Here is a 43,539-nt window from a genome sequence, read left to right as displayed (position 1 = left end):
GGCGTACGCCTGGGCCTCGCCCAGCAGCGACTCCCCCGGGACCGCCCGGTTGACCAGCCCCAGCTCGTACGCCTCCCGCCCGGTGAACACCCGCCCCGACAGCAGGACGTCCATGGCCCGCTGCTGCCCCATGATCCGCGGCAGCACCCAGGACAGCCCGTACTCGGCGACCAGCCCGCGGCGGGCGAACGCCGTGGTCCACTTGGCGTCCTCGGCCGTGAAGACCAGGTCGCAGACGAGGGCGTGCACCATGCCGAGCCCGGCGCAGGCCCCGTTGACGGCGGCGATGACGGGCTTGCCGATGCTCGCGGGGAACGTGTTGGGCCGTGGATCCGGCTTCTCGTCGTACGATCCGGTCTGGATGGCGTTCAGTGTCTTGAAGTCGGCTCCCGAGCAGAATCCCTTGCCCGCGCCGGTGACCACCACGGCCCGCACGCCCGGATCCTGCTCGGCCTGCGCCAGCAGGTCGAAGTAGCGCCGGCCCATCGCGTCCGTCCAGGCGTTGAGCGTGTCGGGACGGTTGAAGGTCAGCGTGAGGACGCCCTGGTCGACCGTGGAGAGAACGAGTTCCGCCATGGGCCTAACAGAATCATGTTCTGGGCCGGGAAGGCAAGGATACGACTGGTGACGAGAGATCTCGCGTGGGACGGCTGCCACAACGTACGCGACCTGGGCGGCCTGCCCGCAGCCGGCGGACGCCTGACCCGGTGGGGCGCCGTGGTGCGCTCCGACACCCCCGACCGGCTGACCGAGGCGGGATGGGCGGCGCTCCAGGCCCACGGCGTACGCACGATCGTGGACCTGCGCACCCCCGGCGAGCACCAGGTGGGCACCGGCCACCGGCCGCCCGGCGTGAGCGTCGTCAGCGTGCCGCTGGACCAGCCCGACGACCCCGGCCGCCTCCCGTACGGCGGGACGCCGCTCTACCTCCAGCCGTTCATGGAGCGGCGGCCTGACCGGTGCGCCCGCGCCCTGCGCGCGATCGCGCAGGCGCCCCCGGGCGGGGTGCTCGTGCACTGCGTGGCCGGCCGCGACCGCACCGGGCTGGTCACGCTGCTGCTGCTCGCGCTCGCCGGGGTCGCCGAGCACGACATCCTGGCCGACTACGCGCTGTCGGCGGACCGCCTGCGCCCGCTCTACGCGAAGCTCGGCCAGGCCGACGACGACCTGCGCGTCCAGGCCCGCCTGACCGGCGCGGGCACGACCACGTCCGAGGTGATCCTGTCGCTGCTGGCCGGCCTCGACGCCGAGGACTACCTGCGCGTGGCAGGCCTGACCACCGCCGAACTCGCCGCCCTCCGTGAGCGGCTGACCGTCGCGAACGAAGACGGGGGCGAGCAGGCGCGTACCAGCGGTGGTGGATGAAGACGGGGGCGGGCAGGCGGGTGCTAGCGGTGGTGGACGAAGGCGGGGGTGAGTGAGCGGGTGTCGTAGTACCGGTGGAAGACCGGGGTGGCGCTGCCCGACAGCGGTGGCACGATCCACGACCAGTCGGCGGGGCAGACGCGACCGGCCTTCTCCTCCCGCGACAGGTGGGTGAGGAAGCGCCGCGACTCCGTGTGGTGGTCGGTGATCGTGACCCCCGCCCGCTCGAACGAGTGCAGCACGGCCACGTTCAGCTCCACCAGCGCGTGGTCGCGCCACAGCGAGCGCTCGGTGGAGGTGTCCAGGCCGAGCCGCCCGGCCACCAACGCGAGCTGGTCGTACCTGTCGGTGTCCGCGAGGTTGCGCGCGCCGATCTCGGTGCCCATGTACCAGCCGTTGAAGGGTGCGCACGGGTAGCAGATGCCGCCGATCTCCAGGCACATGTCAGAGATGGCCGGTACGGCGTGCCAGCGCAGCCCCAGGTTCGCGAACCATGAGTACTCGGGATGGGTCAGCGGCACCTCCAGCACGGCGTCGCCTGGCAGGTTGCACAGCAGCGGCTCCCCGACGCCCGCCTGCACGATCAGGGGCAGCACGTCGAACCGGCCGCCCCGGCCGCGCCAGCCCATGGCCTCGGCCGTGTCCGTGAGTGCGACGTTCCTGGGGTCGCCGACGACGGGGCCGCCGCGGGTGCGGTGGCCTGCGTACCGGATGAGCTGCTCGTTGAGCACCCGGGGGGCCGGCAGGGTGGGCGTGTCGGGGGCCAGCACGGTGACGGTGGGCCTGATCTTGCCGGCGCCGGTGGCCTCGCGGAGGTGGGCGACGCATTCGAGCGCCACGCCCTCGGCCGTGCTCACCTGCCTGCGGTCGCGTACTTTCAGCGAACGCCAGTAGAGCCGTCCGATGCACCGGCTGCTGTTGCGCCAGGCCACCCTGGCACCGAACTCGAGCTCCTCGAACGTGTGCGTGTAGGTGCCGTAGCGGGCCACGTCTCTGGCGATGTCGCGCAGGCGGGCGTACATCCCTCCGGCGGAGGGGTTCTCGGCGTGGAACAGCTTGATGAAGCGCTCCGCCTCGCGCAGGTCGGCGGTTCGCTCGACCAGGGTGGGGAACGCGTCGAAGGGACGCAGGGACCTGAACCAGGTAGACACGCGACAACCAGCACTCTTCGGTCATCGGATCGCCCCGCCGCCTTCCGGGTGCGGCGGCACGTCCTGGTGGCGGCGCCCTTTCCGCGCCCCCGTCAAGACTGCCCGCGGCTTCCGGCCCGGGGGCCGGTCGCCCCATCTTCCCCGGCCGAACCCCGCCTTGTCCCGGCAAACAGAAAAATGTGTGACCGTCGCACTACAACCCGCTACAAAGCGCGAAACCGCCCGCGACGCGAACAAACGAGGCCCCCTCCAGGAACTCCGGAGGGGGCCTCGTGCGTTGGCTCCCGCGATAGGACTCGAACCTATAACCTGCCGGTTAACAGCCGGCTGCTCTGCCGTTGAGCTACGCGGGATCGACCGTTTGCGCTGATCGTGGGGGCGCTGGGCCCTTCCGTCAGGCGCAGGAATAGATTAGCGCACTCCGGGAGTGCGTGTCGCATCATGAGTGGGGTAGGCCCGGAGACAGCGGAGGTGCGAAATGCGTTATCGGATGACATTCGCTGTGGGTCTGGCGGTCGGCTACGTGCTGGGCAGCCGGGCCGGACGCGAGCGGTACGAACAGATCAGGCGGACGGCGCAACGCGTGGCCGACAACCCCAGGGTCCAGGAGGTGGCCGGGGTGGTCGGCGCTCAGGCGTCGAAGTACGCCGGGATGGCCAGGACGAGGATGGGCGACACGCTGCAGCATCGGATCCCGTTCCTGAGCCGCGACGAGCACCGGGGGCCCGACACCGGCACGGGCTGGCCCGAGGAGGAGGACACCGTCGACAGGAAGGCCCGCGAGAGCGGCATCCCGTACTGAGGGCCTCACACGCCCATGCTGCGCCGCACTCCCTCCAGGACCTGCTCGGCCTGCGCGCGCAGGCCGGGGTCCTCGGGGTCGAGCCCGTCGTCGAAGACGAAGGTCCAGCCGAGCACCTCACCGCCGGGCGGGCGCCTGGCCACCAGCCGCACGCCGCCGCGCCCGGGCAGGTTGACGTGCTTGTTGAAGACGATCGTGGAGTTGACGCGCTCCCGAACGGTCTCGGGCAGCAGCCGCGGCTGCGCGATCGGCTCGAAGCGCTGGGCGCCGTCCATGGTCAGGAGCCGCAGGCCGGTGTCGTCCCAGGACGCCTTGTCGATCTCCTCGTACGGCACCCGCGTCCCGTCTGGCAGGTGCAGCGCGAGATTGGTGGCCACCACGTGGCCGTCGCCGGACTCGGCGAACGTCAGCACCCGCTCCCCCGGCTCGATGTCCAGCGATTTGCGCACGTCGGCGGGCAGGCGGCGGAAGAAGCTCATTCCACCACGGTATCGGCGAGCAGATCGAGAGTGAGCGCGGCGCTCCACGAGAAGTCCCTGCACCCGCGTCCGCTGCCGTCGAACGGGTCGAAGCACTCGCGGAAGCCGGCCTGCCGCACCAGCCGCAGGGTGCCGTTGGTGAGCTGCTGGCCGAGGTGGTCGAGCGAGTGCACGGCCGCGGCGCGGCGGAGCAGCCAGTTGGTGTTCACCCACGAGGGCCCGCGCCAGTAGCGGGTGCGGTCGAACTGGGCGGCGCGGATCTCGCAGCTCGGCACGGGATAGCCGGTGGCGCCCATGAACCTGGCCGACTCCAGCATCTCCACGGCGGCGTGCAACTGGTCGCTGGGCAGCCCGGGATCCAGCAGCGGCCCGAACGCGCCCACCGTGCACACCCTGATCAGCCGGTCGGTGCGCAGGTCCCTGGCGTAGAAGCAGCCGTCCCAGAGGCGGTCGAGCATGGCCCGTCTGATGCGCTCGGCCTGCTCGCTGTGGGGCTTGGGGTCGGCGCCGGCGAGCGGGGCCAGCTCGGCCATGGCCTGGCAGGAGGCCAGCCAGATCCCGTTGAACATCGGGTCCTCGATGGCGAACGGGTGCTCGTCGCGCAGGTAGCCCGCGCCGTAGCCGGCGTCGCGGTAGCGCATGGCCAGCCAGACGTAGCGGTCGTGGTCGCTGTCGGGGTGGCGCTCGTCGAGGTCGACGCCACGGTAGACGCTGCGGTAGCCGTACCTGATGACGGGGAGTGCGGCGAGCGGCTGGTCCCAGGCCGGGCTGTCGTCCATGCCCGACTCCCAGGGGTGCACGATCGCGGCCAGGCCCGCGCCGCCGAGATCGCGGGAAGCGGTGAGGTAGGCGTGCTGGCGTACCAGCTTCGGATACATCTGCCTGACGAACGCGGCGTCGCCGGTGTGCCGGTAGAGCCACCACAGGGCCAGGCCGTGCAGCGGCGGCGCGGTGAGCCCGGAGGTGAGCACGTCGTGCGGCGCGGCCCGGTTGTCCCCCGAACGCCACACGGAGGGCCCGGGGAAGTACGCCTCGCGGGTGTGGAAGACGATGTGCGGCACCATCCCGGTCGCCCACTGCCCGCGCAGCAGGCTGACCAGCTCGTCGCGGGCCCGGTCCGGCCGGTGCCTGGCCAGGCCGATGACGACGAAGGCGGAGTCCCAGCTCCATTGGTGCGGGTAGAGACCCGGGGCGGGCACGGTGCCTGTGCCCGTCCAGTTCGCCTCGAGCACGGCCAGTGCCTCGCGCCCGAGCGCGGCATCGTCGACCGCCGGCCGCGCCTCCATCACCTCACTATGACTGGGGAAGCGCCAGGAAGCTATGTCCTCTTGACCCACTTCGACACGAGCATGACGCCGAACGCCACCACGCCGATGATGAGACCCCACTTGAGCAGCGTGAGGGCGAAGCCCACGAGGGGGCCGAGGAGTACGAGGGCGGCGACGATCGCCGCGATGATCAGAAGTATGCGTCCCATGTCTGAAACGGTACGAGATCGTTTAAGCGGATTGCAGGTGGAACAGGGTTGAATCAGGGACAAGTCAGGGTCACCCCTAGCCGTGGAACCAACCGGTCGGTCCTCCCGTTGTGCCGGTAGGACCACGGGGCTGCGGGGGCCCGCGTCACGGGGAGCGTGATGAGTCTGGGACCACCCATGAGCAGGGAAGGCGTCGAGCACGCGCTGCGCGCTCGGGCCGACGAACGCGACCGCATCTCCGGCGACCTGCTCGATCTCGAATCCCACACCACCTACCAGCTGCTCAGGGGCACGTCCTTACGCGGGGAGACCGAGCGGCGCTGGGCCGCCGCGCAGTCGTCGCTGGCCACGCTGTGGCGGCTGAACGACGCCTATCGGGCGGTGCTGCGCGACGCGGAGAACATCCGCGCGGCGCGCGCCAGGCCGGGCGCCGAGCAGCTCACCGAGCTGACCGAGCTGCTCGCGGGCGCGTCCGTCCTGCTGCCCGCCCCCGCCAAGCCCGTCGAGCAGCGCTCGCTGCTCCCCCAGGCCGAGGAGCGCCTGACGCTCGACCAGACCGTGGCGCGGATGGACGCCGCCTTCCAGGAGGTCACGGCCGCGCTCAACGACATCGATGCCGTGTGGACCGCCGAGCTGCCCCGCCTCGACGCCGCGGAGGCCGACCTGCGCGAGATCCGCGCCCTCGAACGCGAGCTCGGCGAGAGCGCCGGCCTGGCCACGCAGGAGGCCGAGCTGCGGCGGACGCGGGCCCACCTGCTCGAAGACCCGCTGGACGGGACCGTCGAGCCGGAGCTCGACCGGCTCGCCGGGCTCCTCGCCGCCTCCCGGGCTGAGCTGGGCCTGGCGATCGTGGTCAAACGCGAGTTCGCCGCGCGCAGAGAGGACCTGCTGGCCGCCCTGGATCGGGTACGCGCGGCCGAGAGCGAGGCCAGGCTGGCCCACGGCGCGGTCGTCGTCAAGATCACCCTGCCGCCGCAGGCGCAGCCGCGCAGCCGGGTCGAGGCGCTGGCCGGTGAGCTGGCCGCGCTCGACGCCTCGGCCGACACCTGGGTGCTGCGGGCCAAACGGCTGGCGGCGCTGGAGGACGACGCCCGCAGGACCGCCGACGAGGCGCGGGTCACCGCGAAGGCGCTGTACGGCCTGGTCGGCCGGCGTGACGAGCTACGCGGCCGGCTGGGGGCCTGCCAGGCGATGGCCGTACGCAAGGGCCTGGCGGAGGACCCGGCCGCGACCGGGCTGTTCGAGCGGGCGCGAGTGCTGCTGTGGAGCGCCCCCTGCGACCTGACGAAGGCGGCGGCGGCCGTCGAGACCTACCAGCGCGCGATACACGGAGGTACACCATGACCCGCTGCGCGCAGCCCGGTTGCACGGGCACGATCGAGGAGGGCTACTGCGACCTGTGCGGTTCCGCGGCGAACTCCCCACCGCTCCCGGTCTCGGCGCCGGTCTCGGCCCCGGCCTCGGCGCCCGTCACGCAGCCGGTGGGCCGGAGCAGGCCGGTGAGCGGGCCGGTGGGCAGCAGCGGCAGGTCGCGGGCCGGGGTCCTCGGCACCATCGCCGACCTGCCGTCGGTGCCGCCGCGCGACCCGGTCGGCGCGGTGATGACCGATCCGGAGGTGCCGGAGGAGAAGCGGTTCTGCGCCAATCCGGCGTGCGCCCAGGCCGTGGGGCGTTCCAGGGAGGGGCGGGCCGGGCTGACGGACGGGTTCTGCCCGCACTGCCGTACGCAGTTCTCCTTCACCCCGAAGCTGAGCAAGGGCGATCTGGTGGCGGGCCAGTACCGCGTGCTGGGGTGTCTGGCGCACGGCGGGCTCGGCTGGGTCTACCTGGCCGCCGACGAGAACCTCGACGGCATGTGGGTGGTGCTCAAGGGCCTGCTCAACACCAACGACGCCGAGGCGCTGGCGGCGGCGGAGGCCGAGCGCAAGTTCCTCACCACGGTCGACCACCCCAACATCGTCAAGATCCTCAACTTCCAGCGCTCCGAGGGCCTCGGCTACATCGTCATGGAGTACGTCGGCGGCAAGTCGCTCCACGAGCTGCGCCGCCAGGGCCCGCTGCCGCTGCGCGAGACCCTGATGTACGGCCGCGAGATCCTGCACGCGTTCGGCTACCTGCACGAGCAGGGCCTGGTCTACTGCGACCTCAAACCGGCCAACGTCATCCGGGTCGGCAAGCGGCTCAAGCTCATCGACCTGGGCGCGGTGCAGCACATCGGCTCGCCCCCGGGCACGTCGTGGGCCACGGTCGGCTACCACGCCCCCGAACTGGACACCCGGCCGTCGTCGGTGACCTCCGACCTCTACACCGTGGCCAGGACGCTGGCGGTGCTGGCGATCTCGTCGTACAGCCCGGCCAGGGGCGGCACGGCCACGCCGCTGCCGCAGGACTGCGGGCACGAGTCGTTCACCCGGCTGCTGCGCAGGGCGACCGCGGCCGATCCCGCCGACCGGTTCCAGAGCGCGTGGGAGATGGAGGACCAGCTCGTCGGGGTGCTGCGGGAGATCAGCGCGCTGGAGGACGGGGTGCCGTACCCGGCTCCCTCGACGCTGTTCGGGCCCGAGCGGACGGCGGTGGGGACAGCGCTGTCGGAGGCGGGCGACCAGGTGTTCGGGCCGCTCGATCCGGCGCTCGCCGCGCGCGGGCTGCCGGTGCCGCTGGTCGACCCCGCCGATCCCGCGGCGGGGTCGCTGGCCGGGCTGCTCGGCCGCGACGGCAAGGAGCTGATCGAGCAGCTCGCCGCGATGCCGCAGACCACGGAGACGAAGCTGATGCGGGCCAGGCTGCTGGCCGAGGGCGCCGCGGCGGAGACGCCCGTCGCGCTCAACGAGCTGTCCACGGCGCTGCCCGGCGACTGGCGGGTGACGTGGTATCGCGGGGTGCTGGCGCTGGCCACCGGGCAGGCGGACCAGGCCGTGTCGATGTTCGACTCGTGCCTGTCGATGTTGCCCGGCGAGCTCGCGCCCAAGCTGGCGCTCGCGTACGCGCTGGAGTGCGCGGGACGGCAGGCCGGCCCCTGGTACGAAGCCGTCTGGCGCACCGACCACTCCTACGTGAGCGCCGCGTTCGGGCTGGCCAGGACCGGCCGGATGAGCGTGCTCGACCAGGTTCCCGCCACGTCGAGTTACCGGGTGGCCGCCCAGGTGGCGCTGGCGGCCTCCGTGGTGCGACGGTCCGATCTGAGCGGCGTCGCGCCCGGCGACCTGGTGGGCGCCGCGGACCGCCTGACCGGCCTGGACGACCTCGATCCACGCCGCCGTGACCTGCTCGTCGCCGAGTTGCTGGCCGGTGCGCTGGCCTGGCTCGAAACCGGCTCACCACCGAAGGGAAAAACGCTGGCCGGCGCGCCGTTCACCGAGCCCGGGCTGCGCAGGCGGCTGGAGTCCATCTTCCGCAAGCTCGCCGTGGCGGCGGACTCGCGTCAGGAGCGCCACGCGCTCATCGATCAGGCGAACGCCGTACGACCGAGGACGTGGCTGTGATGACCGACGCCCAGCGAGGAGGCGCGGTGGTGTGCCCGGTGTGCGAGGCGCCCGTACTGGCCGGAGACACCTACTGCGAGGCGTGCGGCCACGCGCTGGGCTCCCCGGCCTGCGTGTCCTGCGGCGCCGCCGCGGTCGACGCCGACGGCTACTGCGAGCGGTGCGGCGTACGCCAGCCCACCGGACGGGATCACGCGGAGACCGTGCTCGACGGCGGCGCGGCCGCGGTGACGGACAGAGGGCTGCGGCGCAGCCGCAACGAGGACGCGATGGCCCTGCTCGCCACCGGCGACACGATCGTGACCGTGGTCTGCGACGGCGTGGGCAGCTCGCCCAGGGCGGACGAGGCGTCCGCGGTCGCCGTGGAGATCGCGGCCGCCGCGCTGGCCGGCGGGCTGTCGCAGGAGGAGGCGTTCGAGCGGGCGGGGCGGGCCGTGAGCAAGCTCGCGACCTCGGTGCACGACGCCCCCGCCTGCACCTACGTCGCCGCCGTCGTCGAGCCGGAGCTGGTGACGCTCGCCTGGGCCGGCGACAGCCGCGCGTACTGGCTGGGACCCGACGGTCAGGCACGGGCGCCCGGGGAGGGTCCCGCGGTCATCCGCGGCACCCTGCTGACCGAGGACGACGCGGTCGAGACCGGCGAGATCACCGCCTGGCTCGGCGCCGACGCCGGCGACGTCGCGCCGCACGTACGCCGGCTGATCCCACGCGCGCCCGGCCTGCTGCTCATCTGCAGCGACGGCCTGTGGCGCTATCTGGACGGCTACACCTTCCCCGGCACGGGAACCCCGATCGAGATGGCCCGCGAGCTGCTGCGCCACGCGCTGGACTCCGGCGGGCAGGACAACGTGACCATCGCCTTGATCCCCTTGGGAGAACCACATGAGTGACCAGCCCTCTTTCACCTTGCACATCGACCAGAACAAGTACCTCCCCCTTGACGGCCGCGAGGTGCACGCCATCCTCTCGGTCGCCGCCACCGGCGGTGTCACCACGCAGGCGGCAGCGACGCAGGCGGCCGAAGTGATCATCGTTGACACGTCGGGCTCGATGAGCGGTGGCAAGATCCGTGAGGCCAGGCAGGCCGCCGTGACCGCCGTGCGTACCCTGCGCGACGGCGTCTACTTCGCGGTGATCTCCGGTACGTCGTCCGCCAAGGTGGTCTATCCCGGCGGCCAGCCCCGCCTGGTCCAAGCGAACCCCGCCACCAGGGCCGAGGCCGAGCGCGCGGTCGGCCAGTTGAGCGCGCACGGCGGCACCGCCATCGGCGAGTGGCTGAAGCTGGCCGGCCACCTGCTGACCGCGCACCCGTCGGCGATCAGGCACGCGCTGCTGATGACCGACGGCCAGAACAACGAGCGCGCCGAGGTGTTCGACTCGGTGTTGTCGGCCTGGAGCGGCACGTTCGTGTGCGACGCCCTGGGCGTGGGGGACGACTGGGTGCCCGCCGAGCTGCGCAAGGTGGCCGAGGCGATGCTGGGCTCGTTCGACTTCGTACGCAACCAGGGGGACCTGTCGGAGTTCTTCCGCAGGCTGACGCAGGCGTCGATGAGCAAGACGGTGGCCGAGCTGTCGCTGCGGGTGTGGGTGCCCCAGACGGCGCGGCTGATGTTCGTCAAACAGGTCTCCCCCACGCTGCTCGACCTGACCGGCAAGCGCGCCGACGTCAACCCGCTGACCGGCGACTACCCGACCGGCTCCTGGGGCGCCGAGGAGCGCGAATACCACGTGTGCGTGGAGGTGCCGCCAGGGCAGATCGGGCAGGAGATCAGGGCGGGCTGGGTCAAGCTCGTACGCCCGGACACGCAGGAGGTCCTGGCCAGCGGCAACGTGCTGGCCCAGTGGACCGACGACCTGGCGCAGTCGACCCGGATCAACAACAAGGTCGCCCACTACACCGGCCAGGCCGAGCTGCACGAGCTCATCCAGGACGGCCTCAGCGCGCGGGCGGTGGGCGACGTCGACACCGCGACCGCCCGCCTGGCCAGGGCGCGGGAGCTGGCCGCCGAGTCGGGCCGCGAGGACACCGCCAGGCTGCTGGAGCGGGTGGTCGAGGTCGATGCGGCCACCGGTACGGCCAGGCTGCGCAGGGACGTCGACAAGGCCGACGAGATCGAGCTGGACACCGGCTCCGTCCGTACCAGCCGGCTGCGGAAGGAGGGAAGCTGATGGCGACCTGTCCGCAGGGGCACGCGTCGGGCGCCGACGACTACTGCGACGTGTGCGGCACGCAGATGGCCGCCTCCGTGACCGGCGCTCCGCCGCGGCCCGCCACCGACTCCACCCCCGTCGCCGAGAGCTGCCCGATCTGCCGGACGCCGCGCGCCGGGCAGTTCTGCGAGGTGTGCGGTCACGACTACAGCGGCAACGCCCTGCCCGTCGCCGCCCCCGCGAGCGGGCCCCAGGGAGGGGCCGCCGCACAGGGAGGGTCGCGCTGGGAGGCCGTCACCGCCGCCGACCGCACCTACTACGAGAAGGTGATCGCCGAGGGCGGTCCCGACGCGGGCGCGATCTCGTTCCCGCCGTACTGCCCCGAGCGCTCGTTCGGCCTGTACGGCGACCAGGTACGCATCGGCAGGCGCAGCAAGGCCAGGCAGCTGGCGCCGGAGATCGACCTGACCGGCCCGCCGGAGGACCCGGGCGTCTCGCACCTGCACGCCGTGCTGCTGGCCCAGCCGGACGGCTCGTGGCAGCTCGTTGACCCGGGCTCGGCCAACGGCACCCAGGTCAACGGCAGGCCCGTCAAGGTCAACGTGCCCGTCAGGATCGCCCCAGGCGACCGGATCCACCTGGGCGCGTGGACCGTCATCACCCTCAGGGAGGGCACACCGTGACCCTGGTACAGACTCGGGCCGCCCCGTTACCGGTACGCCAGAACGTGCCCGGCAGGATCCGGGTCATCTCGGGCGTCACCGTCGCCTCGCTGGCGCTGCTGTTCGTGGCGCTGGCGGTCGGCGGTTCGAGCGCCCGCGACGGCCTGGAGGTCATCGGACGCGACGCGGGGCCGCAGGTCGTCGCGACCGCCGGGCTCTACCTGGCGCTGAGCGACATGGACGCGCAGGTGGCCAACGCGCTGGTGATGGGCGACCAGTACACCGAGCAACGCCAGGAGGCCGTCGCCCGCTACGAGCGGCGGCGCTCGGAGGCCAACCAGGCGCTGCTGAAGGCGTTCGAGCTGGCGGGCGACAACGCGGCCGAGCGCAGGACCATGCAGTCCGTGCTCGACGGGCTCGGCCGCTACGAGCGGCTGGCCGGGCAGGCGCTGCTGCTCGGCGAGCGCGCCGGGCACGCGCCGGGGCCGCCGCCCGCCGAGGTGGTGCGGACCTACCGCGCCGCCACCGACCTGATGCGGCTCGTGCTGCTGCCGCAGGCCTACAACCTGACGCTGGAGACCGGCACGATCGTCCGCCGCACCTACGACGAGAAGGCGCTCCTCGTGCCCCTCAGCCAGGGCGCGGTGGCAGTGGCCGGGCTGCTCGCGCTGGCCTGCCTGATCTGGTTGCAGGTGTTCCTGGCCCGGCGCTTCCGCCGGTTGTTCGGCCCCGCGCTGCTGGCCGCGACGCTGGTGACCGCGGTGACGCTGGTGTTCGGGGTGAACGTGCTCGGCCAGGACCAGCAGGCGTTGCGCACGGCCAAGTCGGCCGGGTTCGACTCGTTGCTGACGCTGGCCAAGGCGCGCGCGATCAGCAACAGCATGCAGGGCGACCAGAGCCGCTACCTGCTGGACAAGGAGCGGGCCGACACGTACGAGCACACGTTCCTGGACAAGTCGCTGTCGGTGCTCTACATCGAGGCGGGCAACCTGGACGCCTACCACGACGCGGTGAACAGGAACTCGAACGACTTCCTCGGCCTGCTCGGCCCCGAACTCGTCGGCGTGGAGGGCCGGACGGTGCAGAACACGTACGAGGAGTTCCAGCACACCGACGAGAGCTATCGCGAGCTGGTGACGAGCGGGCGGACCAACGAGGCGGTGGACTATCGGCTGGAGTCGGTCGCCGAGGCGTTCGACGACTACGACCAGGCGCTGCTGGAGATGTCCGAGGAGAAGCAGGAAGTGTTCGAGCAGGCGATCGGCAGAGGTGAGGGCGCGCTCGAGACCCTGTGGCGGCTGCTCCCGTACGCGATCGGCGTGATCGGGCTGCTGATGATCGCCGGAGTGTGGCCACGACTCAAGGAGTACCGGTGAAACGTGTGCTGGCGGTGGTGCTGGCCCTGGCCGCGGCGGTCGCCGCCGGCTGCGGGACCGGCGCCGAGGCGTCGGTCGTCGACAAGGAGAGCCTGGTCATCGGGGTACGCCCCGACCTGCCGTCGGTGGGGTTCCGGCTGCCCGGCGGCGGCTTCGAGGGCTTCGACGTGGACGTGGCCAGATACGTCGCGGGCAAGCTCGGCAAGAAGTTCACCTTCCTGCCCGTGCTGGCCGCCGACCGGGAGAAGGTGCTGGTCGACGCGAAGGCGGATCTGGTGCTGGCGACGTACACGATCAGCCAGGACCGCAAGGAGAAGGTGTTGTTCGCGGGGCCGTACCACATCTCCTACCAGGACATCCTCACGCGGCCTGGAGAGACGATCAAGAACGTGCGCGATCTCGAGGGGCGCAGGATCTGCGAGGTCACGGGCTCCAACGCGGCCCAGCGGGTCATCGACGAGCGCGGCGTCGCGGCGCGGGTGGTGCCGTTCGCCGACTACGAGGCGTGCCTGACGGCGCTGAAGAACCGCCAGGTGGACGCGGTCACCACCAACGACGTCATCCTGGCGGGCCTGGCCGACCAGGACGGCTCCGGGCTGCGGCTGGCCAACGCGCAGTTCAACGAGCAGCGTACGGGGGTGGGGATGCGCAAGGACGACGTGGCGGGGTGCGAGGCGGTCAACCGGGCGATCACCGACATGTACCAGGACGGCACGGCCGCGCGGCTCCTGCACAAGTGGTTCGGCAAGTCGGGGCTGGACATCAGCACGATCGCCGTGCCGCAGTTCGAGGGCTGCTCCTGAACATGGGACCGGGCCTCGGTTCGAGGGCTGCTCCTGCGGCATGGGACCGGGCCCGGTTCGAGGGCTGCTCCTGAGCGTGGGACGGGGCCCGGGCGGTCGTCGCGCCCGGGCCCGATATGCCCGCGGATCAGTCCAGGTAGTCCCTGAGCATCTGGGCGCGCGTCGGGTGGCGGAGCTTGGCCAGGGTCTTCGACTCGATCTGCCGGATGCGCTCCCGCGTGACGCCGAACTCCCTGCCCACCTCCTCCAGCGTGCGCGGATGCCCGTCGGCCAGGCCGAAGCGGAGCTGGATGATGCGCTGCTCGCGGTCCGACAGCGTGGCCAGGATGTCGTCGAGCTGGTCCTGCAGCATGATGAAGGCCGCGGCCTCCATGGGCACGACGGCGTCGGCGTCCTCGATGAAGTCGCCGAGGTCGGAGTCCTCCTCGCCGATCGGCGACTGCAGTGACACGGGCTCCTGGGCGATGCGCTGAATCTCCACCACACGATCGACCGGGAGGTCCATCTCCTTGGCGATCTCCTCGGGGATCGGCTCGCGGCCGAGGTCCTGGTGGAGCTGACGCTGGACGCGTACGAGCTTGTTGATGGTCTCCACCATGTGCACCGGGATGCGGATCGTCCGCGCCTGGTCGGCGATGGCCCTGGTGATGGCCTGTCTGATCCACCAGGTCGCGTAGGTGGAGAACTTGTAACCCTTCGTGTAGTCGAACTTCTCGACGGCCCGGATGAGACCGAGGTTGCCCTCCTGGATCAGGTCCAGGAACAGCATGCCGCGGCCGACGTAGCGCTTGGCGATCGACACCACGAGCCTGAGGTTGGCCTCGATGAGCCGCTGTTTGGCCCGGGTGCCCTGCCAGACGAGCTCCCTGAACTCCGGGAAGGCCAGACGCGAGACCCCGTTGGCCAGCTTGTCCTCGGCGAACAGGCCGGCTTCGATCGACTTGGCGAGCTCCACCTCCTCCTCAGCGGTCAGCAGCGGCACGCGGCCGATCTCCCGTAGATAGATACGGACCAGATCGCTGGTCGGCGCCCGCTTGCCTACGTCTTCCTCATCGGCGCGGGTGGTCTCCTCGTCGCCCTGGGGCTCGAGGACCTCCACGCCGTTCTCGGCGAGCATCCGCACGACGCGTTCCAGCGCGTCGGACGGCAGCTCGGATCGGTCAAGCGCGGCTGCGACGTCATCGACGGTTACGCTTCCGCGCTCCCTTCCCTTCGCGACGAGGTCCGCCACCTGATCTACCGATGGCGGTCCGCTTGGCAGCACCGATGCACCCACGGGAGACAGTCTGCAGTATTGGTTCCATCAAATGGCAGACCCATTTTTGTCACCGAAGGTAAGACGATCGTGCTTACCGAATTGAGATCGCCTTTAGGTTTAGCCCGAGTTTGATCAGGAAAGTAAAGTCAATTACGCGGTCTGGTTACCCGCGTCCGGCCAGACCCCTCCGGCCGGACGCAACTCTTTCGCTGCCCGGATGGTGTTGTCCACGCTCCTTGGACCGCGCCAGATTCCCCAGCCAGCAGGTGGGGAATGCCGCCTGCGATCGCGGCCGAACTGTTACCAACCGCCCCCGCCGCTCAGCTCCCCGCGGCCCGGTCGCGCAGCACCCGGCGCTGCTGCTCCAGCGCCACCAACTCCCCGAACAGCTTGTTGTACTCCTGCTGCTCATCCACCGGGTTGAGCCGCTGGATCCGCGACTTGACCTGCGCGATCGCCCGATCGACCGCGATCGCCTCGATGGCCGCCAGCATGGCCGCCGCGTAGCGCTCCTCGGCGTGCGCGTCGGCCTGGAGCGCCTCCACCGCGAACCGGGTCACCAGCGCCCTGGCGCCCTCCTCGTGGGCGTGCTCCAGCAACCGGTCCACCCACTCCCGGCCGCCGTGCCCGGCCGTCGCGAGCCCCCCCGCGGCGGTGATGACCTTGTGGAGGACCACGTGGTCCTGAGCCGTGAACGCCTGCGGGTCGAGCGCGTCGAAGCGCGGCCCGAGCAACGCCGGCCGCTGCACGGCCAGCTTGAGCAACTCCCCCTCGACCCGCACGCTCGGATCGACGGGCGCAGCCCTGGGAGCCCGCCTGGGGCGGCCCTGCTGGGCGTTGGAGACCTCGCCGATGCGCTGCATGACGAACCGCTCGTCCATGAACCCGAGCCATCGGTCGAGGTCGATGGCGTAGCGCTTGCGCAGCCCGACGTCCTTGATCCCGGCCACGATCGGCGCGGCGGCGTCCAGCGCCGCGATCTTGCCTTCGTTGCTGCGCAGGTCGTAACGCGAGATCGTGCTCCTGATCGCGAACTGGAACAGCGGCTCGCGGCTCGCGATCAGGTCCCGCACGGCCGCGTCGCCCTGCTTGATCCGCAGGTCGCACGGGTCGAGCCCCTCGCCCTGGATCGCGACGTAGGTCTGGGTGACGAACTTCTGCTCGTCGGCGAACGCCCGCAGGGCCGCCTTCTGCCCCGCCGCGTCGCCGTCGAAGGTGAAGATCACCTCGCCGCGGAACTCGGCCTGGTCGAGCAGGAACCGCCGCAGGATCTTGATGTGCTCCTCGCCGAACGACGTCCCGCACGTGGCCACGGCGGTCGGCACGCCGGCGAGATGGCACGCCATCACATCGGTGTAGCCCTCGACGATCACCGCCTGGGACCGCTTGGAGATCTCCCGCTTGGCAAGATCGATCCCATAAAGAACCTGGCTCTTCTTGTAAAGCGGGGAGTCAGGGGTATTCAGGTATTTCGGGCCGTCGTCGGAGTCGAGCAACTTCCGCGCCCCGAAACCGATCACGTCGCCCGTGGCGTCCCTGATCGGCCAGATCAGCCGACCGCGGAACCGGTCGATCGGCCCCCGCCGCCCCTCCTTGGCCAGCCCGCCCTTGACCAGCTCGTCGGCGCTGAACCCGCGCCCGAGGAGATGCCGGGTCAGCGCCTCCCACTCGGCGGGCGCGTAGCCCACCCCGAACAGCTCGGCATCCGCCCGCTCGAACCCCCGCTCCGACAGGAACCGCCGCCCGGGAGCGGCGTCGGGCCCGAACAGCTTGTCCGCGTAGAACTCGGCCGCCGCCTTGTGCGCCTCGATCAGCCTGGCCCGCTCGCCGTGGTCGCGCCTGGGGACATAGCCGCCCTGCTCGTACTGCAGGTGGATCCCGGCCCGCTGCGCCAGCCGCTCGACCGCCTCACCGAACGACAGGTGCTCGATCTTCTCGACGAACGTGATCACGTCGCCACCTTCGGTACAACCGAAGCAGTTCCCCGTCAAAATATTGTCTTCCAGGACAAACGCATGTCCATGGTCGACCGTGGCGCAGAACACCTCTTCTACCCGGTCGGTCTCCTCGACCGACTGCACGACCCAACCGCGCCGGGCGAACGCCTTCGCCGCGCCGGCGAACCTCAGGCGATGATCGTCGATCAGGAAGAAGTCTTCGGTCAGGTCTTCGTTGACGAAGTGCACCCGGAAGATCGAGCTCGGCTCTCTCCCCGGAAAACCAACTCTGACCTGCTCCGTGACGCCGTACGTGCCGATCCCCAGTCGCATGCAGACGGCGCGGACGAACTCGAGCGTCGCCTTGTCCGCGCAGTTGAGCATGATCGTGCCGTCCTTGGCGACATGCCCGTCCGCGGCCAGGTAGCCCGCGAGCCAGCCGTAGAGGTAGGGGACGGACTCGTCGAGCGGGGGCAACTCCTTGAAGAACCGCGGCAGATGATGGACCAGCAACTGCCTGCTCTTGCCCGAGGTCCCTCCCATGGATTCCGTCACGTAGCTGAGGGGGAACCACTTGAGCAGTTGCGCGTCCTCGTCACTGTCGAGCGTCGCCCGGCTGCCCGTGGCCGCACGGGTGCCGTCGCCGAAGGTGATCCCGTGTGCAATGCCGAAGGGCGACGGAGTGGTGCGCTTGATGCGGGTGCCCGGGAACACCGTGACCAGCCGGTGGCGCGGCTTCAAGTCCTTGGTGATGACTTCGGCGCGTTTGTCCTGGAGCCGCCCGGATCGCACGAACCAGCGATGCTCGGGAGTCGCGAAGATCTCCTTCCGCTCCCCGTTGCGGCTCACCACGATCTTCATCAGCGGCTGGACCCCGAAGGACATGAACGGTGCGTCCACCCACCTGCCGTCGGATGCGAGCACTCGGTGCACGCCACCCGCGAGCTCGGCGATGGGACGCACGCCCTCCCACGTCATGACCCGGGTTTCCGCCGCCAGGCAGTAATACATCCCGCGCTCGGGGGTGACGTTGAAGGATGGGCTCTTCTCGTCGTGGAACGGGCACAAGCCCTTGAGGTTGCCGCCTCCGGCGTTGCGCAACTGGATGTGCTCGCCGATCACGTCGGCGATGGGTGAACGCTCGCGTACGAGCGCGATGTCGACATCACGGATCCGGCCAGCCACGCCGGTGAGTCTATTCCGCCCCACCGACGTAACGGCCCGCACGGGTGCCTCCAGGCCGGGGGAAGGCTCGCATTACCTGTGGGTTGCTAAAGGAGGAAAGCCACTGTGCGGGGGTCCCCGGTCGGCTACAAAGGTAAAGGTTGTCGGGAAGCGGTGACGTGGGTGGAGATCATGCGATCGGGGCTTGTCGGACGATGGGCGGCCGTCACGGGCGCCGTGCTGCTGACCACCGCCTGCACCCAGGCCAGCGGAATGGCCGGCGCGCAGCCGCCCGCCACCGGCACGCCGGAGACGCCGGAGACCACGGCCACGACTCCCGCGGCCACCCCGTCGGCGGAGCAGCAGGCCGCCGAGCAGCCGCCCAAGGGCGACGCCCCGGTGAAGGTCCCGCCGCCGAAGCTGTCGAAGTACACCTACACGTTCCCCGTCAAGGGGTGTGAGACGACCTACCAGCGCAAGCTGCTCGTGCTGCCCAAGACGACGATCTGGGCGCCGCAGGGGTGCGCGTTCGTGGCGCCCGTCGGCGGTGTGGTCGACGAGGTGAACGCCAAGAACCGGTGGCGGCCGTCCACCGACGAGGGGCCCCACCGCGAGGGCAGGTTCGTCACGATCATCGGCGACGACGGCGTGCGTTACCTCGGCGGCCACCTCGACACGATCGCCGACGGCATCAGACCGGGGGTTCGCGTCAAGGCGGGCCGGCTCCTCGGCCGGGTCGGCCGGTCGGGCAACGCCCGCGACACCGGTTCCAACCTGTACTTCGCGATCTCGTGGAAGACCGGCCCGGCGTTCTGGTGGGTACGCAGGGGCATGGTCGAGCCGTGGGACTACCTCGACGCCTGGCGCACGGGCAACCGCTCCCTCTCGCCCCGCGAGGAGACGCTGGCCCTGCGCGGCCGGCTCGGCGAGACGCCGCGCTGCGCCGTCCAGTGCGAGGCGAAGAAGGTGCCGCAGACCCGGCGCACCAGGCCGGCCGAGGAGCCCCGGGTCGACGACGACAACGGCCCGGTGCTCACCGTCAACCCGTCGACAGCTCCTTTTGGTCGACAATGACGCCTGACCTGATGAGCTCCTGGATGTCGTCGACGACGTCCCAGGTGTTGACGTTCATGCCGGCGATCACGCGGCCTTCGCGCAGCCAGTAGGCGATGAACTCCAGGCTCTCCGGGTCGCCGCGGTAGACGACCTCGTCGTAGCCCTCGATGTCGCCGGAGAACTCCATGCCCAGCTCGTACTGGTCGGTGTAGAAGTACGGCACGGGGTCGTGGACCACGTCCTGGCCGAGCATGGACCTGGCCGCGGCGGGGCCGCCGTGCAGGGCGTTGGCCCAGTGCTCGACGCGCAGGTGGCGGCCGTACAGCGGGTGGAACGACTCGGCCACGTCGCCCGCGGCGAACACGTCGGGGTGCGACGTGCGCAGCGCGGCGTCCGTGAGGATGCCCTGGCCGACGTCGAGCCCGGCGTCGCGGGCGAGCTCGATCTCGGGCACGGCGCCGATGCCGACCACGACGAGGTCGGCGGTCAGGCGCTCACCCGAGCTGAGCCGCACGCCGGTCGCGGTGATCTCGGCGGCGGTGGTGCCGAAGCGCAGGTTCACGCCCTTTCGCTGGTGCAGGCCGGCGAACAGGTCGCCCAGTTCGTGGCCGAGCGCCCGGTTCAGCGCGGTCGGCTCTGGCTCGACGACGGTGACCTCGCAGCCCGCCGTACGAGCCGCCGCGGCGGTCTCCAGCCCGATCCAGGACGCGCCGACGACGAGGACGCTGCCGCCGGCCGCGAAACGCTCCTTGAGCGCCTCGCTGTCCTCGACGGTACGCAGGTAGCGGCCGGCGCCTGGCAGGCGCCGCGGCGTGGCGCCGGTCGCGATGAGCAGTTTGTCGTACGGCCGGCGCGACCCGTCGCCGAGCCTGACCACGTGGTTGCCGAGCTCGATCCTGGTGACCGGCAGGCCGGTGCGCAGGTCCACGCCGTTCTCCGCGTACCACTCGGGCGTGTGGACGAAGATCTTCTCTCGTTCGCTCCTGCCCTGGAGGAACTCCTTGGACAGCGGCGGTCTCTCGTAGGGCCTTTCGTTCTCCGCGCCGATCAGCACGAGCTCGCCGTCGAAGCCTCTCTCGCGCAGCGTCTGCGCCGCCTTGGCTCCGGCCAGCCCGGCACCGACGATCACATATGTGGCCATGGGCGCAGTATCCGCCCCCAGAGCGCGGTGGGAAAGCGGCTTTCACCATAAGGAAGCTTGATCATCGGGAAAGCCGCCTGTGCCAGGCCACCGCCGAGGTGTCGGTGAGTGAGGCGATCTGGTCGATCACCACGCGAACCCGCGCCGCGTCGTCGCGGGCCGCCGTGAACGCGGGCCGGAACGCGGGCTCCAGCGTGCCAGGCGCGCCCAGCGTGATCAGCGAGGCCAGCTCGGTGATCAGCTCGCGCTGCCTGATCTGGTTGGCGTTGTGGTCCTCGGTGGCCATCACGTAGTGCGCGGTGACGCCTTTGAGCAGGGCGCACTCCAGCAGGGTGGCCCGGGGCACGACCAGGTCGGCGCGGTGGCGGGAGCCGTACACCTCCTTGGTGGCGGTCTGGGCGGAGCGGCAGAAGCGTCCGATGAGGCCGCTCGTGAGGGCTTTGAGCCCGGCGAGGTCGGCGAGGGTGGCCTCGAAGCGGCGCGGCCAGAGCGGGTCGGCGATCAGCCTGGCGAAGACCTCCTCCAGCTCGCCGGGGTCGGCGCCGGGGGCGTACCAGGTGCGGGTGATCTCGCACACCTGCCGGCGCTCGACGGGTGACATGAGCGCCTCGGGGGTGACGTGGCCGGAGTGGAGCGCGTCCTCCAGGTCGTGTACGGAGTAGGCGACGTCGTCGGCCCAGTCCATGATCTGCGCCTCGAAGCTCACCCGTCCTTCGGGCGCGCCCTCCCTGATCCAGGCGAACACGGGCAAGTCATCGTCATATACGCCGAATTTTGGTGACTTGTCGCAGGTCCAGGGATATTTGATGGAAGCGTCGAGCGCCGCCCGCGTCAGGTTGAGCCCGGCGCTGCGGCCGTCCTCGGTGAGGACCTTGGCCTCCAGTCTGGTGAGCAGGCGCAGGCTCTGCGCGTTCCCCTCGAACCCGCCGCACGACGCCGACAGCGCGTTGAGCGCGATCTCCCCGTTGTGCCCGAACGGCGGATGCCCCAGGTCATGGGCCAGGCAGGCGGTCTCGACCAGGTCGGGGTCGACGCCGAGCGTGGCGCCCATCTCCCTGCCGACCTGCGCGCATTCGAGCGAGTGTGTCAGCCGGGTGCGCGGGATGTGCTGGCCGCCGCCGAGCGTCTCTCCAGGGCCCACGACCTGCGTCTTCGCGGCCAGTCTGCGCAGCGCGGCGCTGTGCAGCACGCGGGCGCGGTCGCGTTCGAACGCGGAACGTTCCGGATTGCCGGAAGGTTCCGGAACCCAGCGCTCCTGGTCATGCTCGTCGTAGTACGGCATCGGTGCAGTGATTTTATCCAGTTTCCCGGGTCCGCTAAGGTCAAGCCTCGCGAGAACCCCTTCCCCGGGAGCACTCCCCCATGACGACTGCGTTCCGAGCAGTGCTGGCCTTCACCCTGCTCGCCGGCTTCTACGTGCTGGTCGCCCTCATCCTGACGGCGGCCATCTTCTTCGATGTGCTGCTCCTCGTCGACTTCCACGTGAACGCCGTCAAGTTCGCGGTCGTGCTCACCCTGGCGGCGGGCGCGCTCGTCCGCGCCCTGTTCATGGTGAGCCGCCGTCAGAGCGGCGAGCAGCCGGGCGTGCCGGTCGCGCGCGAGCACGAGCCGGTGCTGTGGCAGACGGTCGAGGAGCTCGCGCAGCGCGTCCGCACCGCGCCGCCCGACGAGATCCGCCTGGTCGCCGAGGTGAACGCGGCCGTCTCCGAGGACACGCGCCTGCTCGGGCTGCGGGCGACGCGGCGGCGGATGTACATCGGGCTGCCGCTGCTGCAGACGCTCACGGTGGACGAGATGCGCGCGGTGCTCGGCCACGAGCTCGGCCACTACAGCGGCGCCCACACGCGTCTGGGGGCGCCCGTCTACCGGGGGCGGGTGTCCTTGGTCGCCACGGTGCAGGGCCTCGGCAACCACCCGTTCGTCCAGCGCCTGTTCGCCTGGTACGCCAAGCTCTACCTGCGCGTCTCCCAGGCCGTCTCGCGCCGGCAGGAGCTGGAGGCCGACGAGTTCGCCGTCGCGATCAGCGGCCGCCAGGCGATGGCCGGCGCCCTGCGCAAGATCCACAGCACCGCGCTCGGCTGGGACCTGTACGCCGCCGCCTACCTGTCGCTCACGGGCACGGGCGGCGTCAGGCCGGCGTCGGTGTTCGGGGGCTTCCACGCGCTGATGAGCGACCAGGGCCGGCAGGCCGAGATCGCCAAGCTGGGCGAGCAGCCGGAGGAGGTCTCACCCTACGACTCCCATCCCAGCCTGGCCGACCGCCTCACCGCCCTCGAACGCCTGCCGGAGCCGCAGCACGTGCCCGACCCCCGCTCCGCCCTGACCCTGCTGCACGACCCGAACGTGGCGGTGCAGGCGGTCGAGCAGTCCATGTGGACGCCTGAGGCGCTGACCGGGCTGCGTCCGGTCTCCTGGGAGGAACTGGTCGCGCACGGCATGTACACAGGACGCAACGCCGAGGCCCTGCACGACCTGGCGGTGGCGGGCCAGCGGGTGATGGGGGCGGCCCGTCCTTACCTGGACGCCGCCTTCGAGGCGATCGCGCGCGGCCGGCAGGCGGAGCTGGAGGCCCAGCTGCGCGAGCAGGGCTGGAACCCGTCCGGCACGCTGCTCGCCGGGGTGCTCGGGCAGGCCCTGGAAGCGGTGCTGATCCAGCTCGGCGAGGCCCGGTGGACGCTGTCCTGGTCGGGACCCGCGCGGCTGCTGTTCGACGACGGCGAGGAGGTCGCCCTGTCGGAGTACGCCGCCCAGGTGGCGGGCGACCCGGCGGCCGTCCCTGGCCTGCGCCAGTGGCTCGGCGCCCACGGCATGCGCCACGACTACGTCCCCAACCAGGAACTCACCCATAACTAGCGTCCCTGCCGCCTTTCGATGACTCTTTACGCACAAGGCGTTACTCTATGGCACTCGCGACCGGCGGGGTCCCGTCGGTGGAGTGGGGGTGGTGGCGGCTCTTGCCAGATGCGCTCGGTATCCGTACGGTCACGTTGAGCGCTCTGTGAGCCTCCTGAGGAGGACGGGAGAAGTAATGGGGCCGCATGTCGCCTGGCGACTCAACGCCATGATCGATGCGATAACCGACCACCGCCCGCCCGTCACCGGCTCGATCGAGCAGGCCCTGCGGGCCGTCCCCCGCCACTGGTTCGTGCCGCCGCTGGGCCTGGCGCTGGGCAAGGACGGTGCGGTCGTGCTGATCGACCGCGACACCGACCCGCCGGCCTGGTGGGACGCCGTCTACGGCGGGCGGCCGATCGTGACCCAGCTCGACGCGGGCGGCACCGACCTGCGCGCCGGGATCGGCCGGCACACCTGCCGCAACCCCGCCCCCAGCGAGGTCGCCGACCTGCTGGAGCTGCTCGGCGCGGTCGCCGGGCAGCGGCTGCTGGAGATCGGGACGAGCACAGGGTGGACCGCCGGGCTGCTCTGCCGGATGGTCGGCGGATGGGGCAGCGTGACCTCGGTCGAGGCGGATCCCGCGGTGGCCGAGCAGGCCGCCAAGAACCTCGCCGCCGCCGGCGCCCACCCTTACCTGATCGTGGGCGACGGCGCGGGCGGCTGTCCCGAGCGGGCTCCGTACGACGGGGTGAACGTCACCCAGGCCGTGCGCACGGTGCCGTACGCCTGGGTCGAGCAGTCCCGCCCCGGCGCAGTGATCGTCGCGCCGTACGTCTGCGGCTCCGGTCACGCGGTGCGGCTGGAGGTGCTGGCGGACGGGACGGCGCGGGGCCGGTTCATGCGGTACGCGTGCCCCACGACGACCGCGCAGGACGGCCCGCCGGGTGCCACGCTGACCATGGCCATCCTCGCCGAGGAGTGGGCCGGCGCCCGCGCCACATGGGTGAGCTGGGGTGAGCCCGGGCGGGAGCGGTTCGGGATGACGGTCACGGCGGAGGGGCAGCGGGTGTGGCTGGACGACCCGGAACGCGTCGTCGGGTGAACGCGGTCCACCGCCTGTCATACGCTAGTCAAAGTTGAGTAGAAAGGGCGGGGATGTCAGCGATCCGGTTGCTGGTGCTGGGCGCCGTACGCAGGCACGGGCGGGCGCATGGCTACCAGCTGCGCAACGACCTGGAGTTCTGGGGCGCCAACGCGTGGGCCAACACCAAGCCGGGCTCGATCTACCACGCGCTGAAGCAACTGGCCAAGCAGGGGATGCTGCACGCGTACGACATCGCGCCGAGCACGGCGGGCGGCCCGCCGCGCACCGAGTACGAGGTCACCGAGCAGGGCACGGCCGAGTACTTCTCGCTGCTGCGCGAGTCGCTCACCACGCACGACAAGCCGGACATGCTCTCGGCGGGCCTCGGCTTCATCGTCGACCTGCCGCGTGAGGAGGCCGTCGCCCTGCTGAAGCAGCGGGTCGAACGGCTGGAGGAGTGGCGGGAGGCGGTCACCGCGTACTACACGCCGGAGGACGGCCCGGGGCAACTCGGCCACATCGGCGAGATCATGCACCTGTGGGTGAACTCGGCGGAGGTCGGGGTGGAGTGGACGCGCGGGCTGATCGAGCGGATCGAGGGCGGGGCGTACGTGTTCGCCGGCGAGGAGGGCGAACCTTTCGCCGGAGTCCTCGCCGACGACCACCCGCCGAGCTGATCACCACACGTCCGTCCGCCGGCGCCGCACAAACCGCCCGCCAGAACCGGACGACAGCCCGCAGGAACCGGACGACCGTTCACCGAAAACCGGACGGCCGGGGGCGGCCTGGGCGGCAACCGCCATGACCAGCTCGGGCCGGCCGGCGATCAGCCCGAGCCAGATCCCGCACCAGAGCATCGCGAAGCGCAGCAGGAGCAGCAGCCCGGCCGCGGCCGCCGCCGCGCCGAACGAGCCGTGCCAGCGCCACCCGATCGCGAGCCCCGCCCCGATCATGACCAGCAGACCGGCCACGGACTCCAGCATGTCGGCGATGCTCCGGCCGACCAGCACCGCCGAGGGGGCCATCGGCATGGACCTGAAGCGGTCGATGACGCCCTTGTTGATGTCCTGGGCGATCGCCGTCATCGTGGCCTCCAGCCCCCAGGCCATGGTGAGCGCGAGCATGCCGGGGACCAGGAACTCCTTGTAGTCACCACCCCCGGCCACCCGCATGCCGCCGCCGAGCAGGTACACGAACACCACCAGGAACATCACAGGGAACACCAGCCCGATCACCACCTGCCCCGGCCGGCGGGCCCAGCGGGCGAGCTCGCGCCGCGTCATGTTCCAGGAGTCCGCCAGCCACCAACCGGCTCCGAGTGCACCACCACGTCGATGCGGTCCCCGCCGACCTGCGCCTTGAGCTGGTCGGCGGTGCCGTCCGCGATCACCCGGCCGTGGTCGACCAGCGAGATGCGGTCGGCGAGCTGGTCGGCCTCCTCCAGGTACTGCGTGGTGAGCAGCTCGGTGGTGCCGCCTCCGACGAGGGAGCGCACGGCGTTCCACACCTCGGTACGGCCCCGCGGGTCGAGGCCCGCCGTCGGCTCGTCCAGGAACAGGACCTCCGGACGAACGATGAGCGAGGCGGCCAGGTCGAGACGGCGCCGCATGCCGCCGCTGTAGCCCTGGACGGATTTGCGCCCGGTGTCCGCGCGGAGCGTAAACTCCAGCCGCTTCGCTGGTCAAACTTGAATAGCTACGGGCACCGTTCGAGCGGGCGACCGGTTCGAGCCCGGACCGTCGCGGCCAGGCGCGTCGTGATCGGCTGGCCGAGCAGGATGCCGAGCAGCACCAGCGCCATCCCGCCGAACTGCCGCACGGTGAGCGCCTCCGCCGCGACCACCGTGCCGAGCAGCACACCGGTCACCGGGTTCAGCAGGCCGAGCAGGCCGACCGTGCCCGCGGGCAGGTGCCGCAGCCCCGCGAACCAGGCGGCGAAGGCGACGGCCGTGGCCACGACGGCGACGTAACCGAATGCGGCGAGCGCGGGAGCGGACAGGGCCGGCGGCGGGCCCTCCACCGCGACGGCGAACGGCACCAGGACGATCCCGCCGGCGATGAGCTGCCACGAGGTCGACGACAACACATCGGTCTCGTGGCTCCATCGCTTGGACAGGACGTACCCGATCGACGACATCACCATGGCGGCGACGGAGGCCAGCACGCCGAGACCGTCGAGGGCGGCCTCGCCGCCGAGCAGCATCAGGCACACGCCGGCGATGCCGAGCGCGGCGCCGGCCAGGTGCGCGATCCTGGGGCGCTCGGCCAGCATCGACCAGGCCAGGAGCATCATCACGACGGGCGAGGTGGCCATGATCGTCGAGGCGACGCTCGTCGGCAGTGACTGCGCCGCCAGGTAGATGAGCGCGAAGAACGCGCTCATGTTGAGCGTCCCCAGGACCAGGGACTTCCACCACCACGCGCCCCGTGGCAGCTTCCTGCTGACCAGCAGGAGCAGCAGCCCGGCGGGCAGCGCCCTGATGGCCGCGCCGTAGAGCGGGTGATCGGGCGGGAGGAACTGGTGGGTGACGTAGTAGTTCGTCCCCCACGCCACCGGTGCCACCGCCGTGACCAACGCCCAGCCCATCTTCATGGGCGCCATAGTATCTTCCTCGGAAGCTATCTTTGGGACATGAGCGAACCTCTCGACCACATCGCCCGCATCCAGCGGCAGTGGGCCCGCGAGCGCCCGGACATGGACGTCTCCCCGCAGGGCGTGATCGGCCGCCTCCACCGCCTCGCCGGACACCTCACCGAGCAACTGTGCGTGGTCTACCGGCGGTACGGGCTCGGGGAGGGCGAGTTCGACGTCCTGGCCGCCCTGCGCCGGGCCGGCGAGCCGTACGAGCACGCGCCCGGGGAGCTGGCCTCGTTCACCATGGTGACGACCGGCGCGATGACCAAGCGCATCGATCGCCTCGAACGCGACGGACTGGTCACCCGCCGCGTGAGCGACCGCGACGGCCGCGGCCGCGTCGTCGCCCTCACCCCCGCCGGCAAGGACCTGATCGACCGCGCCTTCACCGAACACATGCGCAACGAACGCCGCCTCCTCGACGACCTCACCCCGGAGCAGGCGGCCCAGCTCGAATCCCTCCTCACCACCTGGCTCGCCCGCTTCGAAACCCCCCTCCAAACCGACTGATCACGTACGGGTCCCACCACGGAGACCGAGCGACCTCAGCCGTACCGTCAAGACGCGACGCCGGAAAGGAGGACTGCGCCGCATGGCGTTACGGGGTCGTGGGCTCGTCCTGCCAGTTCGGCGGGGTCACGGTGCCGGAGAGCCAGTCGCGGCGGAGGATGGCGTAGCCGACCGAGTCGTGGACGCTGCCGTCAGGGGCGGGCCACGCCTCGCGGTAGTGGGACTCCTTCGCGTACCCGCTCTTGCGGAAGACCGCCCGCATCGCGTGGTTGTCCTGCCGCGTATTGCCCTCGATCCGCCTGATGTGCGGGAGCTCCCCGAAGAGGTGGCCGGTCAGCCAGGCGACCGCCCGCGTGCCGACGCCCCGCCCACGCCAGGCCCGCCGGATGCGGAGGTCGAACATGGGGGTGTCGTCGGCGAGATCCAGCAGCTTGATCAGCCCCGCGCGCTCGCCGTCGGCGAGGACCCAGTACGTCCTGGTCTCCTCGTCGTCATAGCGGCCCTCCGCGACGCCGCGCCTGATCGTCTCGGCGTCCTGGATCCACGCGTGGAAGGGCCACTCCTCCCCGGTCAGGAACCCGACGAGAAGGTCCACGTCGCCGGGCGAGAATCTCGAGAACTCGATGCTCACCAGCCGCATCGTTCCCGTCCGCCGCGCATCGGTCAAACACTTTTCCACGTGGCTACAGGACGCGCCGGATGAGATAGCTGTTGCCGGGACATGGCGTACCAGCGGGCGTAGGTCTCTTGGACGACATCCTCAGCGTCGACCAGAGTGCCGAGCAGCCGGTAGGCGAGGTTGATCAGCTGACGCCGCTCGCTCATGGCCGCGTTCAGGCTCGGATCGGGCGGGACGTGTCCTGGCTCGGATGGGGTGGTCATGGTGTCCCGGCTCCCTTGTTCGCAGCTACAGCCTGGTGCAACTCCGCGCCGGGCAGATCGTCGGCAGCACGTACCACACCGTCCGGCAAACCGGCCTCCTCCGCAAGGCCGGGGAGACAGAGGAGCGCATCACCGCCGTGGCATCCTGGCAGGACGCGCCCTACCTCACCGACGCCGAACGGGTCGCACTGGAGCTCGTGGAAGCCGTACTCACCCCGAGCCCGTCCGGGGAGCGCGTCCCCGACGAGCTGTACGCCAGGGCATCCGCCCACTACGACGACAAGGGGCTCTGGACGCTCACCCTGGCGATCAGCCAGATCTGCTTCTTCATCCCTGTCGCTCTCATCGCCAAGCCGATCCCTGGTAAGCCCCCCGGGAAGAACTACAGCAAGTAACCCCCTGCAGGCTCAGGGCAGCTGACGGACGACCGGCTGCACCACGGTGGCGCGTACGCGGGCGGCGTCGCGGCCGGGTGGGGCGCCGAAGAGGCGGCGGTACTCGCGGGTGAACTGGGAGGGGTTGTCGTAGCCGACCAGGTGGCCGACGCCGGCGACGTCACCCGGCCTGGCCAGCAACAGGGCGCGGGCCTCCTGAAGGCGGATGCGTTTCTGGAACTGCAGCGGGCTCAGCGCCGTGACGGCACGGAAGTGGCGGTGGAACGCGGAGGTGCTCATCGCGGCCAGCCGCGCGAGGTCCTCGATGCGCAGGGGTTCGGCGTAGTTGTCGCGGATCCAGTGGATCGCCCGGTTGATGTGGGTGAGATGGCTGTCCGCCGTACCGATCTGCCGGATCATGCCGCCGTACGGGCCGGTGAGCAGCCGCCAGAGGATCTCGCGTTCGATCAGCGGCGCCAGGACGGGCGCGTCGGCGGGGCGGTCGAGCAGGCGCAACATCCGGACCACGGCGTCGAGCAGGTCCGGCCCCGCTTCGCCGGTGGCGATCGCGGGCAGTCCTGCCGTCGTACGCGGCCACCGGCTCGCCGGGGCTTCGAGCAGCAGCGGGGCTATGGCGGCCGGGCGCAGCACGAGTCCCAGGCCCAGAGCGGGGGCCTGGGGCGTGGCGTCGATGAAGTTTCCGGTGACGGGCAGGTCGGCCGTGACCACGAGGCACTCGCCGGCCCGGTATTCGTACACCTGGTCGCCGAGCAGCAGACGTTTGCCGCCCTGGGCCATGACGACCAGGAGCGGCTCGGTCAGCGAGTAGTCCGGTGCTGAGGTGCCGACCTTGGACAGCAGCAGCCCGCCGATCGGCGTCGTCAAGTCCGGGCGCGCGTGAGCCGCGACGAGCGTACGGATCTCGTCGAGGAGGTGCTGGGTGGAAGGGCGCACGGTTCTCACGGAAGCATCCGGGGCGGCGTACGGCAAGTCAGATCGGGGCGAAGTCGAGAGGATCGTGCAAGAGCGCGAGCCGATCGGACTACCCCCGCATAGGTGCGGCGGGTTTGCATGGTGGGGACGATTCCGACGCAGAAAAGGTGGGCTCATGCCGCTCGATCACTATGTCACCCTCGGCCGCTCGGGGCTGCGGGTCAGCCCGTTCGCGCTCGGTGCGATGACCTTCGGGGAGGATCCCGGCGGCGCCGAGTGCGACGTGGCGGAGTCGGAGAAGATCCTGGCCGCTTACCTGGATCGGGGCGGGAACTTCATCGACACCGCCAACTTCTACACCAACGGGCACTCCGAGAGGATCCTCGGCGACTTCTTCGCCGCGCGTCCAGGACGGCGTGAGCGCGTGGTGCTGGCCTCGAAGTTCTTCGCGAACCTCTTCCCCGGCGACCCCAACGGCGGAGGAGCGGGCCGCTCGTCGATCATCGCCCAGCTCGACGAGACCCTGCGCCGCATGCGCACCGACTACCTCGACCTGTACTGGCTGCACAACTGGGACCGCCACACCCCCATCGAGGAAACCCTGCGCACCCTGGACGACCTGGTCCGGGCCGGCAAGATCCGCTACGTCGGGTTCTCGAACACGCCCGCCTGGGTCACCGCCCAGGCCCAGACCACGGCGCTGCTGAGGGGCTGGACCCCGCTGGTCGCGCTGCAGGTCGAGTACTCGCTGCTCGCCCGTACCGTCGAGGGCGAACTCGCGCCGCTGGCCCTCGACCAGGGCATGGCGCTGGTCCCCTGGAGCCCGCTGAAGAACGGTTTCCTGTCCGGCAAGTACCGTCGCGGCGCGCAGGTCGCCGACTCCGTCCGTACGGCGTTCGTGGGCGGCCCCAGCGAGGACGAGTTCACCGTCATCGACGCCGTCGCCGCGATCGCCGGCGAACTCGGCACCACCTCGGCGGCCGTGTCGCTGGCCTGGCTGCGCGCCCGGCAGGGCACCGTCGTGCCCATACTCGGCGCTCGGCGCGTCGAACACCTGGAGGGCAATCTCGCGGCTCTGGAGGTGACCCTCGGCCCTGGACAACTGCGGGCACTCGACGAGGTCTCGGCACCGGCCCTCGGCTATCCCGCTCCGATGCACGGTTCGCTCCGGGCGATGCTCCAGTTCGCCGGGACGACCGTCGACGGTGAAACATCCACGGTGTATCCCCCGCTGCTGCAGAGCGCCGTCCGCTACTGAACAACGGCACCTGACTCCCGCAGAGCGGCGCCCCGGATGCGGGCCCTAGCGGACGGAAAGTGGCAGCCGGACGGCCGGCGGAAGGGGCGTCGGGACAGGGTTCGCCCGGAACGATTGGATCATCAGGGCGGCGAAGCGGCGCGACGCCGCCACTCTCATCTCACGTGACTCGGCGCGGATGCCGTCGTTCGCCATGATTGCCAGAATGATGTCCTCCAGGACGAAATCCGCCCGCAGGTCGCCCGCTTCCTTCGCGCGTCGGACGAGTTGGAGCAGCAGACGCAGCGCGCGGTCGCGGTCCGCGGTGAAGTAGTCGACCGCCGGGGGAAGCTGCGAGGTGAATGCGCGGGAGAAGCCCCGGTCGAGGGCGTGCAACTCCATGAGCTTCTCGATCACCAGGCAGAACCCGCGCCACGGGTCGTCCGCCGCCAGGCCCTCCTCGACGACCGCCGAGCACATGGCCATCTGCTCGGCGAAGGCCTCGGTGAACAGCGCTTCCTTGGTCGGGAAGTGCCGGTAGACGGTCGCGACGCCCACCTGTGCGCGCCGGGCGATCTCCCGGATCGGCACGTCGAGGCCCTCGGCGGCGAAGGCCGCGCGGGCGACCGCGAGGATGCGCACGCGGTTGTCGCGGGCGTCCGAGCGCAGCTTTTGCATCACTTCGGCCGTCACCGCTCTCACTTTAGCCAAACGGACGGGGTGCTCCGTTACGGTTTCGGCGCATGAGAGCTGTTCAGTTTTCCGAGTACGGCCCGCCCAGCGTTGTGCATGTCGCCGAGGTCGGCGAGCCACATGCCGGACCGGGGAAGATCCGCATCGCCGTACGGGCGTCCGGAATCTCGGCAGGGGAGACGTACATCCGCTCCGGGATGCTGCGTGACAAGGTGGCCACGACGTTCCCGTACCGGACCGGGTTCGACGCCGCGGGCGTGGTGGACGAGGTCGGCGACGGCGTGACGGGCGTCGGCATCGGCGACGAGGTGTTCGGCTTCACGACCATGGCCGCGCGCGGCGCCAACGCCGATCACGCGGTCCTGGCCGCCTGGGCACCCAAACCGGCCGCGTGGAGCTGGGAGGAGGCCGGCGGCGCCGCGGGCAGCGTCGAGACGTCCACCCGGGTCCTCGACCGGCTGGCGGTCGGCGCCGGGCACACCGTGCTGGTGCAGGGCGCGGCCGGTGGGGTGGGCACGATCGCCGTCCAGCTGGCGGTCGCACGCGGCGCCACCGTCATCGGTACGGCCGGCGCGCACAACCACGACTTCCTGCGTTCCCTCGGCGCGGAGCCGACGACGTACGGGACGGGGCTGGTCGAACGGGTTCGCGCGCTGGCACCGGACGGGGTGGACGCAGTGTTCGACTGCGCCGGAGGGGCGCTACCCGACCTGATCGCCATCGCCGGGGACCCGGCGCGCGTGGTGACGATCGCCGACTTCACCGCGGCGGCCCACGGCGTACACATGTCGCACAGCGCGCCGGTCGACGACACGGGCGCGGCCCTCGGCGCCGCCGACCCGCTGGCACTGCACGGCCTCGACATCGCGATCAAGCTCGCCGAGGAAGGGCGACTGCGGGTGCCTGTCGCGGCGGCGTTCCCGCTGGCCGAGGCCGAGGCCGCGCACGAGCTTAGCGAGAGCCGCCACGCCCGCGGAAAAATCGTGCTGGTGAGCTGATCGAGCGCCCCGGAGCGCATGCAGATGATCTGAGCAGGCGATGCCCCAATCCTCGGCACTGCGACGCGCATTCTTGAAGGGCGCAGCAGCCCTGGCCCTAGCGGAGCTGCTGCGCCAACTCGGCAGCGACAACCACGCTGGGCTCCAGATCGCCGATCTACTTGCAACTACCCTGGTATTCCCTATGGCGGCATGGGCATATTGCCCTCGGCGGCCTGGAAATCCTCATTCGTCAGGGCTCTACGCCAACGTGCAAGCAGACTTCGGCGCCCGACTCCGAAGTCTGCAGTATCGCTACCGTGACGAGACGGGGAAGTGGCGTGGAGGTCTCGTCGTCAGCGATCCCGTGTCCAAGCAGCCCGGCTCCCGGCTCTTCGAAGCTTGATAGCGCCAGCGGTGCCGGCCCGGCCCAGCCCGCAGCCGCAACCGGGGGCGGCTTCGGCGTCGTCGGCGAGTTCGCACGCCAGCACCCGGCCGAACATCTCTGGATCCACGGTCTTTCGCCTGGCCGGCCAAGCGTCCGAGTGCCCGGATTTCTCGCCGAACGCCGACCGGACGGCAACGGGTGGGGGCGGCAGTCCCCTGGGGGGCGCTGCGCGAGCAGTCGCATGGCGCGCAGCGCCCCTAACGCGAGCGGCCTTGGGTGGGGTGGTCAGCGGGTGTCGGAGTCGGATTGGGTGAGGGCGGCTCGGGCGGCTTCCAGGCGGGCCACCGGGATGCGGAACGGGGAGCAGGAGACGTAGTCCATGCCGGCCTCGTGGCAGAAGTGGACCGAGTCCGGGTCGCCGCCGTGTTCGCCGCAGATGCCGATGTGCAGGTCCGGCCGGGCGGCGCGGCCCTCCTCGACCGCTGTCTTGATGAGCCTGCCGACCCCGTCCCTGTCGATGGTCTCGAACGGGGAGACGCCGAAGATGCCCAGGTCCAGGTAGCGGGAGAAGAAGGCGGCCTCGACGTCGTCCCGCGAGAAGCCCCACGCCATCTGGGTCAGGTCGTTGGTGCCGAAGGAGAAGAACTCGGCCGCCTCGGCTATCTGGCCGGCGGTGAGGGCCGCCCTGGGGACCTCGATCATGGTGCCGATCTGGGCCTCCACGCCGACGTCCGCGAGGATCTTGACGGCCTCCTCGCGTACCTCCTCCAACTCCTGTACGGCGGCCACCAGCGGAATCATGATCTCCGGCCGCGCCCCCTGGACCTCCTTGGCCGCCCTGGCGATCGCCCTCACCTGCATGGCGAACAGGCCCGGGATCACCAGGCCCAGGCGTACGCCTCTGAGGCCGAGCATCGGGTTCTGCTCGTGGAGGCGTTTGACGGCCGTCAGGAGCTTGCGGTCCTGCTCGGTGGCCTCGCCCGTGGCGACCTTGACCGAGAGGTCGACGATGTCGGGGAGGAACTCGTGCAGCGGCGGGTCGATCAGGCGAATTGTCACGGGATCGCCACCCATTGCCTGAAAAATCTGGATGAAGTCGGCTTGCTGGAGGGGCTCCAGCGCGTCCAGCGCCGCCTGACGGTCCTCGTCCGTCGACGCCAGGACCAGGTCCTCCACCAGTTGCCTGCGCTCCCCCAGGAACATGTGCTCCGTACGGCACAGCCCGATCCCCTGCGCCCCGAAGCGCCGGGCCCGAGCCGCGTCGTCCGGCGTGTCGGCGTTCGCCCGCACGCCCAGCCCGCGTACGCCGTCCGCGTGCCGCATGATGCGGTCCACCGCCCTGACGAGGTCGTCGGCGGGCTCCGCGCCCTCGAAGAACTCGACGACCTCCGAGGCCACCACGGGCACCTCCCCGAGGAACACCTCACCGGTCGTCCCGTCGATGGAGATGACGTCGCCCTCGGAGACGACCACGTCGCCGGGCGCGGTGAACCTGTGCTCGCCGTTCACCACCTCCAGCGTGTCCGCGCCGCACACGCACGCCTTGCCCATGCCGCGGGCGACCACGGCCGCGTGCGAGGTCTTGCCGCCGCGGCTGGTCAGGATGCCCTTGGCGGCGATCATGCCGGCCAGGTCGTCGGGGTTGGTCTCGCGGCGGACCAGGATGACGTCCTCCCCCTGCGCGGCCAGTTCCACGGCGCGCTCCGAGGTGAACACGGCCTTGCCGACGGCCGCGCCCGGCGACGCCTTCACGCCGTCGGCGACCTTCCTCCTGTCGGCGCCGGCGTCGAAGCGGGGGAACATCAGCCGCGCGAGCTGGTCGCCCGTGACCCGCGTGACGGCCTCGTCGAGCGTGATGAGGCCCTGGTCCACGAGCTGGGTGGCGATGCGGAACGCGGCCGCCGCTGTACGCTTGCCGACCCGCGTCTGCAGCATCCACAGCTTGCCGCGCTCGATCGTGAACTCGATGTCGCACAGGTCCTTGTAGTGGTGCTCCAGGGTCTCCATGATCCCGAGCAGCTCGTCGTACGAGCGCTTGTCGATGCGCTCGAGCTCCTCCAGCGGGATCGTGTTGCGGATGCCGGCCACCACGTCCTCGCCCTGGGCGTTCTGCAGGTAGTCGCCGTAGATGCCCTGGTTCCCGGAGCCGGGGTCGCGGGTGAAGGCGACGCCGGTGCCCGAGTCGTCGCCGTAGTTGCCGAAGACCATGGCCATGATGTTCACGGCGGTGCCGAGGTCGGCGGGGATGCGTTCCTGGCGGCGGTAGAGGATGGCGCGCGGAGCGTTCCAGGAGTCGAAGACGGCCATGACGGCCAGGCGCATCTGCTCGCGCGGGTCGGTCGGGAAGTCCCTGCCGGTCTGCTCGCGTACGATGCCCTTGAACGTCTCCACCAGCCGCTGCAGCTCACCCGCGTCCAGGCCGGTGTCCTGCCGCCGCCCCTTGACCCCGTCGAGCGCGTGCTCGAACAGTTCGCCGTCGATCCCGAGCACGGTCTTGCCGAACATCTGGATGAGCCGGCGGTAGGAGTCCCAGGCGAAGCGCTCGTTGCCGCCCGCCTGCTTGGCCAGGCCGTGCACGGACTGGTCGTTGAGCCCGATGTTGAGAACGGTCTCCATCATGCCCGGCATGGAGAACTTCGCTCCCGATCGCACGCTGACCAGCAGCGGGTCGTCGGCCTGCCCGAGCCGCCTGCCCATCTGGGCCTCCAGCGCGTCGAGGTGTCCGGCGACCTCCCGGTCCAGGCCGTCCGGCACGGCGCCGGCCGCCAGGTAGTGGCGGCACGCGTCGGTGGTGATCGTGAATCCGGGAGGAACGGGGAGATCCAGGTTGGTCATTTCGGCGAGGTTCGCACCCTTGCCGCCGAGAAGATCCTTGAGATTCCTGTTGCCCTCGGTGAAATCGTAAACGTACTTGGCCACCACAGCTCCAATCGAACGCCTCTGCCCCGGACTCTACCGGCGAAATTGATGATGAAACTGCACTCCTCCGTTATGTCAGCATTTGTGCTGGTGAAGGGCCTACAAGAGGTCTAATCCAATTATACGTCCATTGACCGAAAATTGGTTTATACCAATTGGTTTAAACCAATTCTTGTGAAAGAGGGAGGGTTAGGTGGAGAATCGAGGCACACCCCCATCAGGAGGCGCCCATGGCCACTCCTACCCGGCCCGCGCGGCGTACGCGTGTCGTCGCGGGTTCCGCCAAGTTCGGGCGGGATTCGGCGATCTACCTCGACGAGAGGCTGCCCTTCGCCCGCTGGCTCCGGCCGCAGTTGCGCAAGCTGTTCCCGAGCCACTGGTCGTTCCTGCTCGGCGAACTGGCGCTCTACTCGTTCGTGTTCCTGGTGCTGACCGGCACGTTCCTGACGCTGTTCTACAAGCCGAACCCCGACGTGGCCTTCGAGTCGGTCAGGGAGATCAGCCTTGAGGTGCGCGGCGGGCTGCTGATGCGCCAGCTGCACCACTGGTCGGCGACGGTGTTCGTGCTGTCGATCGTGGCGCACCTGTGCCGTGTGTTCTTCACCGGCGCGTTCCGCAGGCCGCGCGAGCTGACCTGGATGCTCGGCGTGCTGTTGTTCGGGCTCGTGCTGTTCGAGTCGTTCCTGGGGGTCTCGCTGGCCGCCGACCAGCTCGGGATGACGGGGCTGCGGCAGGCGCAGGGGGTGCTGCTGTCGGTCCCGCTGGTGGGCACGTACCTGTCGGCGTTCGTGTTCGACGGGGAGTTCCCCGGTCAGGTGATCCCGCGCCTGTTCGCCCTGCACGTGCTGCTGGTGCCGGGCATCCTGCTGGCGGTGGTGCCGCTGCACGCGCTGATCCTCACGTGGCGGCAGAAGCACACCGAGCGCCGGGCCACGGCCGCCGCCGAGTCCCAGGTCACCGGTGGGCCGTTCTTCCCCTACTTCGCGGTCAAGAACGCCGCCACGGCGCTGTTCACGCTGGGGGTCATCACGCTGCTGGCCACGTTCGCGCGGGTCAGCCCGGTGTGGGAGCGCGGGCCGTACAGTCCGGGCGCGCAGCCGCCGTCGGCGCAGCCGTTCTGGTACTACGGGGTGCTGGACGGCGCGCAGCGGCTCGTCCCCGCGTGGGAGATCCCGATCGGCGGGTACGTCCTCCAGCCCGGCCTCTGGATACCGCCGCTCATCCTGACGGCGTTCTTCTGCGTGCTGTTCTGCTGGCCGTTCATCGAGCGGCGCTTCACCGGCGACGGCGACCACCACCACCTGCTCGACCGGCCCGCGCGGGCCCCGGTGCGCACGGCGCTGGGCGTTGCGGTGATCACGCTCTTCACGGTGCTGTGGGCGGGGACGTGGGTGTCGGCGGCCCCGCCGGACATGCACGCCCCACCCGGCTTCCCGCAGCCGCCGCCCGCTCCGCCCGCGCTGCTGACGGTGCCGGCCGGCGTCTACGAAGCGGTCGTGCTGGGACTGCGCGTCGCGGTGTTCGTGTTGCCTGTCGCCGCCTTCCTGGTGACCAGGGCCATCTGCCGGCGCAGGTCTTAGGCGAGGGGGTCGTCGTCGGGTGGTGTGCCTGGCACGCCGTCGCGCGGTTGCAGCCACAGCACGAACGTGGCCCCCTCCCCGAGCCTGGAGAACACCGCCACCCGGCCCCCGTGCGACTCCACGATCTGCCGGACGATGGCCAGGCCCAGGCCCGTGTGCCGGTCGCGGCGGCTCGACTCGCCGCGCCAGAAGCGGTCGAACACCCGCTCCTGGTCCGCCTCGCCCAGCCCGGGGCCGTCGTCGTGGACCGCCACCCACAGCCAGCCCTCCGACCGGCCGGCGGCGACGCGGATGGCGCCGCCCTGGGGTGACAGGCGCACGGCGTTGGAGAGCAGGTTGGCCACGGCTCGCCGGAGCGCGTCGGAGTCGCCGGTCATCTCCAGGCCCCGCCCGAGATTACGCGTGATCGTCACGTCCTTGGCGGCGGCCGGGGCCGCGTACTCCTCGCACGCCTCCCCCACCACCCTGGCCAGGTCGAGGTCGGCGTCGGCGAACGCGCCGCCCTGACGCCTGGCGCTGGCCAGCAGGTCCTCGACCAGCGTGGTCATGCGGGTCGTCGCGCGGTCCACGATGGCCACGGCCCTGGTCCGCTCCTCGTCGCTGGCGTCGGGGGCGGCCAGCACGGCGTCCACGTTCGCCCTGATGATGGTCAGCGGGCTGCGCAGCTCGTGGGAGGCGTCGTCGATGAGCTGGCGTTGCGCGCTGAACGCCTCCTCCAGCCGGTCCAGCATCGTGTCGATGGTGTCGGCCAGGTCCTTGAGCTCGTCGCGCGGCCCGTTCAGCTTGATGCGCCGGTTCAGGTCGGTGGCCTGGATCTCCTCCGTGGTACGGGTGATCGACCTGACCGGCCGCAGCACCCGGCCCGCGAGCACCCAGCCGATGCCCAGACTGGCCAGGAAGAGCCCGACCAGCGTGACCAGCGAGTAGTCGCGCAACGTGGCGAGCGTCTTGACGTTGACCGCGTTCTCGACCTGCTCGACGAAGACCACCTCGCGCTTGTTCACGTACTGGTTGCCCGAGTAGACCTTGGCGTACTCGGTGGTGTACGGGCGCTGGTCGGTGGTCTCGGAGACCGCGTAGTAGATGCCCCCGAGCACGAGCGCGGCCAGGACGAACAGCAGGCCGGAGTAGAGCACGGTGATCCGGAAGCGGATGGTGTGGATCATGCGGGTTCCTTGAGCCGGTATCCCCGGCTGATCACGGTCTCGATCAGGCCGTCCTCCTGCAGCTTGCGGCGCAGATTGCCGACCGTGACGCGTACGGTGCTGGTGAACGGGTCGGTGTGCTCGTCCCAGACGTGTTCGAGCAGCTCTTCACTGGACACGACGTGGCCGGGCCTGGTCATCAGGTAGTGCAGGACGCCGTACTCCTTGGGCGTGAGGGCCAGCGACCTGCCGTCCAGCGTCACCTCCATCCTGGCCGTGTCGATCCGCAGACCGCCCACCTCGATCACGGACGTGCCGCCGCCGGCCTCCCTGCGCAGCAGCGCCCGCACCCTGGCCAGCAGCTCGGGGAACGCGAACGGCTTGACCAGGTAGTCGTCGGCGCCCTCGTCGAGCCCGCGGACGCGGTCGTCCAGCCGGTCCCTGGCCGTCACCATGATGATCCGCACCCCCTGCCCCGCCGAGCGCACGGTGCGGCACAGCTGGAAGCCGTCGCCGCCCGGCAGGTTCAGGTCGAGCAGCACCAGGTCGTACGTGTTCACCGCCAGCTTCTCGTGCGCGGCCGGCGCGTCGTAAGCCACGTCGACCGCGTATCCCGCGCGGACGAGGCCGACGCGCAGGGCGTCGACCAGGTCCTCCTCGTCCTCGACCACCAGCAACCGCATGCCTTGGACCCTAGTTTCGGATGATGCGTTCCGCGATGGGCGCGGCGCGGTCGATCGGGATGGCGAATCCGATGCCGATGTTGCCGCCGCCACGCGAGGCCGCGATCGCGGTGTTCACCCCTACGACCTCGCCCCGGGCGTTCACCAGCGGGCCGCCCGAGTTGCCGGGGTTGATGGACGCGTCCGTCTGCACCGCCGTACGCCTGGAGCCACCCAGCCGTACCTCCCGGTCCAGGGCGCTGACGATGCCGGAGGTCACCGTGCCCGACAGGCCCAGCGGCGAGCCGATCGCCAGCACCTGGTCACCGACGGCCAGGTCGGAGGAGCGGCCCAGCGTGGCCGGCGTCAGGTCCGCGGGGAAGGCCACCTCCAGGACGGCCAGGTCCTCGTCGTCGTCCTCGCCGATCACCCGCGCGGACACCCGGCGGCCGTCGCTCAGCACCACGATCACCTCGCCGGTGCCCCTGATCACGTGCGCGTTGGTCAGGATGTGGCCGCCGTCGTCCACCACGAACCCCGAGCCGCCCAGCGAGCCGGCCTCCACGGAGACCACGCTGGGCAGCACGCGGGCCGCCGTCGCGCTCAGCCCGGTCAGGGCCGCCGAGGGGTCGGGGGCCACCCTGGGGAGGGCCGCGGCGGGGGCCGGCTCAGACCCTTCGTAGAGCCGGGCCCCCGCCACGCCCGCCACCGCGCCGGTGAGCGCCGCGACGAGCGCGGCTGTCACCAGCACACGCCCTCCGTACGGCTTGGGCGCGGTCCGCGGCGGTGTCGTGGGGGTGCTCCGCGGTGGTGTCGTGGGTGTGCTCTGCGGCGGTGCCGGGCCGAACACCGGTCGCGCCGGGGCGGGCGCAGCACCGTTGACCTGCCCGTGGCGGGCGCCGAGCGGCAACGTAAGGAACTCGGGGCCGCGCGGCCTGCCCATGCCTCTCATGGCAGCCTCGAGAACCACAGCATCGACGTCACCGCCGCGAACAGCGCGAAGATCAGCCCCGCGGCCACGAACCACTGCCAGACCTCCTGACGCTCGGTCCGGTAGCCGACCGACGTGCCGATGTCCTCGTAGACGGCCTGCAACTCGTCGCCGCTGGCCGCCTCGTAGAAGCCGCCGCCGGCCGTCTCGGCCAGCCCCTGCAGCGCGGGCCCGTCCACCGGCACCGGGGTCTCGCGACCCCCGAGTACGACCGTGCCGTCGGGGGTGCCGTACGCGATGGTCGTCACGGGCACGCCCCTGGACTGCGCCTCCCCGGCCGCGTCAGACACCGTGCGGCCGGTCGTGTTGGAGCCGTCGGACAGCAGCACGATGTGCGCGGGCGGCGCCTGCTCCTCCGAGTCGAGCGCGGCGATGGCCTCCAGCGAGGAGAAGACCGCCTCGCCGATGGCCGTGCCGGAGTCCGTGTTCAGCCGGTCGAGCGCGCTCAGCACGGCCTGCCGGTCCGTGGTGGGCGGCACCGCGACGGAGGCCGACGACGAGAACGACACCAGGCCCAGGTTGAACCGCTCCGGCAGCCCTCGGACGAACTGCCTGGCCGCCTGCAGGGCCGCCTCGAACCGGTTCGGGGCGACGTCGGTGGCGTCCATGGACGCGGACACGTCGAACGCCACCATGATGGTCGCTCGTTCCCTCGGCACCTGCACCTCGGCCGTCGGCCGGGCGAAGCCCACCACCAGCAACACGAACATGAGCAGCAGCGCCGCCGCGGGAACGTGCCTGCGCCAGCCAGGCCGACGCGGGGCCACCTTGTCGAGCAGGTCGAGGTTGGTGAAGCGGACGGCGTACGAGCTGCGGCGCAGGGCCATGAGCAGGTACGCGAGGGCGAGCAGGGCCACCGGGACGAGCAGCAGCAGCCAGACGGGCGCGATCAGCGTCACGCCGCATCACCTCCTCCACCGCCACCCACGCCCCCATCCGGGGCCGCGCCGCCTTCACGGGAACCGGGAGCCGCGCCCCCGGACGGTCCGCCTCCGCGGTAGCCAGGGGCCGCGCCTCCGGACGGGCCTCCCGCTGCGGAGCCGGGCGCGGCGCCCCCGGACGGGCCGGATCCGGGGGCGCCGCCGGGGGTGGCTGCCGGGTAGACCGGGGCGGCGGCCAGCTGGGCCAGGCGGCGCTGCCGCATGACGTGCTGGACCAGGTCGCGCACCCAGTCCCGGTCGGTACGCAGCCGCAGGTGCGTCACCCCGGCCCTGCGCAGCGCCTGCGCGATGGCGTCCCGCTGCCCCGCCGCCGCCTCGGCGTACCTGCGGCGTAGGCGGGCGCTGCCGGTGGCGACCTCGCGCCGCCGCCCGGACTCCGGGTCGATCAGCGTCAGGATCCCCACGTCCGGCAGGGTCAGCTCACGCGGGTCGACCACCTCCACGCCCAAAACCTGGTGCCTGGCGGTGAGCCGGCGCAGCGGCGGTTCCCACGTCTCCGGCTCGTCGAGGAAGTCCGACACGACGACGACCAGGCCCCGGCGGCTGACGACTCGGCCGAGTTGCTCGGCCGCGACGCCGAGCAGCGGCTCGGCCACCCCGGGCGGGGTCCGGGGCAGCCCGAACGCCGCCTGCAGCAGCGCCATCAGATGCGGCCGTCCCGTCCTGGCGGGCAACGTCCTGACGCCGCCGCCGTGCAGCAGATGGGTGCCGATCCTGTTGCCGGTCCGCTGGGTCAGGAATCCGACCGCCGCCAGAGCGGACAGCGCCAGTTCGCGCTTCTCCATCGCCGCGGTGCCGAAGTCCATGCTGGCCGTGGCGTCGAGCAACGCCCAGATCTCCAGCTCCCGGTCGGCGACCAGGTCGCGCACGTGGGGCTCGTTCGTGCGCGCGGTGACGTTCCAGTCCATCCGCCGCACGTCGTCTCCCGCCTGGTACGGCCTGGTCTCCGCCGGTTCGCTCCCCGGACCTGGCAACAGGCCCAGGTGCTCGCCCTGGAGCAGCCCATCCAGCCTCCTGGTGATCGTCAGCTCGAGCCTGCGCAACGCCGGCTCTGCCATCAGGTACGGCTTCATGCCACGGCTTCCCTGGTCTCCTGCTGCGGGGCAATGATCGGCAGCGGCACGGCCGCCAGCACCCGGTCCACGATCTGCCGGGGCGCCACCCCGTCGGCCAGCGCGTCGAAGGACAACACCAGCCGGTGCGCCATGACGTCGTGCGCCAGGTCCCGTACGTCCTCGGGCAGCACGTAGTCACGCCCGCGCATGAGGGCCAGCGCCCGGCCCGCCGCCAGCAGGCCGAGCGTGGCCCTGGGGCTCGCGCCGAAGGCCAGCAGCCGCCTCACGTCCTGGACGCCGTACCTGTCGGGGTCGCGGGTGGCGTAGACGAGACGGACGGCGTACTCGGCGACCGCGTGGTGCACGAAGACCTCCTCGGCCCGGCGCTGCAACGCGACGACCTGCGCCGGGCCGAGGATGTTCTGGGGTACGGGCGGGTCCACGCTCATGCGGTAGACGATCGCCAGCTCCTCCGATTCGCTGGGATAGCCCACGTCGATCTTCATGAGGAAGCGGTCCCGCTGCGCCTCGGGCAGGTGGTAGACGCCCTCGGACTCGATCGGGTTCTGGGTGGCCAGCACCAGGAACGGCCGCGGCACCTCATGGGTGACGCCGCCGATGCTGACCTGGTGCTCGGCCATGATCTCCAGCAGGGCGGACTGCACCTTCGCGGGCGCCCGGTTGATCTCGTCGGCCAGCAGCAGGTTCGCCATGACCGGGCCGAGCTCGATGTCGAACGTCTCCGTCGACGGCCGGTAGATCCTGGTGCCGACGATGTCGGCGGGCACCAGGTCGGGCGTGAACTGGATGCGGGCGAACGTACCGCCCACCACGGCGGCCAAGGTCTCGGCGGCCAGCGTCTTCGCGATGCCCGGCACGCCCTCCAGCAGGCAGTGACCCTTGGCGAGCACCGCCACGAGCAGCCGCTCGACCATGTGGTCCTGGCCGACGATGACCCGCTTCACCTCGAACAGCGCGCGTTCGAGCAGCGCCGGGTCGGTCATGGCTGCACCTTGGCGGGGCAGTCGTCCACGACGAGCCGCAGCTCCATGGCGCTCGGCTCGGGATCGGCGAACGCCGCGCTCCCGGTCATGAGCAGGGCTCCGGCGGCCAGCAACACAAGAGCGAAACGTGATGTACGCATTGATGTCCCTTGTCCCTCGTATGGCCGTTCATCGGCTTACCAGAGATGTCATCAGGCGACCGCGAAAACCCGCGTAACTGCCTCCTTTACACGATTTTTCGGTCGGTGGGATTACATCTCCGGCATGACGCCCATCCAGCGCTATCTCGCAGAAGAGGTGGCCCACGACCACGTGGACGGCCTGATCCCCCGCCGTGAAGCACTGCGCAGGCTCGCCCTGCTCGGCCTGGGCCTTCCCGCGGCCACCGCCC

41 protein-coding genes, 1 tRNA gene and 1 pseudogene are annotated in these 43,539 nt (G+C 70.9%); 18 read left to right on the top strand and 25 right to left on the bottom strand.

Annotated elements, in window-relative coordinates; translation table 11 throughout:
- Positions 1 to 576: enoyl-CoA hydratase-related protein (locus tag ITP53_RS25240; RefSeq protein ID WP_195897920.1), on the bottom strand; the 576-nt coding region annotated here is incomplete at its 3' end.
- A 48-nt stretch (positions 577 to 624) separates the two neighbouring features.
- On the opposite strand from ITP53_RS25240, the gene ITP53_RS25235 reads away from it, so the two are divergent.
- Positions 625 to 1,365, top strand: a complete 741-nt coding sequence (locus tag ITP53_RS25235) for a tyrosine-protein phosphatase (RefSeq protein ID WP_328815682.1) — start codon at positions 625 to 627, stop codon at positions 1,363 to 1,365.
- Positions 1,366 to 1,388: 23 nt separating this feature from the next.
- Here ITP53_RS25235 and ITP53_RS25230 read toward each other — a convergent pair whose 3' ends face one another.
- Both ITP53_RS25230 and ITP53_RS25225 read right to left on the bottom strand, forming a co-directional pair.
- Entirely contained in the window at positions 1,389 to 2,516 is a 1,128-nt protein-coding gene (locus ITP53_RS25230) for a nitric oxide synthase oxygenase (protein ID WP_328815680.1), read from the bottom strand.
- Positions 2,517 to 2,794: 278 nt separating this feature from the next.
- Positions 2,795 to 2,869 (bottom strand) — tRNA-Asn (locus ITP53_RS25225).
- A gap of 125 nt (positions 2,870 to 2,994) precedes the next feature.
- Between ITP53_RS25225 and ITP53_RS25220 the strand changes: the two genes are divergently transcribed.
- Positions 2,995 to 3,318, top strand: coding sequence for a YtxH domain-containing protein (locus ITP53_RS25220; protein ID WP_195897918.1), 324 nt, complete (start codon positions 2,995 to 2,997; stop codon positions 3,316 to 3,318).
- Between the two features lie 5 nt (positions 3,319 to 3,323).
- Here the strand turns inward: ITP53_RS25220 and ITP53_RS25215 are convergent, their stop codons facing one another.
- From ITP53_RS25215 to ITP53_RS25205, 3 genes are read right to left on the bottom strand one after another with little or no spacing between them, the layout of a single operon-like run.
- Positions 3,324 to 3,797: a hypothetical protein gene (locus ITP53_RS25215; protein WP_195897917.1), complete on the bottom strand. Its 474-nt coding sequence runs from the start codon at positions 3,795 to 3,797 to the stop codon at positions 3,324 to 3,326.
- Complete coding sequence (locus tag ITP53_RS25210) at positions 3,794 to 5,083, bottom strand: amylo-alpha-1,6-glucosidase (RefSeq protein ID WP_195897916.1); 1,290 nt, start codon at positions 5,081 to 5,083, stop codon at positions 3,794 to 3,796. The genes ITP53_RS25215 and ITP53_RS25210 overlap by 4 nt, the downstream gene beginning before the upstream one ends.
- 32 nt (positions 5,084 to 5,115) lie before the next feature.
- A complete protein-coding gene (locus ITP53_RS25205) occupies positions 5,116 to 5,274 on the bottom strand; it encodes a hypothetical protein (RefSeq protein WP_195897915.1) in 159 nt (52 codons plus the stop codon).
- A gap of 177 nt (positions 5,275 to 5,451) precedes the next feature.
- Between ITP53_RS25205 and ITP53_RS25200 the strand changes: the two genes are divergently transcribed.
- The 7 genes from ITP53_RS25200 to ITP53_RS25170 are packed head-to-tail and all read left to right on the top strand — an operon-like array spanning position 5,452 to position 13,748.
- Complete coding sequence (locus ITP53_RS25200) at positions 5,452 to 6,618, top strand: hypothetical protein (RefSeq protein WP_195897914.1); 1,167 nt, start codon at positions 5,452 to 5,454, stop codon at positions 6,616 to 6,618.
- Positions 6,615 to 8,756 carry a serine/threonine-protein kinase gene (locus ITP53_RS25195; protein ID WP_195897913.1) on the top strand — a complete coding sequence of 714 codons (2,142 nt, stop codon included), beginning with the start codon at positions 6,615 to 6,617 and terminating at the stop codon, positions 8,754 to 8,756. Before ITP53_RS25200 ends, ITP53_RS25195 begins: the two co-directional genes overlap by 4 nt.
- Positions 8,756 to 9,646, top strand: a complete 891-nt coding sequence (locus ITP53_RS25190) for a PP2C family serine/threonine-protein phosphatase (protein ID WP_195897923.1) — start codon at positions 8,756 to 8,758, stop codon at positions 9,644 to 9,646. Before ITP53_RS25195 ends, ITP53_RS25190 begins: the two co-directional genes overlap by 1 nt.
- A complete protein-coding gene (locus ITP53_RS25185) occupies positions 9,639 to 10,925 on the top strand; it encodes a vWA domain-containing protein (RefSeq protein WP_195897912.1) in 1,287 nt (428 codons plus the stop codon). Before ITP53_RS25190 ends, ITP53_RS25185 begins: the two co-directional genes overlap by 8 nt.
- Complete coding sequence (locus ITP53_RS25180) at positions 10,925 to 11,590, top strand: FHA domain-containing protein (RefSeq protein WP_195897911.1); 666 nt, start codon at positions 10,925 to 10,927, stop codon at positions 11,588 to 11,590. Before ITP53_RS25185 ends, ITP53_RS25180 begins: the two co-directional genes overlap by 1 nt.
- Positions 11,587 to 12,945, top strand: a complete 1,359-nt coding sequence (locus ITP53_RS25175) for a hypothetical protein (protein ID WP_195897910.1) — start codon at positions 11,587 to 11,589, stop codon at positions 12,943 to 12,945. The genes ITP53_RS25180 and ITP53_RS25175 overlap by 4 nt, the downstream gene beginning before the upstream one ends.
- Positions 12,942 to 13,748 (top strand): transporter substrate-binding domain-containing protein, encoded by an 807-nt coding sequence (locus tag ITP53_RS25170; RefSeq protein ID WP_195897909.1) that lies wholly within the window; start codon positions 12,942 to 12,944, stop codon positions 13,746 to 13,748. Before ITP53_RS25175 ends, ITP53_RS25170 begins: the two co-directional genes overlap by 4 nt.
- Before the next feature lie 127 nt (positions 13,749 to 13,875).
- On the opposite strand, the gene rpoD is transcribed toward ITP53_RS25170, so the two are convergent.
- A complete protein-coding gene (gene rpoD, locus ITP53_RS25165) occupies positions 13,876 to 14,979 on the bottom strand; it encodes an RNA polymerase sigma factor RpoD (RefSeq protein ID WP_240779826.1) in 1,104 nt (367 codons plus the stop codon).
- A gap of 347 nt (positions 14,980 to 15,326) precedes the next feature.
- Positions 15,327 to 18,128 carry a DNA primase gene (gene dnaG / locus ITP53_RS25160; protein ID WP_195897908.1) on the bottom strand — a complete coding sequence of 934 codons (2,802 nt, stop codon included), beginning with the start codon at positions 18,126 to 18,128 and terminating at the stop codon, positions 15,327 to 15,329.
- 171 nt (positions 18,129 to 18,299) lie between these two features.
- Between dnaG and ITP53_RS25155 the strand changes: the two genes are divergently transcribed.
- Positions 18,300 to 19,181 (top strand): M23 family metallopeptidase, encoded by an 882-nt coding sequence (locus ITP53_RS25155; protein ID WP_195897907.1) that lies wholly within the window; start codon positions 18,300 to 18,302, stop codon positions 19,179 to 19,181.
- On the opposite strand, the gene ITP53_RS25150 is transcribed toward ITP53_RS25155, so the two are convergent.
- Together ITP53_RS25150 and ITP53_RS25145 are read right to left on the bottom strand one after the other, a co-directional pair.
- The gene (locus ITP53_RS25150; RefSeq protein ID WP_195897906.1) at positions 19,147 to 20,304 is read right to left on the bottom strand and encodes an NAD(P)/FAD-dependent oxidoreductase; all 1,158 of its coding nucleotides are present in this window, start codon (positions 20,302 to 20,304) and stop codon (positions 19,147 to 19,149) included. The genes ITP53_RS25155 and ITP53_RS25150 overlap by 35 nt on opposite strands.
- Before the next feature lie 61 nt (positions 20,305 to 20,365).
- Complete coding sequence (locus ITP53_RS25145) at positions 20,366 to 21,586, bottom strand: deoxyguanosinetriphosphate triphosphohydrolase (RefSeq protein ID WP_195897905.1); 1,221 nt, start codon at positions 21,584 to 21,586, stop codon at positions 20,366 to 20,368.
- Positions 21,587 to 21,666: 80 nt separating this feature from the next.
- On the opposite strand from ITP53_RS25145, the gene ITP53_RS25140 reads away from it, so the two are divergent.
- The 3 genes from ITP53_RS25140 to ITP53_RS25130 all read left to right on the top strand — a co-directional run bounded on the left by ITP53_RS25140 (position 21,667) and on the right by ITP53_RS25130 (position 24,900).
- Positions 21,667 to 23,157: a M48 family metallopeptidase gene (locus tag ITP53_RS25140; RefSeq protein ID WP_195897904.1), complete on the top strand. Its 1,491-nt coding sequence runs from the start codon at positions 21,667 to 21,669 to the stop codon at positions 23,155 to 23,157.
- Between the two features lie 208 nt (positions 23,158 to 23,365).
- On the top strand, positions 23,366 to 24,241 hold the full coding sequence (locus ITP53_RS25135) for a methyltransferase domain-containing protein (RefSeq protein WP_195897903.1): 876 nt from the start codon (positions 23,366 to 23,368) through the stop codon (positions 24,239 to 24,241).
- Between the two features lie 53 nt (positions 24,242 to 24,294).
- Positions 24,295 to 24,900 (top strand): PadR family transcriptional regulator, encoded by a 606-nt coding sequence (locus ITP53_RS25130; protein ID WP_195897902.1) that lies wholly within the window; start codon positions 24,295 to 24,297, stop codon positions 24,898 to 24,900.
- Here the strand turns inward: ITP53_RS25130 and ITP53_RS25125 are convergent, their stop codons facing one another.
- From ITP53_RS25125 to ITP53_RS25115, 3 genes and pseudogenes are all read right to left on the bottom strand, one after another.
- Positions 24,901 to 25,506, bottom strand: a complete 606-nt coding sequence (locus tag ITP53_RS25125; RefSeq protein ID WP_195897901.1) for an ABC transporter permease — start codon at positions 25,504 to 25,506, stop codon at positions 24,901 to 24,903.
- A 35-nt stretch (positions 25,507 to 25,541) separates the two neighbouring features.
- Positions 25,542 to 25,874: pseudogene (locus ITP53_RS25120) on the bottom strand (ATP-binding cassette domain-containing protein); the annotation flags it as partial.
- A gap of 44 nt (positions 25,875 to 25,918) precedes the next feature.
- Positions 25,919 to 26,815 (bottom strand): DMT family transporter, encoded by an 897-nt coding sequence (locus tag ITP53_RS25115; RefSeq protein ID WP_236051163.1) that lies wholly within the window; start codon positions 26,813 to 26,815, stop codon positions 25,919 to 25,921.
- 39 nt (positions 26,816 to 26,854) lie between these two features.
- On the opposite strand from ITP53_RS25115, the gene ITP53_RS25110 reads away from it, so the two are divergent.
- Complete coding sequence (locus ITP53_RS25110) at positions 26,855 to 27,367, top strand: MarR family winged helix-turn-helix transcriptional regulator (RefSeq protein WP_195897900.1); 513 nt, start codon at positions 26,855 to 26,857, stop codon at positions 27,365 to 27,367.
- 88 nt (positions 27,368 to 27,455) lie between these two features.
- On the opposite strand, the gene ITP53_RS25105 is transcribed toward ITP53_RS25110, so the two are convergent.
- Both ITP53_RS25105 and ITP53_RS25100 read right to left on the bottom strand, forming a co-directional pair.
- On the bottom strand, positions 27,456 to 27,998 hold the full coding sequence (locus ITP53_RS25105; RefSeq protein WP_195897899.1) for a GNAT family N-acetyltransferase: 543 nt from the start codon (positions 27,996 to 27,998) through the stop codon (positions 27,456 to 27,458).
- Positions 27,999 to 28,030: 32 nt separating this feature from the next.
- Positions 28,031 to 28,249, bottom strand: a complete 219-nt coding sequence (locus ITP53_RS25100; protein ID WP_207756401.1) for a sigma factor — start codon at positions 28,247 to 28,249, stop codon at positions 28,031 to 28,033.
- On the opposite strand from ITP53_RS25100, the gene ITP53_RS25095 reads away from it, so the two are divergent.
- Positions 28,237 to 28,644, top strand: coding sequence for a carboxymuconolactone decarboxylase family protein (locus tag ITP53_RS25095; RefSeq protein ID WP_207756400.1), 408 nt, complete (start codon positions 28,237 to 28,239; stop codon positions 28,642 to 28,644). The genes ITP53_RS25100 and ITP53_RS25095 overlap by 13 nt on opposite strands.
- A 12-nt stretch (positions 28,645 to 28,656) precedes the next feature.
- Here ITP53_RS25095 and ITP53_RS25090 read toward each other — a convergent pair whose 3' ends face one another.
- Positions 28,657 to 29,577 (bottom strand): AraC family transcriptional regulator, encoded by a 921-nt coding sequence (locus tag ITP53_RS25090; RefSeq protein WP_328815668.1) that lies wholly within the window; start codon positions 29,575 to 29,577, stop codon positions 28,657 to 28,659.
- Positions 29,578 to 29,731: 154 nt separating this feature from the next.
- On the opposite strand from ITP53_RS25090, the gene ITP53_RS25085 reads away from it, so the two are divergent.
- Positions 29,732 to 30,814 (top strand): aldo/keto reductase, encoded by a 1,083-nt coding sequence (locus tag ITP53_RS25085; protein ID WP_195897897.1) that lies wholly within the window; start codon positions 29,732 to 29,734, stop codon positions 30,812 to 30,814.
- A 45-nt stretch (positions 30,815 to 30,859) separates the two neighbouring features.
- Here the strand turns inward: ITP53_RS25085 and ITP53_RS25080 are convergent, their stop codons facing one another.
- On the bottom strand, positions 30,860 to 31,486 hold the full coding sequence (locus ITP53_RS25080) for a TetR/AcrR family transcriptional regulator (protein WP_328815666.1): 627 nt from the start codon (positions 31,484 to 31,486) through the stop codon (positions 30,860 to 30,862).
- A 50-nt stretch (positions 31,487 to 31,536) separates the two neighbouring features.
- On the opposite strand from ITP53_RS25080, the gene ITP53_RS25075 reads away from it, so the two are divergent.
- The gene (locus tag ITP53_RS25075; RefSeq protein WP_195897896.1) at positions 31,537 to 32,484 is read left to right on the top strand and encodes an NADP-dependent oxidoreductase; all 948 of its coding nucleotides are present in this window, start codon (positions 31,537 to 31,539) and stop codon (positions 32,482 to 32,484) included.
- A 652-nt stretch (positions 32,485 to 33,136) separates the two neighbouring features.
- Here ITP53_RS25075 and ppdK read toward each other — a convergent pair.
- Positions 33,137 to 35,770 (bottom strand): pyruvate, phosphate dikinase, encoded by a 2,634-nt coding sequence (gene ppdK, locus ITP53_RS25070; protein ID WP_195897895.1) that lies wholly within the window; start codon positions 35,768 to 35,770, stop codon positions 33,137 to 33,139.
- A gap of 230 nt (positions 35,771 to 36,000) precedes the next feature.
- Here ppdK and ITP53_RS25065 point away from each other — a divergent pair, with 230 nt between their 5' ends.
- Positions 36,001 to 37,350 (top strand): cytochrome b, encoded by a 1,350-nt coding sequence (locus tag ITP53_RS25065; protein ID WP_195897894.1) that lies wholly within the window; start codon positions 36,001 to 36,003, stop codon positions 37,348 to 37,350.
- On the opposite strand, the gene ITP53_RS25060 is transcribed toward ITP53_RS25065, so the two are convergent.
- From ITP53_RS25060 to ITP53_RS25030, 7 genes are read right to left on the bottom strand one after another with little or no spacing between them, the layout of a single operon-like run.
- The gene (locus ITP53_RS25060; protein ID WP_195897893.1) at positions 37,347 to 38,516 is read right to left on the bottom strand and encodes a HAMP domain-containing sensor histidine kinase; all 1,170 of its coding nucleotides are present in this window, start codon (positions 38,514 to 38,516) and stop codon (positions 37,347 to 37,349) included. The genes ITP53_RS25065 and ITP53_RS25060 overlap by 4 nt on opposite strands.
- Entirely contained in the window at positions 38,513 to 39,178 is a 666-nt protein-coding gene (locus ITP53_RS25055; RefSeq protein ID WP_195897892.1) for a response regulator transcription factor, read from the bottom strand. Before ITP53_RS25055 ends, ITP53_RS25060 begins: the two co-directional genes overlap by 4 nt.
- Before the next feature lie 10 nt (positions 39,179 to 39,188).
- On the bottom strand, positions 39,189 to 40,100 hold the full coding sequence (locus ITP53_RS25050) for a S1C family serine protease (RefSeq protein WP_207756399.1): 912 nt from the start codon (positions 40,098 to 40,100) through the stop codon (positions 39,189 to 39,191).
- A 5-nt stretch (positions 40,101 to 40,105) separates the two neighbouring features.
- The gene (locus ITP53_RS25045; RefSeq protein WP_195897890.1) at positions 40,106 to 41,047 is read right to left on the bottom strand and encodes a VWA domain-containing protein; all 942 of its coding nucleotides are present in this window, start codon (positions 41,045 to 41,047) and stop codon (positions 40,106 to 40,108) included.
- A complete protein-coding gene (locus tag ITP53_RS25040) occupies positions 41,044 to 42,162 on the bottom strand; it encodes a DUF58 domain-containing protein (protein ID WP_195897889.1) in 1,119 nt (372 codons plus the stop codon). The genes ITP53_RS25045 and ITP53_RS25040 overlap by 4 nt, the downstream gene beginning before the upstream one ends.
- The gene (locus tag ITP53_RS25035) at positions 42,159 to 43,148 is read right to left on the bottom strand and encodes an AAA family ATPase (protein WP_195897888.1); all 990 of its coding nucleotides are present in this window, start codon (positions 43,146 to 43,148) and stop codon (positions 42,159 to 42,161) included. Before ITP53_RS25035 ends, ITP53_RS25040 begins: the two co-directional genes overlap by 4 nt.
- Positions 43,145 to 43,288 (bottom strand): hypothetical protein, encoded by a 144-nt coding sequence (locus ITP53_RS25030; RefSeq protein WP_195897887.1) that lies wholly within the window; start codon positions 43,286 to 43,288, stop codon positions 43,145 to 43,147. Before ITP53_RS25030 ends, ITP53_RS25035 begins: the two co-directional genes overlap by 4 nt.
- Positions 43,289 to 43,539 lie beyond the last annotated feature (251 nt).

It is taken from the genome of Nonomuraea cypriaca, from assembly GCF_015645445.1.
GTDB classification, from domain to species: Bacteria; Actinomycetota; Actinomycetes; order Streptosporangiales; family Streptosporangiaceae; genus Nonomuraea; species Nonomuraea cypriaca.
The sequence above is the reverse complement of the archived record's forward strand: the minus strand, read 5'-3'. Positions and strand labels throughout refer to the sequence as shown.

Coding starts and splice junctions, on each gene's coding strand:
- ITP53_RS25220 (WP_195897918.1), top strand. CDS start 2,995: ATGCGTTATCGGATGACATTCGCTGTGGGTCTGGCGGTCGGCTACGTG.
- ITP53_RS25215 (WP_195897917.1), bottom strand. CDS start 3,797: ATGAGCTTCTTCCGCCGCCTGCCCGCCGACGTGCGCAAATCGCTGGAC.
- ITP53_RS25210 (WP_195897916.1), bottom strand. CDS start 5,083: ATGGAGGCGCGGCCGGCGGTCGACGATGCCGCGCTCGGGCGCGAGGCA.
- ITP53_RS25205 (WP_195897915.1), bottom strand. CDS start 5,274: ATGGGACGCATACTTCTGATCATCGCGGCGATCGTCGCCGCCCTCGTA.
- ITP53_RS25200 (WP_195897914.1), top strand. CDS start 5,452: ATGAGCAGGGAAGGCGTCGAGCACGCGCTGCGCGCTCGGGCCGACGAA.
- ITP53_RS25195 (WP_195897913.1), top strand. CDS start 6,615: ATGACCCGCTGCGCGCAGCCCGGTTGCACGGGCACGATCGAGGAGGGC.
- ITP53_RS25190 (WP_195897923.1), top strand. CDS start 8,756: ATGACCGACGCCCAGCGAGGAGGCGCGGTGGTGTGCCCGGTGTGCGAG.
- ITP53_RS25185 (WP_195897912.1), top strand. CDS start 9,639: ATGAGTGACCAGCCCTCTTTCACCTTGCACATCGACCAGAACAAGTAC.
- ITP53_RS25180 (WP_195897911.1), top strand. CDS start 10,925: ATGGCGACCTGTCCGCAGGGGCACGCGTCGGGCGCCGACGACTACTGC.
- ITP53_RS25155 (WP_195897907.1), top strand. CDS start 18,300: ATGCGATCGGGGCTTGTCGGACGATGGGCGGCCGTCACGGGCGCCGTG.
- ITP53_RS25150 (WP_195897906.1), bottom strand. CDS start 20,304: ATGGCCACATATGTGATCGTCGGTGCCGGGCTGGCCGGAGCCAAGGCG.
- ITP53_RS25145 (WP_195897905.1), bottom strand. CDS start 21,586: ATGCCGTACTACGACGAGCATGACCAGGAGCGCTGGGTTCCGGAACCT.
- ITP53_RS25140 (WP_195897904.1), top strand. CDS start 21,667: ATGACGACTGCGTTCCGAGCAGTGCTGGCCTTCACCCTGCTCGCCGGC.
- ITP53_RS25135 (WP_195897903.1), top strand. CDS start 23,366: ATGATCGATGCGATAACCGACCACCGCCCGCCCGTCACCGGCTCGATC.
- ITP53_RS25130 (WP_195897902.1), top strand. CDS start 24,295: ATGTCAGCGATCCGGTTGCTGGTGCTGGGCGCCGTACGCAGGCACGGG.
- ITP53_RS25125 (WP_195897901.1), bottom strand. CDS start 25,506: ATGACGCGGCGCGAGCTCGCCCGCTGGGCCCGCCGGCCGGGGCAGGTG.
- ITP53_RS25115 (WP_236051163.1), bottom strand. CDS start 26,815: ATGAAGATGGGCTGGGCGTTGGTCACGGCGGTGGCACCGGTGGCGTGG.
- ITP53_RS25110 (WP_195897900.1), top strand. CDS start 26,855: ATGAGCGAACCTCTCGACCACATCGCCCGCATCCAGCGGCAGTGGGCC.
- ITP53_RS25095 (WP_207756400.1), top strand. CDS start 28,237: ATGGGGTGGTCATGGTGTCCCGGCTCCCTTGTTCGCAGCTACAGCCTG.
- ITP53_RS25100 (WP_207756401.1), bottom strand. CDS start 28,249: ATGACCACCCCATCCGAGCCAGGACACGTCCCGCCCGATCCGAGCCTG.
- ITP53_RS25085 (WP_195897897.1), top strand. CDS start 29,732: ATGCCGCTCGATCACTATGTCACCCTCGGCCGCTCGGGGCTGCGGGTC.
- ITP53_RS25075 (WP_195897896.1), top strand. CDS start 31,537: ATGAGAGCTGTTCAGTTTTCCGAGTACGGCCCGCCCAGCGTTGTGCAT.
- ITP53_RS25065 (WP_195897894.1), top strand. CDS start 36,001: ATGGCCACTCCTACCCGGCCCGCGCGGCGTACGCGTGTCGTCGCGGGT.
- ITP53_RS25060 (WP_195897893.1), bottom strand. CDS start 38,516: ATGATCCACACCATCCGCTTCCGGATCACCGTGCTCTACTCCGGCCTG.
- ITP53_RS25055 (WP_195897892.1), bottom strand. CDS start 39,178: ATGCGGTTGCTGGTGGTCGAGGACGAGGAGGACCTGGTCGACGCCCTG.
- ITP53_RS25050 (WP_207756399.1), bottom strand. CDS start 40,100: ATGGGCAGGCCGCGCGGCCCCGAGTTCCTTACGTTGCCGCTCGGCGCC.
- ITP53_RS25040 (WP_195897889.1), bottom strand. CDS start 42,162: ATGAAGCCGTACCTGATGGCAGAGCCGGCGTTGCGCAGGCTCGAGCTG.
- ITP53_RS25035 (WP_195897888.1), bottom strand. CDS start 43,148: ATGACCGACCCGGCGCTGCTCGAACGCGCGCTGTTCGAGGTGAAGCGG.
- ITP53_RS25030 (WP_195897887.1), bottom strand. CDS start 43,288: ATGCGTACATCACGTTTCGCTCTTGTGTTGCTGGCCGCCGGAGCCCTG.